The 57,671-nt window shown below is 46.1% G+C and carries 54 protein-coding genes and 1 tRNA gene (2 of these 55 cut by a window edge); 12 read left to right on the forward strand and 43 right to left on the reverse strand.

Annotated features, from left to right (window positions below):
• Window positions 1-313, forward strand: partial view of a formyltetrahydrofolate deformylase gene (gene purU / locus ICN19_RS09550; RefSeq protein WP_216247420.1) — the 3' portion only. It extends 542 nt beyond the left edge of the window; only the last 313 of its 855 coding nucleotides appear in the window; the start codon falls outside the window, past its left edge; it ends in the stop codon at window positions 311-313.
• A gap of 18 nt (window positions 314-331) precedes the next feature.
• On the opposite strand, the gene soxA is transcribed toward purU, so the two are convergent.
• From soxA to ICN19_RS09580, 6 genes are read right to left on the reverse strand one after another with little or no spacing between them, the layout of a single operon-like run.
• Window positions 332-1,114 carry a sulfur oxidation c-type cytochrome SoxA gene (soxA, locus tag ICN19_RS09555; RefSeq protein WP_370625200.1) on the reverse strand — a complete coding sequence of 261 codons (783 nt, stop codon included), beginning with the start codon at window positions 1,112-1,114 and terminating at the stop codon, window positions 332-334.
• Window positions 1,111-1,440: a thiosulfate oxidation carrier complex protein SoxZ gene (locus tag ICN19_RS09560; RefSeq protein ID WP_216247423.1), complete on the reverse strand. Its 330-nt coding sequence runs from the start codon at window positions 1,438-1,440 to the stop codon at window positions 1,111-1,113. Before ICN19_RS09560 ends, soxA begins: the two co-directional genes overlap by 4 nt.
• A complete protein-coding gene (locus ICN19_RS09565; RefSeq protein ID WP_216247428.1) occupies window positions 1,437-1,919 on the reverse strand; it encodes a SoxY-related AACIE arm protein in 483 nt (160 codons plus the stop codon). The genes ICN19_RS09560 and ICN19_RS09565 overlap by 4 nt, the downstream gene beginning before the upstream one ends.
• A gap of 10 nt (window positions 1,920-1,929) precedes the next feature.
• Entirely contained in the window at window positions 1,930-2,367 is a 438-nt protein-coding gene (gene soxX / locus ICN19_RS09570; protein WP_216247430.1) for a sulfur oxidation c-type cytochrome SoxX, read from the reverse strand.
• A gap of 25 nt (window positions 2,368-2,392) precedes the next feature.
• Window positions 2,393-4,609, reverse strand: a complete 2,217-nt coding sequence (locus ICN19_RS09575) for a molybdopterin cofactor-binding domain-containing protein (RefSeq protein ID WP_216247443.1) — start codon at window positions 4,607-4,609, stop codon at window positions 2,393-2,395.
• A gap of 11 nt (window positions 4,610-4,620) precedes the next feature.
• Window positions 4,621-5,070, reverse strand: coding sequence for a (2Fe-2S)-binding protein (locus ICN19_RS09580; RefSeq protein ID WP_216247445.1), 450 nt, complete (start codon window positions 5,068-5,070; stop codon window positions 4,621-4,623).
• A 130-nt stretch (window positions 5,071-5,200) separates the two neighbouring features.
• On the opposite strand from ICN19_RS09580, the gene ICN19_RS09585 reads away from it, so the two are divergent.
• Window positions 5,201-5,548: a CidA/LrgA family protein gene (locus ICN19_RS09585; RefSeq protein WP_216247446.1), complete on the forward strand. Its 348-nt coding sequence runs from the start codon at window positions 5,201-5,203 to the stop codon at window positions 5,546-5,548.
• Entirely contained in the window at window positions 5,541-6,269 is a 729-nt protein-coding gene (locus ICN19_RS09590) for an LrgB family protein (RefSeq protein ID WP_216247448.1), read from the forward strand. Before ICN19_RS09585 ends, ICN19_RS09590 begins: the two co-directional genes overlap by 8 nt.
• Before the next feature lie 17 nt (window positions 6,270-6,286).
• Here the strand turns inward: ICN19_RS09590 and ICN19_RS09595 are convergent, their stop codons facing one another.
• Window positions 6,287-7,627, reverse strand: a complete 1,341-nt coding sequence (locus tag ICN19_RS09595) for an aspartate aminotransferase family protein (protein ID WP_216247449.1) — start codon at window positions 7,625-7,627, stop codon at window positions 6,287-6,289.
• 94 nt (window positions 7,628-7,721) lie between these two features.
• On the opposite strand from ICN19_RS09595, the gene ICN19_RS09600 reads away from it, so the two are divergent.
• From ICN19_RS09600 to ICN19_RS09615, 4 genes are read left to right on the forward strand one after another with little or no spacing between them, the layout of a single operon-like run.
• Window positions 7,722-8,123, forward strand: a complete 402-nt coding sequence (locus tag ICN19_RS09600; RefSeq protein ID WP_216247450.1) for a nuclear transport factor 2 family protein — start codon at window positions 7,722-7,724, stop codon at window positions 8,121-8,123.
• 26 nt (window positions 8,124-8,149) lie between these two features.
• Window positions 8,150-9,535, forward strand: coding sequence for an FAD-binding oxidoreductase (locus ICN19_RS09605; RefSeq protein ID WP_216247451.1), 1,386 nt, complete (start codon window positions 8,150-8,152; stop codon window positions 9,533-9,535).
• A gap of 43 nt (window positions 9,536-9,578) precedes the next feature.
• Window positions 9,579-10,559, forward strand: a complete 981-nt coding sequence (locus ICN19_RS09610; RefSeq protein WP_216247452.1) for a tripartite tricarboxylate transporter substrate binding protein — start codon at window positions 9,579-9,581, stop codon at window positions 10,557-10,559.
• Between the two features lie 42 nt (window positions 10,560-10,601).
• Window positions 10,602-12,191 (forward strand): gamma-glutamyltransferase family protein, encoded by a 1,590-nt coding sequence (locus tag ICN19_RS09615; RefSeq protein WP_216247454.1) that lies wholly within the window; start codon window positions 10,602-10,604, stop codon window positions 12,189-12,191.
• 4 nt (window positions 12,192-12,195) lie between these two features.
• Here ICN19_RS09615 and ICN19_RS10245 read toward each other — a convergent pair whose 3' ends face one another.
• The 4 genes from ICN19_RS10245 to ICN19_RS09635 are packed head-to-tail and all read right to left on the reverse strand — an operon-like array spanning window position 12,196 to window position 17,221.
• Complete coding sequence (locus tag ICN19_RS10245) at window positions 12,196-13,527, reverse strand: ATP-dependent RecD-like DNA helicase (RefSeq protein ID WP_216247456.1); 1,332 nt, start codon at window positions 13,525-13,527, stop codon at window positions 12,196-12,198.
• Window positions 13,528-13,530: 3 nt separating this feature from the next.
• Window positions 13,531-14,316: a formylglycine-generating enzyme family protein gene (locus ICN19_RS09625; protein WP_216247459.1), complete on the reverse strand. Its 786-nt coding sequence runs from the start codon at window positions 14,314-14,316 to the stop codon at window positions 13,531-13,533.
• Window positions 14,317-14,357: 41 nt separating this feature from the next.
• A complete protein-coding gene (locus tag ICN19_RS09630; RefSeq protein ID WP_216247462.1) occupies window positions 14,358-15,911 on the reverse strand; it encodes a sensor domain-containing diguanylate cyclase in 1,554 nt (517 codons plus the stop codon).
• The gene (locus ICN19_RS09635) at window positions 15,908-17,221 is read right to left on the reverse strand and encodes an HD-GYP domain-containing protein (protein WP_216247464.1); all 1,314 of its coding nucleotides are present in this window, start codon (window positions 17,219-17,221) and stop codon (window positions 15,908-15,910) included. Before ICN19_RS09635 ends, ICN19_RS09630 begins: the two co-directional genes overlap by 4 nt.
• A 121-nt stretch (window positions 17,222-17,342) precedes the next feature.
• Between ICN19_RS09635 and ICN19_RS09640 the strand changes: the two genes are divergently transcribed.
• Both ICN19_RS09640 and bcsG read left to right on the forward strand, forming a co-directional pair.
• Complete coding sequence (locus tag ICN19_RS09640; protein ID WP_216247467.1) at window positions 17,343-18,356, forward strand: glycosyl hydrolase family 8; 1,014 nt, start codon at window positions 17,343-17,345, stop codon at window positions 18,354-18,356.
• 1 nt (window position 18,357) lies between these two features.
• A complete protein-coding gene (gene bcsG / locus ICN19_RS09645) occupies window positions 18,358-19,902 on the forward strand; it encodes a cellulose biosynthesis protein BcsG (RefSeq protein WP_216247469.1) in 1,545 nt (514 codons plus the stop codon).
• Here the strand turns inward: bcsG and ICN19_RS09650 are convergent.
• Genes ICN19_RS09650 through ICN19_RS09680 form a run of 7 tightly spaced genes read right to left on the reverse strand, consistent with a single transcriptional unit; the run spans window position 19,899 to window position 29,959 of the window.
• Window positions 19,899-20,273 (reverse strand): tetratricopeptide repeat protein, encoded by a 375-nt coding sequence (locus tag ICN19_RS09650; protein ID WP_216247471.1) that lies wholly within the window; start codon window positions 20,271-20,273, stop codon window positions 19,899-19,901. The two genes, bcsG and ICN19_RS09650, sit on opposite strands and share 4 nt — an antisense overlap.
• A 10-nt stretch (window positions 20,274-20,283) precedes the next feature.
• The gene (locus ICN19_RS09655) at window positions 20,284-24,081 is read right to left on the reverse strand and encodes a cellulose synthase subunit BcsC-related outer membrane protein (protein WP_216247473.1); all 3,798 of its coding nucleotides are present in this window, start codon (window positions 24,079-24,081) and stop codon (window positions 20,284-20,286) included.
• Between the two features lie 4 nt (window positions 24,082-24,085).
• Window positions 24,086-26,818 carry a UDP-forming cellulose synthase catalytic subunit gene (gene bcsA, locus ICN19_RS09660; RefSeq protein WP_216247475.1) on the reverse strand — a complete coding sequence of 911 codons (2,733 nt, stop codon included), beginning with the start codon at window positions 26,816-26,818 and terminating at the stop codon, window positions 24,086-24,088.
• The gene (locus tag ICN19_RS09665) at window positions 26,818-27,510 is read right to left on the reverse strand and encodes a hypothetical protein (RefSeq protein ID WP_216247476.1); all 693 of its coding nucleotides are present in this window, start codon (window positions 27,508-27,510) and stop codon (window positions 26,818-26,820) included. The genes bcsA and ICN19_RS09665 overlap by 1 nt, the downstream gene beginning before the upstream one ends.
• Window positions 27,510-27,854, reverse strand: coding sequence for a diacylglycerol kinase (locus tag ICN19_RS09670; RefSeq protein WP_216247477.1), 345 nt, complete (start codon window positions 27,852-27,854; stop codon window positions 27,510-27,512). Before ICN19_RS09670 ends, ICN19_RS09665 begins: the two co-directional genes overlap by 1 nt.
• A 39-nt stretch (window positions 27,855-27,893) precedes the next feature.
• A complete protein-coding gene (locus ICN19_RS09675; RefSeq protein WP_216247479.1) occupies window positions 27,894-28,727 on the reverse strand; it encodes a GGDEF domain-containing protein in 834 nt (277 codons plus the stop codon).
• Between the two features lie 2 nt (window positions 28,728-28,729).
• Window positions 28,730-29,959: an HD domain-containing phosphohydrolase gene (locus ICN19_RS09680; protein WP_216247481.1), complete on the reverse strand. Its 1,230-nt coding sequence runs from the start codon at window positions 29,957-29,959 to the stop codon at window positions 28,730-28,732.
• A gap of 101 nt (window positions 29,960-30,060) precedes the next feature.
• Between ICN19_RS09680 and ICN19_RS09685 the strand changes: the two genes are divergently transcribed.
• Complete coding sequence (locus ICN19_RS09685) at window positions 30,061-30,552, forward strand: hypothetical protein (RefSeq protein WP_216247483.1); 492 nt, start codon at window positions 30,061-30,063, stop codon at window positions 30,550-30,552.
• Between the two features lie 55 nt (window positions 30,553-30,607).
• On the opposite strand, the gene ICN19_RS09690 is transcribed toward ICN19_RS09685, so the two are convergent.
• From ICN19_RS09690 to ICN19_RS09715, 6 genes are all read right to left on the reverse strand, one after another.
• A tRNA-His gene (locus tag ICN19_RS09690) sits at window positions 30,608-30,683 on the reverse strand.
• A gap of 67 nt (window positions 30,684-30,750) precedes the next feature.
• Window positions 30,751-31,833, reverse strand: coding sequence for a tRNA dihydrouridine(20/20a) synthase DusA (dusA, locus tag ICN19_RS09695; protein WP_216860686.1), 1,083 nt, complete (start codon window positions 31,831-31,833; stop codon window positions 30,751-30,753).
• 6 nt (window positions 31,834-31,839) lie between these two features.
• On the reverse strand, window positions 31,840-32,733 hold the full coding sequence (locus ICN19_RS09700; protein WP_216247485.1) for a pseudouridine synthase: 894 nt from the start codon (window positions 32,731-32,733) through the stop codon (window positions 31,840-31,842).
• A gap of 111 nt (window positions 32,734-32,844) precedes the next feature.
• Complete coding sequence (locus tag ICN19_RS09705) at window positions 32,845-33,102, reverse strand: hypothetical protein (protein ID WP_215383498.1); 258 nt, start codon at window positions 33,100-33,102, stop codon at window positions 32,845-32,847.
• A 9-nt stretch (window positions 33,103-33,111) separates the two neighbouring features.
• Entirely contained in the window at window positions 33,112-33,378 is a 267-nt protein-coding gene (locus ICN19_RS09710; protein WP_216247487.1) for a DUF1488 family protein, read from the reverse strand.
• Complete coding sequence (locus ICN19_RS09715) at window positions 33,375-33,758, reverse strand: translational machinery protein (protein WP_216247489.1); 384 nt, start codon at window positions 33,756-33,758, stop codon at window positions 33,375-33,377. The genes ICN19_RS09710 and ICN19_RS09715 overlap by 4 nt, the downstream gene beginning before the upstream one ends.
• Window positions 33,759-33,928: 170 nt before the next feature.
• Between ICN19_RS09715 and ICN19_RS09720 the strand changes: the two genes are divergently transcribed.
• On the forward strand, window positions 33,929-35,584 hold the full coding sequence (locus tag ICN19_RS09720; RefSeq protein WP_216247491.1) for an FMN-binding glutamate synthase family protein: 1,656 nt from the start codon (window positions 33,929-33,931) through the stop codon (window positions 35,582-35,584).
• Here ICN19_RS09720 and ICN19_RS09725 read toward each other — a convergent pair.
• The 15 genes from ICN19_RS09725 to scpB all read right to left on the reverse strand — a co-directional run bounded on the left by ICN19_RS09725 (window position 35,581) and on the right by scpB (window position 53,017).
• Window positions 35,581-36,426, reverse strand: coding sequence for a GGDEF domain-containing protein (locus tag ICN19_RS09725; RefSeq protein WP_216247493.1), 846 nt, complete (start codon window positions 36,424-36,426; stop codon window positions 35,581-35,583). The two genes, ICN19_RS09720 and ICN19_RS09725, sit on opposite strands and share 4 nt — an antisense overlap.
• Window positions 36,426-36,740 carry a hypothetical protein gene (locus ICN19_RS09730; protein WP_216247495.1) on the reverse strand — a complete coding sequence of 105 codons (315 nt, stop codon included), beginning with the start codon at window positions 36,738-36,740 and terminating at the stop codon, window positions 36,426-36,428. Before ICN19_RS09730 ends, ICN19_RS09725 begins: the two co-directional genes overlap by 1 nt.
• Window positions 36,741-36,900: 160 nt before the next feature.
• Window positions 36,901-37,887 (reverse strand): tripartite tricarboxylate transporter substrate-binding protein, encoded by a 987-nt coding sequence (locus ICN19_RS09735; RefSeq protein WP_216247497.1) that lies wholly within the window; start codon window positions 37,885-37,887, stop codon window positions 36,901-36,903.
• A gap of 97 nt (window positions 37,888-37,984) precedes the next feature.
• Window positions 37,985-39,037, reverse strand: a complete 1,053-nt coding sequence (gene arsB, locus ICN19_RS09740) for an ACR3 family arsenite efflux transporter (RefSeq protein ID WP_216247498.1) — start codon at window positions 39,035-39,037, stop codon at window positions 37,985-37,987.
• Window positions 39,038-39,045: 8 nt separating this feature from the next.
• Window positions 39,046-39,525, reverse strand: a complete 480-nt coding sequence (locus tag ICN19_RS09745) for an arsenate reductase ArsC (RefSeq protein WP_216247500.1) — start codon at window positions 39,523-39,525, stop codon at window positions 39,046-39,048.
• Complete coding sequence (locus ICN19_RS09750) at window positions 39,522-39,851, reverse strand: helix-turn-helix transcriptional regulator (RefSeq protein WP_216247503.1); 330 nt, start codon at window positions 39,849-39,851, stop codon at window positions 39,522-39,524. Before ICN19_RS09750 ends, ICN19_RS09745 begins: the two co-directional genes overlap by 4 nt.
• Before the next feature lie 92 nt (window positions 39,852-39,943).
• Entirely contained in the window at window positions 39,944-42,307 is a 2,364-nt protein-coding gene (locus ICN19_RS09755; RefSeq protein ID WP_216247505.1) for a Tex family protein, read from the reverse strand.
• Between the two features lie 105 nt (window positions 42,308-42,412).
• Window positions 42,413-44,230: a translational GTPase TypA gene (gene typA, locus ICN19_RS09760; RefSeq protein WP_068323346.1), complete on the reverse strand. Its 1,818-nt coding sequence runs from the start codon at window positions 44,228-44,230 to the stop codon at window positions 42,413-42,415.
• A gap of 47 nt (window positions 44,231-44,277) precedes the next feature.
• Window positions 44,278-45,189 carry a tRNA pseudouridine(55) synthase TruB gene (truB, locus tag ICN19_RS09765; RefSeq protein WP_216247507.1) on the reverse strand — a complete coding sequence of 304 codons (912 nt, stop codon included), beginning with the start codon at window positions 45,187-45,189 and terminating at the stop codon, window positions 44,278-44,280.
• Window positions 45,190-45,192: 3 nt separating this feature from the next.
• Window positions 45,193-45,561, reverse strand: coding sequence for a 30S ribosome-binding factor RbfA (rbfA, locus tag ICN19_RS09770; protein ID WP_068323359.1), 369 nt, complete (start codon window positions 45,559-45,561; stop codon window positions 45,193-45,195).
• A 5-nt stretch (window positions 45,562-45,566) separates the two neighbouring features.
• Window positions 45,567-48,326: a translation initiation factor IF-2 gene (gene infB / locus ICN19_RS09775; protein WP_216247509.1), complete on the reverse strand. Its 2,760-nt coding sequence runs from the start codon at window positions 48,324-48,326 to the stop codon at window positions 45,567-45,569.
• A gap of 13 nt (window positions 48,327-48,339) precedes the next feature.
• The gene (gene nusA, locus ICN19_RS09780) at window positions 48,340-49,821 is read right to left on the reverse strand and encodes a transcription termination factor NusA (protein WP_215361312.1); all 1,482 of its coding nucleotides are present in this window, start codon (window positions 49,819-49,821) and stop codon (window positions 48,340-48,342) included.
• Window positions 49,818-50,309, reverse strand: coding sequence for a ribosome maturation factor RimP (gene rimP / locus ICN19_RS09785; protein ID WP_215346625.1), 492 nt, complete (start codon window positions 50,307-50,309; stop codon window positions 49,818-49,820). The genes nusA and rimP overlap by 4 nt, the downstream gene beginning before the upstream one ends.
• Before the next feature lie 173 nt (window positions 50,310-50,482).
• Window positions 50,483-52,285: a pseudouridine synthase gene (locus tag ICN19_RS09790; protein ID WP_216247511.1), complete on the reverse strand. Its 1,803-nt coding sequence runs from the start codon at window positions 52,283-52,285 to the stop codon at window positions 50,483-50,485.
• 6 nt (window positions 52,286-52,291) lie between these two features.
• Window positions 52,292-53,017, reverse strand: a complete 726-nt coding sequence (gene scpB, locus ICN19_RS09795; protein ID WP_255537001.1) for an SMC-Scp complex subunit ScpB — start codon at window positions 53,015-53,017, stop codon at window positions 52,292-52,294.
• A 286-nt stretch (window positions 53,018-53,303) separates the two neighbouring features.
• Between scpB and ICN19_RS09800 the strand changes: the two genes are divergently transcribed.
• A complete protein-coding gene (locus ICN19_RS09800) occupies window positions 53,304-54,128 on the forward strand; it encodes a patatin-like phospholipase family protein (RefSeq protein WP_255537004.1) in 825 nt (274 codons plus the stop codon).
• Window positions 54,129-54,157: 29 nt separating this feature from the next.
• On the opposite strand, the gene ICN19_RS09805 is transcribed toward ICN19_RS09800, so the two are convergent.
• From ICN19_RS09805 to ICN19_RS09820, 4 genes are all read right to left on the reverse strand, one after another.
• Entirely contained in the window at window positions 54,158-54,805 is a 648-nt protein-coding gene (locus ICN19_RS09805; protein ID WP_216247518.1) for a C40 family peptidase, read from the reverse strand.
• A 146-nt stretch (window positions 54,806-54,951) separates the two neighbouring features.
• Window positions 54,952-56,589, reverse strand: a complete 1,638-nt coding sequence (locus ICN19_RS09810) for an ABC transporter ATP-binding protein (RefSeq protein ID WP_216247521.1) — start codon at window positions 56,587-56,589, stop codon at window positions 54,952-54,954.
• Window positions 56,586-57,611 (reverse strand): ABC transporter permease, encoded by a 1,026-nt coding sequence (locus tag ICN19_RS09815; RefSeq protein WP_216247522.1) that lies wholly within the window; start codon window positions 57,609-57,611, stop codon window positions 56,586-56,588. The genes ICN19_RS09810 and ICN19_RS09815 overlap by 4 nt, the downstream gene beginning before the upstream one ends.
• Window positions 57,608-57,671, reverse strand: the 3' end of a protein-coding gene (locus tag ICN19_RS09820; RefSeq protein WP_205627523.1) for a microcin C ABC transporter permease YejB. 1,001 nt of this gene lie beyond the right edge of the window; the window shows 64 of its 1,065 coding nt (coding positions 1,002-1,065); its start codon lies off the right edge, out of view; its stop codon occupies window positions 57,608-57,610. The genes ICN19_RS09815 and ICN19_RS09820 overlap by 4 nt, the downstream gene beginning before the upstream one ends.

Below are 57,671 nucleotides of genomic sequence, written 5' to 3' on the forward strand. Positions count from 1 at the left end.
CAAGCTTTCTGGGCGCTGCATTAACGTACATCACTCATTCTTGCCTAGCTTTAAAGGCGCAAAACCCTACCATCAGGCTCATGCTCGCGGCATCAAACTGATTGGCGCAACTGCTCATTTTGTCACTAGTGATTTAGATGAAGGCCCGATCATTGAGCAAGACGTTACTCGCGTTACGCATGGCGATACGCCGGATGATTTAGTGCGTAAAGGACGTGATTTAGAGCGTACCGTTCTATCTAGAGCTTTACGCTACTACCTACATGATCGCGTTCTCATTAACGGTGCAACTTCAGTAGTCTTCTCTGATTAATTTAGTAGAAGCTATTTGCTAGGGTCTTACTCCTGGAGACTCCAGAGGTAAGCCTCTAGCACGCCACATCAGAAATAACTCTAGCTGCGCCATCTCTAGCGAACCATATTCAAACTGTTGTGCCCTGACACCACTCATGCAGTTACGAAGTCGACGTTGCACAGAACCCAAGGTTTGCCATTCCAAACGGTAAATTGGGTAAGCATTAGGGTGCCCCTGCGGAATGAGACTTCCACCGAGCTTCAGACCCGCCCTATCCTCATGGCATTGGGCACAAGATAAATTAAGTTGCCCCATCCTCTCATTAAATGTCTGGCGACCCTTCTTTAAAAAAGGTGCATTTGCTGAAGTCTCGCTGATAGAGATGGGCATACCTTTTGATTGAAAAGCGACAAAGGCCGTCAGCGCAAGAAGATCTTTACTCTCATAAGCCAATGCGGATGTTCCCTGAGCTCCAACGCGACATTGATTAATTTGCCCTTCCAGGGTTTGCAATTGACCTTTAATCACCTTTGGAAACTGAGTCGCAACACCACGCATGGATTTCTTTGCATCGCCATGACAAGAGCTGCAGGACTTATTTTGTGAGCCCATTTTTTGTTGCCATAAAGTCTCGCCGTCACCCACCCAAAACATCGCAGGATTTAATAAGGGGTCATCCTGCATAGCCTTATTTTCTGCAGACATCAACTCATAGCTAGATTGTTGCTTTAATGGAGGATCTTTAGGAGCGCCTTGTACAGGCGAGCTGCCCAGTGTGAAAAAGATACCGCTAAGAAATAGAGAAAGAGCTAAGTTCACGAAACTGTAATGCGCGCTTGATTGACTGCCTCATAACCACCGTCCCCTACCCATCTAAATTCAAGGGTTCCAGATTCCACCGCAACTGTAGTAAAGATGATTAATGGGTTCGCGCCAATGCCAGAATAAAAATCTGCTTTGAACACCTCTACATTGTTATAGGTGCAAGTAAAGGTACGAATAATGTCACGAGGAATCTGCTTACCGCCTTCGGTATAACGAAAACCCGACTCCATATCGTGCTGCGCAATCGCGCGAATCTCAATAATGGAATCCTTCTTTGTCGTTGCCGGCATGGTAATAGATGTGCGGGAGGTTTTACTCATACCATCTCCGTACATGCAGAAAGAGTGACCAGGGTTTCAGCTGAGCCTCGCCAAAAACTACCGTTACTCATCTCTGCAATTGCCCAGACTCTTTGACTGTCGGCTAAACGCACGCGAGTGGTTACGTTTGCGGTACCTGAACGCGGGGTTAAGTAAACGGTAAAGATGTTGGGCGAAGGATTGGCTTCTGCTATGACATGAATTGTCTTCACGTAATCGTTAGCCGTCATTGGGCTATCCACGTTTACCTTTAAAACCACTAAATTTCCGTTTTCCACCAATGGAGGGATCGTCAAAGTCACCTTGCCATCATTAATGGCAGCTCCGCCAGTGATTTTTTTAATCGCCTCATCTACATCCTCTTTTTTTGCAAAGGCTTTAAGAGGAATTAAGCAAGTACCCAGGGCCAATAGTCCAAGTCCTTGAACTTGCTTTAACCAGTGTCGCCGATGATGGTGAATGGTTTTATTCATCTTCATTTGAAATGTCTCATTCATTATTTAATGTCACTAAAAACGCAATGACGTCTTCTATCTCTTGACCGCTCAATATGGTTTGCCCAGCAAATTTAGTGGCTACCCGGTTGAGATTGCTGGTTTGGTAATAAGACGGCATGATGGTTTGAGGATTAAAGTGTGCTGCATTCACAATACGCGCCCGCAGTTGTGGTGCATTCAAACGCGCTACGCTTGCTTTGAGTTCTGGAGCCAAGTTACCCTGAAAGCGCTCTTCCGGAAAGGGCCCGCTGTGACACAACAAACACAACCCAGTTTGACGACTTGTCACAATAGCTCGACCACGTACTGGATCACCGGACTCAACAGAAAGGGATTCGATAATCGAATCCCCTTTAATCACTTGAGCGTTTGCAACTTGGAGATTGAGGATGCCTAGCAATACTAACGCTAGCGCGACCCTCTTTCTCATGGACACAATTTCAATAAGCCAACTCTTAAACCAGCTTAATACCGCTGTTTTTCAGAGGGACCGTGCGCAGGCGTTTGCCAGTTGCACGATAAATGGCATTCAGCACTGCTGGTGCAGCAACCGCAATCGTTGGCTCCCCTACTCCACCCCAGTCCTTACCGCCACCTTGAATGATGATGGTTTCAACTTTAGGCATTTGAGAGAGGCGGATTGAGTTGAAGGTGTCGAAGTTCTTCTGAACAACGGCGCCTTTTTCAATCGTGATCTCTTCTTCAAATAATGCAGACAAGCCATACACGAATGAACCAGATACCTGGCGAGCCACTTGCGCAGGATTGACAACGTAACCTGGGTCAGTCGCAGCAACGATACGATGAATCTTCACTTCGTTGCCGTTGGTCACCGAAAGTTCACAGGCAGCAGCTACATAACTACCAAATGAGCGCATTTGAGCAACACCACGGAATACACCTGGTTTAGCTGGAGTGTTCCAACCAATGCCATCAGCTACAGCATTGAGCACCGCTACCGCACGTGGGAACTTTTCCATGTGCTTACGACGGAACTCGACCGCATCAACGCCAGTAGCCTCAGCCATTTCATCCATGAAGGTTTCGATAAAGATCGCATTTTGGTTCACGTTCACGCCGCGCCAGAATCCTGGTGGCACGGTTGTATTACGCATCGCATAATCAATATTGAGATTGGGGAAGCTGTAGGTAATTCCATGTTCACCAGTCGGATCTACACCTTGGAATGCCAAAGGATCTTTACCTTTATTTGCTGCCACAACAGCTGGACGTACAGCAGCCAAAATAGATTGACCAGATAAACGCATATTGACTGCTGTTACGTTCTTCTTGTCATCGATTGCAGCAGACATCTTGCACATCATTACCGGGTGGTAACGACCTTGCGTCATGTCTTCTTCGCGAGTCCAAATTAACTTGATCGGCGTGCCTGGCATTTGCTTAGCAATATTCACCGCTTGTGTTGTGTAATCCTGGAAAGCACCGCGGCGACCAAAGCCACCACCCAAGTTCACTTTGTACACATTACATTTATCAGCTGGCAAACCAGAGGCGGCGATAACAGCAGCCAATGAAGCCTCACCGTCTTGTGTTGGCACCCAAGCCTCGCATGAGTCTGCAGTCCACTTCGCAGTAGCGGTTTGTGGCTCTAGCGTTGCATGATTTAAGAATGGATAAAAGTAGGTCGCTTCCAATGTCTTGGCTGCGCTGGACATGGCTGCTTTAACATCGCCGTTTGTGTTGTGGGGGAAAGCATCGTCCGCCTTAAGACCCTCTTCCAACATCTTCTTGATGCCGGCACTAGAAAGATCGCCGTTTGAACCGTTATCCCAAACAATATTGACTTGGTCTAAAGCGGTTTTAGCCTGCCAGAAAGTGTCAGCAACAACTGCTACCGCGGAGTCGCCAACCTGTACGACTTTCTTGACGCCCTTCATGCTTTGGGCTTTAGCTGCATCGTAGCTCTTTACTTTGCCGCCGAATACTGGTGATTCCTTGATGTTAGCTACCAACATGCCTGGCATCTTTAAATCGATTGCATACACCTGTTTGCCAGTAACTTTGTCAGATACGCCGTCAATACGATTTACAGACTTACCAATGAGATTCCACTCCTTTGGATCCTTGAGTGGTACATCTTTAGGCACCTCTAACTGGGATGCGGCAACAGATACTTTGCCGAAAGTCGTTTTCTTGCCAGAAGGTGTGTGCGTGATGACGCTGTCTTTTGCAACACACTCTCCAGCAGGAACATTCCATTGATTAGCAGCAGCTTGAATCAACATCATGCGAGCTACAGCACCGCCTTTGCGAACATATTGTTCGGAAGTACGAATACCGCGGCTACCACCTGTTGAATAACTTCCCCAGACTTTATTGCGCTTTAAATTCTCGCCCGGAGATGGGTAGTCATAAGAAACCTTTTTCCAGTCGCACTGCAACTCTTCTGCAACCATCTGTGCTAAACCAGTAATAGTGCCTTGACCCATTTCAGAACGAACAATGCGCACAACTACATCATCGTTTGGCTTCACCACTACCCACACACCAATTTCTGGTGTGGCTAATGGAGTCATTGCTGTTGTGCCGGTACCCATTGCAGCATGAGCAGTAGACATGAAAGAGAGATCAAAACCAATTGCTAGACCAGTGGCAATTGCACTGGAACCAATAACGAAGTGGCGGCGGGAAGTATTTGTATTTGTAGTCATGTAATTTCCCCTTAAGCCTTGCTTACAGCATGAATAGCTGCACGTACTTCTTGGAAAGTACCGCAACGGCAGATATTAGTAATGGCCGCATCGATTTGCGCATCTGTAGGCTTTGGTGTATTCCGCAACAAAGCCGTAGTTGCCATCACCATGCCAGATTGGCAGTAACCACACTGAGGAACTTGGTTATCAACCCAAGCTTTTTGCACTTTAGATAATTGACCATTCTTTTCTAAACTTTCAATGGTCTCAATTCTTTTACCTTCTGCAGCAGAAACAGGAATTGCGCAACTACGTAGAGCCTGACCTTCGAATAGAACTGTACAAGCGCCACATGCACCAATGCCACAACCATATTTAGTTCCAGTTAATCCAATTTGTTCGCGGATTACCCAAAGCAAAGGGGTCTCTGGATCTACATCCAGCTTGTACTTTTTGCCATTCACATTTAGTTCGGCCATGCGTGCTCTCCTGTTAAGTCTTTTATCGTTCTTAGGGCATTAAAAATACCCCTGCTTTTAGTACGTTCATCTTAACCAAGAATTAATTTATTGCTTTGCAACATAAATTATTGAGCAGTAAGATCAAGGCATGATTTCTGGTCTTGTACAAATCCTTCTCTTTCAAAGTCTTGGCGAGCTTGCCTCTAAGTTTCTACTACCGACGCTACCTGGACCGGTTATCGGGCTAGTACTTCTAGTTCTATGGCTGGTTTTACGCAAAGGCATCAATTCCGATCTGGCAATGGTTGCCGACGGTTTCAGCCAATACCTTGGCCTACTCTTTGTTCCTGCGGCTGTTGGCGTCGTGTTATTTCTGCCTCAATTACAAGCCAATGCACTAGCCATTATTAGCGCCCTGATTGGCAGCGTCATACTCACCATCGCCTCTAGTGCTCTCGTCGCACGCCTACTGAGCAAGAAAGAATCTCATGAGTGAAAAGCACTCCATAGTCGAGATATGGGTCTACTTATCCGGTAGCCCCCTCTTTGCCCTATTTATTACCCTAGCTGCTTATCAAATCGGCTTAGCCATTTACAAGGCAACGCACCAGAATCCGCTAGCTAATCCTGTAGCGATTGCCATTCTGATTGTGGCGAGCATGATTCAGTTTATTGAAATGCCCTACTCAACCTATTTTGAGGGCGCCCAATTTATTCACTTCTTATTAGGCTCGGCGACAGTTTCTTTGGCAATCCCGATCTATCGCGGCTTGAGTAGCCTGAAGGGTCGCTCGGTTCCTTTAATTGCCTCACTTTGTACTGGCGGCTTAGTGTCGATTATTAGCGCAGTAGGTATTGCCACTCTTTTTGGCGCGGACTCCAGCATTACCGGGGCCATGTATCCCAAATCAGTCACCGCTCCAATTGCCATGGGTATAGCCGAGCGTATCGGCGTCTCGCCTACTCTCACCGCAATCTTTGCCGTCAGCACCGGAATACTAGGTGCCATCTTGGCACCTTTTGCTCTAAATGCATTGGGAATGAAAGCATGGTGGCAAAGAGGCTTCGCTATTGGAATTGGAGCGCACGGCATTGGCACCTCACGCGCCTTTAGTATTCATCCTGAAGCGGGAACCTATGCCAGCCTAGCGATGGGAATGAACGGCGTAGTGAGCGCCGTTGCTATCCCTGTGATTTATCACTTATTTAATAAGTGATGGTTTGCTTATTCTGATTACTTAATCTGCATAGCGACATCAATCGCTTCGCCTAGAACGCTGCAGAGAAATTGCACCTCTTCTGGTGTAGAGATGAATGGTGGGCCTACTGCAATCGCATCACCCGCTACACGCACCAACGCACCCTTCTCGATACAAGCCTCCAGGACTTTCATGGAGCGCAGACCTGGTTTACCTGGTACTGGATCCAGCTCCACGGCACCTGATAAACCAAAATTACGAATATCCAAAATTCCGGACTTACCTTTTAGCGCATGCAAACCATCCTCAAGCACAGGCTCCAGTGCTCGCGCACGATTGACTAAATCATCGGATTCAAAAATATCTAGCACTGCATGGCCAGCTGCGGCAGGTATTGGATGACCTGAGTAGGTATAACCGTGGAAGAATTCAATTGCTTGTTCTTGACCACCATTAGTGATAATGCTGTCGTAAATATCGCCACGGACAATCACTCCGCCCATTGGGATAACACCATTCGTAATCCCTTTGGCAAAGGTAATCATGTCTGGCGTTACTCCAAATCGATCCGCACCAAAGTTGGCACCTAAGCGACCAAAACCAGTAATCACCTCATCAAAGATCAATAAGATGCCGTGCTTAGTACAGATTTCACGGATCTTTTGTAAATAACCATCTGGTGGAACGATGACGCCTGTAGATCCTTGCACAGGCTCCATAATGACTGCGGCAATCGTATTGGCATCATGCAAAGTGACAATTTTTTCAAGCTCTTCAGCCAAATGCGCGCCCCACTTTGGCTGCCCTCTTGAGAAAGCCATTTGCGAGAGATTCAGTGTGTGCGGTAAATGATCAACGCCTGGCATCATCATGCTGGCAAACATTTTGCGATTGGCAACCATGCCACCGACTGATATGCCTGCAATGCCAACACCGTGATAGGCACGATCTCGTCCAATTAAACGTGTACGCGACGCGTTACCCATGACGCGGTGATAACCAATCGCAATTTTCAATGCAGTATCAACCGCCTCTGAACCTGAATTGGTGAAAAAGACTTTGTCTAATCCCGCAGGCGCCATTTTTGCAATACGGGCCGCCAAACTAAATGCTGTTTCACTAGCCATCTGAAACGCAGGGCAATAGTCCATGGTTTCAAATTGTTTTTGAATGGCTGCACCAATACGTGGATCTGCATGCCCTAAAGGGGAGCACCAGAGCCCTGATAGTCCATCAAACAACTTACGTCCATGATCGTCATAGTAGTAAGCTCCCTTAGCAGACTGCATGATCTTCGGGTGATGCTGAAAATAGCGATTAGGAGTGAACGGCAGCCAATAGGCTGACATATCAACTGGCTTTACAGAACTGTCCATACTTGTCTCATATGTGTTTATTGGAATTATCCGATACTATAGCAATCCAACCGCATTTCATTGATCACCCTCATGAATTTAAGCAATAAGCTCTATGCCAAACACTAAAGACCCAGTCACAGTTGCCACCTTAGCCGCCTTCAGTGCCGCCTGGAATCGTCATGATATTGATTCCTTAATGAGCTTTATGAGCGACGATTGCGTCTTTCAGACTGCAGCAGGTCCAGAATCGTATGGCGCACGCCATGAGGGTCTTCAAGCAGTAAGGGCAGCCTTTGAAAGTGCCTGGATCAACTTTCCAGACGCGCAATGGGTTCATGATCGACATTTTGTGCATGAGAACTTTGGAGTCTCAGAGTGGACATTTACTGGAACGGCGGCGGACGGATCACGAGTGGAAGCTGATGGAGTAGATGTTTTCACTTTCAAAGATGGCAAGATTCAACTAAAGAATGTCTTTCGCAAGAATCGTGCAAATTTGCCAGCAGCAAAATAATTGGGAATGCCCTAGACTCAATCCCAATGAAATACGACCCGCTTTATGACCCCCTCACCTCCCAAAATCCTGGGACAGGTCGAGACTATGCGCCGAGTTACTGGGTGGCTAGCGCCGGCACCCCACCAACTACTGATGGACCAGTCAATCAAGACTTTGATACTGATGTTGTTGTGATTGGCTCAGGCTCAACCGGAGTTTCAACTGCACTGTACTTAGCTCAAGAGCACGGGATCAAGGCAGTCATCCTAGAAGCCAATCAAACCGCTTGGGGTTGCTCTAGCAGAAGTGGTGGTCAAGGCCAAAATGCGAGCGGTCGATTGTCTCGCTCTCAATGGATTGAGCGCTGGGGTATAGATACCGCTAAAAAACTCGATCGAGAAATTTATACCGGTTTTGAGAACTTCAAAGAATTAGTAAGTCAAATTGACTGTGATGCGACTGATGGTGGTCACCTATATGTTGCACATCGCCCAGAAAAAATGGCTTACCTTCAGAATGAAGCGAAAGTCCGAAAAGAAGTATTTGGCTACGACCCGCTGCTCATGAGTGCACAAGAACTTAGAGAGCAATACTGCGATGATCGCGATGCTGCTGGAGCGCTGTTAGAGCGTGAAGGTGTTGGCATTCATCCGCTGAAATTTACTTATGGATTGCTCCGCAAGGCACAAAGCTTGGGGGTAAAGATCCATACCGGTAGCCCAGTCGAATCCTGGGAAACGATTAATGGCATTCATCACATCAGAACCCCTGGCGGCATTGTTCGCGCCAAGCGAATTGCCATCTGCACCGGCGGCTATGGCATGCAGGGATTGAAGCCCGTCAAAAATCGCATTCTTCCCATTCTGTCAAATTCAGTAGTGACTAGACCGCTGACTGATGCAGAGATAGCAGCATGTAATTTTCGCTCGCATACCTTTTTAACGGATACACGCACGCTGCGTTTTTATTACCGTCTTTTGAAAGACAATCGATTGCAATTAGGGAGTCGCAGCTCTATTAGCGGCGCCGATGCAAATGCTCCAGAGCATCTCAAGCTATTAACAGATGCTATCGCTAGAAAGTTTCCACCGTTAGCAGGTATTCAGATCAATTACTCCTGGTGGGGGTGGGTGGATGTCAGCCATGACATGATGCCTCGCATCACTCAACCCGATCCAAAGCAAATGGTCTGGTACGCTTTAGGCTATGGTGGCAATGGTGTCTCCTTTTCTACTTGGGCTGGCAAACGCTTAGCCGAACTAGTTGCTGGAAGCAAAGTTAATTCGGAAGTCTTTAAGTTGCCGATTTATAACTCCCCTCTCGAATTCCCCAATCTCTTTGGAAAAATACGCTCTGAGGCTCTTGCCCCCTTTAGAAGATTGGGGCAAAGTTTTCTCTATAAGTGGTATTGGCTCAAAGATGAAAAATAACCTTCTCATTCAAACATTCAACTCACACTTTACAAAGGCACCCATGAATCTCATGCATCGTATCGTCTTCGGCATCACCGCCGCTCTTGGCTTGGTCAATGTCAGCATGGCAGCACCCGATACCGATTGGCCTAAAAAACCGATTCAAATGATTCTCTCCTTTCCTGCGGGAGGCTCGACCGATGTCTTTGCACGTAGCATCGCAGCACCATTAGGAGATGCCTTGGGTCAGGCAGTAGTGATTGATAACAAACCTGGTGGTGGTGGAATGATTGGCATGACTGCTGCAGCTAAAGCAAATCCCGATGGCTACACCATTCACTTCAGCGCTTTAACAAATCAAGCAATTGCCCAAGCCCTTTTTACTAATCCACCTTTTTCCCTGCAAAAGGATTTTGTCTCGGTTGCTTTGGTGGGCTCAGTACCTCACGTCTTAGAAGTGAATCCTAGTGTTCCCGCCAAGAATATGACCGAACTGATTGCATTCATTAAATCCAAGAATGGCAACTTCAATTTCGCATCGCAAGGTAATGGCACCCTATCTCACCTAGAGTCTCAATTATTTATGCAACGCATCGGCGCTACTGGAGTGCATATTCCCTATAAAGGCAGCAGCTTTGCCTTACCTGACTTAATCGCCGGCAATACTTTGATGATGTTCGACAGCATTACAGCATCTTTGCCACATATTCAAAGCGGCAAGCTCAGGCCAATCGCAATTGCCTCTTCAGAGCGCTCCCCATTAATGCCAAATGTTCCTACCTTTGAGCAAGATGGCATGAAAAAATTTGATGTGGAGAATTTGTTTGCTATTTATGCTCCTAAAGGAACTTCACCTGCAATAGTTGCACGCTTGGAAAGAGAAATTCGCAAGATTCTGACCAATCCAGACTTTAAAACTAAATTGGCCAATCAAGGTATTCACCCTCAGTTTGCGAATTCAGAAAAGTTAGCTGAAATCACAGTTGCTGAACATGAAAAGTGGGCCAAAATTGTGAAGGCCTCTAATATTAAAATTGATTAATTGATTCTTTTGTAACCGCATTGCATAACTAGAAGACTTACTATGTTGATTTCCCCTCCCTTTGGTGGTGGCCGCGCTCCTGTTCTGGCCAGAAATACTGTTGCTAGCTCTCAACCGCTAGCAACTCAAGCTGGAATTGAAGCCCTGCAAAATGGAGGCAACGCAGTAGATGCTGCTCTGGCAACCGCAATTACTCTTACCGTCGTAGAGCCCACCATGAATGGCTTAGGTGGAGACGGTTTTGCCATTCTGTGGGATGGAAAAAAGCTACATGGCTTAAATGCTTCTGGTCGCGCGCCTGCGGCATGGAAGCCAGAGTATTTTTCCGGCAAATCAGCGATGGATTTAATCGGCTGGAATACGGTCACGGTTCCAGGCATGGTCGCGGGTTGGGTTGACTTGTCTCGTAAGTTTGGAAAATTACCGTTTGCTCAATTATTCAAACGCGCAATCGATTACGCGGAAAACGGTTTTCCGGTATCTCCGGTAATTGCACGTCAATGGCGTGAAGCAATTCCAATCCTGAAGAATCAACCAGGATTTTCAGAATCATTCTTGATTGATGGCAAATCACCGCAAGCAGGTCAAATCTGGAAATACCCTGCGCAAGCTAAAACCCTAAAAGAAATTGCAGCAACTGAGGGTGAATCTTTTTATAAGGGTCCTCTGGCCCAGAGTATGGTCGACTTTGCTCAAGCTACTGGTGGCTGCTTCACTATGCAAGACTTTGCTGACAACCAATCAGAATGGGTTGAGCCTCTAGCCTTTGATTACGGCGACTACACCCTCCATGAAATTCCCCCGAATGGCTCTGGAATAGCAGCGCAAATAGCATTAGGTATTTTGCAAGCAGCGAATGTGAAGCAATACCCCGCTAACTCTGCACAACGCATCCATTTACAGATTGAAGCGATGCGTATGGCCTTTGCCGATGTGTATGCCTACGTTTCTGATGCACGCTCAATGCAAATGCCGGTAAGTTCTTTGCTAGATAGAGACTACCTAGCAAGTCGTGCCGCAATGATTAATCACAATCAGGCTGGAAGCTATGGTGCAGGTGATCCCCACTCAGGTGGCACAGTGTATTTATGCGCCGCTGATGAATCCGGCATGATGATTTCTTATATCCAGTCGAACTTCAAAGGTTTTGGATCTGGCGTAGTTGCACCAGGTGGCATTGCTTTCCATAATCGCGGCATGAGCTTCCGATTGGAAGATGGACATCCTAATCAAGTAGCGCCCGGTAAGCGTCCATTCCATACGATTCTTCCAGCATTCCTAACCAAAGATGGCAAGCCCACAATGGCATTTGGTGTGATGGGTGGCAATATGCAACCCCAGGGTCATATCCAGTTTGTGATGCGCTTTGTTGATGAATATCTTAACCCTCAAGCTTGTTCAGATGCGCCCCGCTGGCGCATTGATGATTTAGGTAAGCTCACGGTTGAAGCCTCCATGCCAGCAAGTGTTGTTGAAGGCTTAAAAGCCCTAGGTCATGAAGTTGCTGTGCAGCCTGCTAACAGCCTAGATTTTGGAAGCGCGCAAGCGATTGCCAGGTTAAGCGAAGATGCAGATTCAGCCTTTATTGCTGGCAGCGATCATCGCCGTGACGGTTTAGCTGCTGGTTTCTAGCTTGCTACTTAGAAGTTGGCAAACAGTTCATATAGAAACGCTTAATCTCTTGATTGCAGCTCACATCTCTAGGCTCAATTGGTCTTTGCAGAGAAATGCCTTCGATAGTTTTACAACGACTTAAAGCCACATAAACCTGACCTGAGGCAAAGGCGCCTGATGAGAGATCAACCTTCACTTTATCCAGAGTCTTGCCCTGACTCTTGTGAATAGTCACAGCCCAAGCAAGCATTAGCGGAATCTGCACATAAGTACCGATGATGCTGGGCGAGATCTTTCCTGACATCATGTCGTGATCGTAGCGATAGGATTCCCATTGATGACCAGTGACTTCGACAGTATTGGAGTATGGGCCGTTTTGCACCATCACCTTGACCTTATCTGGCAGCATCTCACGCACCACACCGATCGTGCCATTGACCCAGCGCTTTGGAAAGCCTGGGTCCGTTGCTGTAAACATCACCTTAGCGCCAACCTTGAGCACTAAATTATTTGGTGACGGCAGATTACGTTCATCGACATTAAATTTTCCAGTCGATTTGCCGGCATACACTTTACCTTCAGTGGTGATCGCTCGTAGCCCCGCCCCATTGATTTGATCTGCGCGGGCATTTGTTGTGGTGAGAGTAATAGTCTGCTCATCAACTGGCTCATCTTTGCGATAACACTGCGCATTGAGGGTATCAATTGCCTCATCAACATCTTGATTAATCCGAATACGATTGAGCAGGCCGGCAAAGTGCTCATCTTTTTGACGAAAGATTTTAGAGAGCTCAACCATCGTGACATCTTTGCGATGCAAGGCCATAGCGCAGAAGAAGTAAGGCCCCTCGTAACCACGATCAGCCAGCACTTGCATATCACTACTCGAGACCACAGGCGGCAGCTGAAATAAATCCCCCACAAACATCACCTGAATACCGCCAAAAGGCTGGCCTTTTTGTGGACCGTTCTCACGCAGAAATAAATCCATCGCATCGACTACATCAGCGCGGACCATCGAGATTTCATCAATGATGAGTAGTCGAATATCTTTATAGAGACGCTTGTCTCTTAGTGGTTTGATATCTTCCTCGGGGAAGATGAGTCGCGGGGGCAATCTGAAGAAGGAATGAATTGTCACCCCTTTGACTTGCAATGCAGCCACCCCTGTAGGAGCAACCACCACTACGTTACCCGGAATAGTCTCACGCAGATAACCAATTAAAGTGGTTTTGCCGGTGCCTGCTTTACCACTAACAAAGAGATAAGGATCGTGACGCTCTATAGCTTCAATCACTGCCTCATAGTCAGGCGTGATTTCAATATCGGAGGATTGCGGGATTGGGGTAGACATCCCCTATTGTTTCACGGCATCAGCCACACATCGGAAACCGATATAAACCACAGCGATATCACCAGGTTTTGATTCAACATCAGACTCTTGCTGTCTTTCAGGACCGTACCACCAAGAGGCGCCACGAGTAATGTAGCCGCCATTGCGCTCAGTAGCAGTCCACTCCCAAACATTGCCACCCATGTCATACATGCCATTGACGCCGGGCTTAGTAGTATTGGTGGTCACATGACCCGTACCGCGATTCAATGCACCTACTGGAGCCAAACCTTTGTAGTCACCACATCCACTTAGGCAGTGTGATGGAGAAGGATTGCTACCCCCTGGAAAAGGATAGCGCTGCCCTTTCGTATAACCAGTAGGAGGGCTAGACCTTTGCTCTAAGAATGCAGCATTGACCCATTCCGCATCAGTTGGTAAACGTTTGCCGTAATAACGACAAATTGCCTCTGCTTCTTTTTGATTGAGATGCACTGCTGGCTCATTATCTTTTGCTGGGACACCATATGGCGTTTTCCAAGTCCATCCTGGCTTTTGCACAAAACCACCCTCATACGATAGACCACCGCCCTTCTTCTCTGCGGCACTCACAAAGCCAGTCGAGGAGGCATAAGATTTGACATCGGCAATAGTCATCTCGGTTTGATCCCAAGCGAGGCTACCGATCTGCACAACTGGAATTGTCGAGGACGCCGCACTCTGGGCCGAGGTCGATCTGAGCATGAAGTACACAGCAATAGCTGTTAGCAGCAGCCCAAATAAAATGGTGGAAAAATCAAACTTCTTCATTGCCAGAAAAATCCTTTACATACTCAGGAGAAAAACTACAACTAAATCAGATCTTTCAATATCACTTTAACCACATGCTCGCCATACATCACGATTGCGTTTTTGCCTTTTGATTTGGCTGCATACATGGCCGCATCGGCATTATTCATCAAATCAGTGGCATTAAGGCCATGGGAGGGAAAGACCGCAACGCCAATACTGGCACTGGTTGTTAAAGTGAAGCCTTCAGCCACAATCGGAGTAATCATTGCTGAGCGAATTTTTTCGGCAACACTCAAGGCAGCATCTTCGCCACCAATATCCGGCAGCAAAACAGTAAATTCATCTCCGCCAATACGTGCCACAGTATCTGACTCACGCAAAGATTCCCTCATCCGCTTAGCGACTTCTGCCAAAACCGCATCACCCGCCGTATGCCCATTAACATCATTAATGGCTTTTAGATTATCCAAATCAATGAAAAGCAAAGCCAACTTCGTTTGGTTGCGCTTGCTATTAGAAAGCGCTATCTCCAAACGATCGGAGAATAGCGTCCTATTAGGCAGCTGGGTTAACGAGTCATGATGGGCGTGATATTCATTCTCAGCGCTCTTTCTATAGGATCTGAGAAATAAATAAGCACCAATAAAAATAGTAATCACACTTAAAACACTAGCGATAAGCACCCCAACCGCATTCTTATGCCAATTTGCCAGGTACAAAGACTCTGGAACAACCACACCTACGATAAACGGGTATTGCTTTACCCTACGATACGAAATCATCCTCTGCACGGGCTCGATGTTCTGCCGTGTAAATCCAGTGCCCGAGGCAAAGATCACGCCATTCCCCGTTTCGCCAGCAGCAAGTGATTGATCAATCAAAGTATTGGTATTAACTTTTCCAATCAAGTCTTCAACCAATGGCCAACGCGTCAGCAATGTTTTATCGCTTCGATAAAGCGTAATCCCCGTGCCCTCGCCAATGTTGGCACCGATTCTTTCGTAAAGCGAAGAAAAGACCTGAACAGAAACACCAGTCAAGATCACCCCTAAAAACTGATCGTCTTTACCATTCACGCGCCGCGCCAAATAAAATACCCACTTCCCGTTACCTTTATTTCTTACTGGCGCACTATAAAAAACTTCAGAATCGTTGTGAGACTTTAAGTAGGTGAAATAATCGCGATCCGCCAGGTTAATGTCAGGGGCGGGATAGGAGCGCGAAAAGTTTAAGACCTTGCCATCGCTACCAACAAACGTAGCGACATCCAAAATAGGGTTTGATTTGGTTTTTTCTGCGAGCAAATCATAACTTTTCTTGCTTGAAGCAAACTCGCGATAACTTTTTTCGTTTTGAATTTTCTCAAGCGCAATGACATCATCAATGCTCTGAAGGACGGTATTAGCAGAAAAGATAATCTGCGATGTATGTTCAGCCAAGATTAATGAAAGTGTAGCAATCTGCTCCGCTCGATCATCGATAGTATTCCGGCGTAATAAATAACTTGAAACAACCGCATTAATGGCAAAAATAATTGCCAAAAGAATTGCGCCGCCGACAATAAAATAAGAATTACGTCGAATAATCGACTTCGGTTCAAAGCTGATGGTCATTGAGCGTCGCTATACATTTCAGAAATACGTAAAAAGTTATCCTTTTCTTGTATAAATGCTTCAACGATTAAAGGATCGAAACGCTTGCCTTTGAGGTTTGTAATTTCTGCACAGGCCTCATCATGAGACCACTCCTTTTTATATACGCGCTCGCTCACTAATGCATCATAGGTATCAGCCAGCGACATTAAGCGCGCGGCCAATGGTATTTCCAGGCCTTTCAGTCCCTTAGGGTAACCTGAGCCATCCCAATTTTCATGATGGCAGCCGGCAATTTTGATGGCAGCATCTAAAACATTGGTGTGTTTGGCGTCTTTTATCTTTGCGGCAATCAATACATCTTCCCCAAGGCTTGCATGGGTTTTCATGATGTGCCACTCATCATCCGATAAAGCTCCAGGCTTCTGAAGAATCGTGTCTGGTATTCCGACCTTACCAATGTCATGCAATGGTGCAGCTTTCACCATGTCTTCAATAGCCTTATGTGAGAGCTCATTCTGATAGATGCCACTTGCTTTTAATCTTTCCGCAAGCGCCCTCACATAGTTCTTAGTGCGCAGAATGTGGTTGCCGGTTTCGTTATCCCGCACCATGGAAAGTGCGTTAAGGCTATTTAGCATGCCATCTTCAATCGCATGGGAGCTACGGCGATACTCGTGCCAAAGTTTTTCCATGTAGTAATTCGTAATTAATATGCAGACCGTAACTATGGAAAGAACAGCGGCTATTCTCAAACCAAAAGCCAGGCCGCCTTCTTGATAAAGACTGGCAAGTGGCGCGCTCGCATCTCCAAAAGACAGAAGTGAGCGCCCAATGCGCGTACCTAGCTGAAAGATTTCTACTCCAAGCAATATTTTAATTTGATAGGCGTTATCTTTTTTTAATAACTGCGCTAAAACCACGATCTGCCAAATACAAAAAATACTGAGGACAGCATTCATCAGGTGAATACGGTCTTGAGTTTCTCCAAAATGCTGTAGATAGATATAGGCAACAGAGGCAGCAATCAATAACAATCCAATTGCTAGCTTATTTAGAAAATGAAGGGTGTCGTTCCAAAAGCTAAATAACAAAGAAATATTAGCCATGGCGGCCAGAAGAAAAATATTAGCTAAAGCCAATATGAGTTTTCCACCCCAGGGTGCACAGGCAAAGGCCAGCATTGAGGCCGCCAGAAAGCTGAGGCCTGCTGGCCAATAAATCACTCTAAATTGCGCGCGATCGTCATCCTTATTCGCCAAGAATCGGGCCATCAGCCCAACGAGGACAATAAAAACGGCAAAGTAGAAGGTCTGATTTACTAACTGCATTCGATAAACTGAGTTAATGTGGGATATTTAGATGTCATTACTCCATAATGTAACCGATTCCCGCGTCTTTTTTGGGCTTGCAAGCCATTAATGCATTATTTAATAGAACTAAAGATTTGTCATGACTTGGTGCCCTCACCTACACTTCTGTTACCTCATTTTTGCTGTGGTATTGATTTGCCCTAGCTTGTCTTTTGCCAACTCTGAATGGGATCAATTTAAATCTACCTATATTGAAAATGGACGGGTGATTGATAAAGCCCAAAACGGCATTACCCATACCGAGGGCCAGGGGATGGCCTTGCTGCTTGCCGTACAAAATGATGATCCCAAAACATTTGCCCTTCTTTGGAATTGGACTCAACAAAACCTGCAGGTTCGCGGCGATAAGTTATTTGCCTGGAGTTGGTCGCCCAATAGCGGCATTAACGATATGAATAACGCCAGCGATGGCGATCTCTTTATTGCCTGGGCATTATCTAAAGCATACAAGCGTTGGAACGAGCCTAGGTACTTATTTGCAGCCATTCAGGTAAGTCAATCTATACGCGAAAAATTATTGCGCAAAACCGAGAAGGGTACAGTCCTACTTCCGGGAGCTATTGGTTTTGAGAAGCCAGAGGGATTAAAACTGAATCTCTCATATTGGGTGTTTCCGGCAATTACTGATCTTTCGAATACAGATCCCTCCCCACAATGGGAAGAATTGCGCAACACAGGACTACAGCTGATTCAAGAGGCGAGATTTGGTAAGTGGAACCTACCGCCTGACTGGCTAAATTTACAAAATAATGTCATTACCCCCATTGATGGTGAGCGCTTTGGATACGATGCCGTACGTATTCCTTTGTATTTAATCTGGGGTCAGCTAGCAACTCCATCCACAATCAAGCCATTTCAGTCATTCTGGGGCTCTTTTTCTGGTAAGCCCGTCCTTCCTGCTTGGGTAGATCTTAATAATGGCGAGGCGGGCACGTACAATGCATCTGCAGGGTTCCAGAGTATTGCAGCCATGACTCTTGCATACCCTAATTTAGATTCGATTCAATTACCCAGCTTTAATCCTTCCCAAGGTTATTACTCTTCTATGCTGTCTCTATTTACAAAAATGACCTTAGAGGATCTCAAAAAGTAATATGAGAATTTGGAGTTTTTATTTCATTATCAAGATCATCCTGTTCTATACGGGATACGTTAACTTTCATTTTTTTGTTAACGCGGCATTTGCCCTTGGTTTAATTTTCTCCCACGCACACCCTCGTCTACTACAAATTAGAAAATGGGTGGCATTACCTATCGGTATTGTTTTATTTTATTTTGACAGTCAACTGCCGCCATTGCGTAACGTCATACCGAAGATTGGCCAACTGCTAGACTTTAGCTTCCAGTACTACTTAGAGCTACTAACACGCATTGTGAACTGGCAAGTATTAGCATTGCTGATAGCTCTATACGTAATCTATTTCCTGCTTTCAAAGAAGTTGCGTATGAGCACAATTGCAATTCTTGCAATTATCAGCACGCTTCTGCCACTAAAAACCAATATGGGGCCGTTGGCTTACGATGCTGAGGGTCAAGTGATTGGCTTACCAAGTGACACTGAGCTGACGGAGTCTCTTGACGGTTTCTTTATTGATGAATCTTTACGTACCGGCTTCAATCGATCACCCAAAGCCGGTGGCCCTGCCTTTGACATACTCGTAATCAATATTTGCTCACTGGCCTGGGACGATCTGAAGTACATCAAAGAAGAAAATAATCCGCTATTTAAACGTTTTCATTATTTGTTTACAAGCTTTAATTCCGCATCTTCTTATAGCGGCCCATCAATCATTCGCCTATTGCGTGCAAGTCGCGGCCAACAAGATCAAAGGGATCTCTATAAGCCACCAGTTGAGGATTCTTTGCTTTTTAACAACCTTGCCAAGGCAGGATTCCAAACACAGCTTGCACTCAATCACGACGGTAAATATGGCGACCTCTTAAAGGAAATCAGAAACGAAGGCGCTCTGACTGCCCCACTGTTTGATAACAAACAGGCCACTCCTTATCTAAGAGGCTTTGACGGCTCGCAAGTTTATGATGACTACTCTGTGCTCTCCAATTGGTGGGATGCACGGATGAAGCTGCCTAACGAGAGAGTGGCCCTGTTCTACAACACGATCACTTTGCACGATGGCAATCGCGCTCTTGATGGTGCTCGCCTGGAAAATAGCGTCGAAACCTATTCTCGTAGAACACGTAAATTGTTAGAAGATATTGATCGCTTTTATAGCAAAGTAAATAGCTCAGGACGCCAAGCGGTGATTATCTTTATTCCTGAGCATGGTGCCGCTATTCGTCGTAATAAAAATGAAATCGTAGGTATGCGTGAGATTCCAAGTCCTAATGTGACAAATATACCCGTTGGCATTATGTTTACAGGCAAACCGGATAACCCAGTGAAGACCAACACTATTGGGCAGCCAACTAGCTATCTTGCTGCTTCTGATTTACTTTCCAAGTTTGTGGGCAAGAACCCTTTTGATAAATCGAGTCCTTCGCCAGAGGTCTATTTAAAAAATATTCCTAGCACGCGTTTTGTCGCTGAGAATGAAGACTCGGTCATTATGAAATTTGGCTCCTCTTACTACTTCCGCTCAAACGATATCAACTGGAATTTATTTGAAACCAACGATTAAGGTTTAGGGCTTGGCCAGAGCGCTGGTATCTCGCCAGTTACCTCTGTGGCAATCGGATTACCAGCAGCATCAAGATAAATAACTTCACCAGAAACCTGAATAGGGAATTTCTGTTTATCCAGATTTCGCACGATCTCAAGATTGGATTTGATATCGGGGCTATTGGGGTTTAAGCGATACGCCCTCTCCAACAAGATCAATGCTGTTGGGATATCTTCGCTCTTTAAGGCATAGAGAGCCCTCTCATTAAGCTCTCCGGGTAGATAGGGATCAAACTGGGGGGCAACATTGGTCGCCTGCGCATTTGCCGATGAGCTCACCACCAACCCAAACACCAACACCAGTAACGCTTTAGAAGTTTGTTTCATCATGATGGGTCGCCTAAAAACGCGAGGTCGGAATTACTGGCTGGGTTTGCAATGGGACTGGATGTGGTGCCGTGTCATCAAGCGCAATACGGACATACAGAACAAAACTATTTGGCGCATAGTATGGTGAGCGTTCTAGCTTTAGACGATTACCTACAAACACTGATGGTGAAACTTGATACTCCCAGGCAGCCAAGAAAGATGATGCAGTTCCAGGGCCTGAGCTAGCGGAGTAATAAGGATTGCCCGCTGCAGCCTGATAAGCAGCATTGGTTGGGAAATACGGCGCCGCATCGGTACGCGACCAATTACTCGATACCGAGCCACCGATCACATACGAGAACCTAGCAAAGCGCTGTGAATAATTCAATGGGAGCGTTACTGATCGATAGCTTTGTGGGCTGTAGTAGCCGCCCTGTCCATAGGTGAACTCACCAGCATTTCGTTTAAAGCCCCATAGCATCCCAGTCAGGCCACTAGAGAGCTGGCGATCTGTCTCGTTGATGATGCGATAGTTAAGTCCTGCCATAAATTGATTGTCGCTATTGCTTTGTACATTCGTACCAGTCAGGCTTCTTGCTCTAAAGTAAGTCCAGCCACCAAATGTTTCGCCCTTATCCAAGCTAAGGCCCACGGTTCCGCCGGTAGCAACCATTCCGCCCCATATCGATCCAGTGACTGGATCACGCGTGCCCGCATAAGACAGCAACGTACTGGTCATAGGGCGACGAGCCAGTTCTAGTGAGACTCCAAGAGGACCAGCATCTAGTTTTTGTTTCACTCCACCAATCCAGTTTTGGGTCAAGAATCCCAAAGGGGTTGTACCGATATCCGCTTTAAAGTTTTGCTTCTCATATCCAACATTCAGGGCGGTGCCTGATGCTGATTGATTTGAGAAAGTGGTTGGGCAATTGACGGTACATGCAGCCATTGATCCGAAAGTGCTCACTTGGTAAGCATTACCCGCATTAATAGTTCCCGCATTAATATTGACTTGATCAGCGCGGAATGTCACTCTCTCATCGGAGCGGACTGGCATTTTCCACTCAAGGGGCACTTCGGTTGCTCGGTAATAGGATTGGCCAGGTGTTCCATTCAAGGATAAATAATCTACGGCGCCGTCTAACCAGTTGGTTCGCATATCCAACATATCGGCCATTTGCTTATATTGATAGGCACTTCCAGATGCAGCAGCCGAAGGCTGTAATGCCGGGGGTTCAATCTGGAATACTGAAACTCCAGAACCGCTTGAAGATTGCCCTACGCCTACTGTAGATTTAGCAAATTCGTTGACAGGCTTTAATGTAGAAAGACTGTGATAGCTTGATAGCGGCACAGGGGCCTTGGCAAGTGCGCGCTGCTCAGTATCAATCGCCTTATCCAGGTAACCTTCTCTTCTTTGAATCTGGCTATCGAGATACATCATCTTAAAATTATTAGGATCAGCAGAAATTAGGGGCTGCAATTGTTGATTAGCAATTTGAATATCGCCAGATGTAATCAGCTTGCCAATTTCTTTGAGTTGAGCTGCTTGCTGTAGATCTACATAATCCTGCTTTTGGGCTGGGTTTAACTTTTGCCCAGAAAGTAAATTCATTTCCTTTTGGAATTTCGCTGGCTGATCATTATTTAAAAGGTAATTTGCATACCGCAAATGCCACTCAGGAGTTAAATTGGGGTTACCTTGCTCCATCTTTTCAAAAAGCGTATTGCCACGCTCTACATTACCAATCGAGCCCCACGTGAGCGCCACCAAAGATAAAAGATCGGGATCATTCAAAACCTCGTCTTCTAAGTAGCTGAGTTGGGCAATGGCTTTTGCCTTATCTCCCTGCACATTAAGCGCCTTTGCTTGCGCAATTTGCAGATCTAACCAAACACTTCTTTGAAAGCGTGTGATTTTAGGGGTGCGATCTGCTGCTGGAATTTTGTCCAAGACTTTTAAGGCCGCTTGATTTTGCTCGAGACCTGATAAATACAAGGCATAGGCGTATAGGCCCTCAATGTTGCCGGGGTGCGATTTCAAATATTGCTCAAAAAGTGCAATACCCTCTTTAGGGCGATGTGTTTGCGCATACAAACGCGCTAAATCTAAGCGAAGCCAAACATCGTCTGCATCAAGAGCAATAGCCTGCTTCATGAGGGCAATTGCTTTTGAGGTATCACCAACTTTGAGCGCTTGGCGAATATCAAAATCTAGTTGTATCTGCGCATAAGTGGCTTTTTCTGTTGCAGATAACCTTGACTTATTAAGTTGCTGCAATACAGGAGCTAAATCATCGTCCCTTTGGAGGCGATTTAGCACCTTGGCATATGTTAAGCGCAAGGAAGTTGTATCCACCGATGGCTTAGCTAGCGCATTACGCATTAAACCCAGTGCATCATCAGTCCTATCGGCACTAAGCAAGAAAAGGACATTGGCATTAATCATTTCCGGATCATTGGGCGCAAGTCTTAAACCCTCCTTCATCAAGGTCAAGCCTTTATCGAGCGACCCCGAACTCTCATAAATTCCTGCTAATTGAAAACGCAACCAAGGATTGAGTGGTTCTAACTTTAATGCGCGCAGAAGATAGGGAATAGCAGCATCGCCCTGCCCTTGACTTACTAAATCATCAGCTTGAGAGCTCAGTATTTTTACCCGCAGATAATCATATCTTTTGCCAGCAGGGCTATTTTCAGGGGCCTGAGAATTTATTAACACTAACGCTTCATCACGCTTACCAGCATTAATCAATAATTGAACCAAGCCCCGAATCGCAATCCCGTTATCTGACTCAATCGATAAGGCTTCTCGAAACTGCTTTTCGGCCTCTTTGCTATTACCTCGATCGACTTCAATGGTTCCCAATACAGCTATTGCTTCAGAACCCTGTGGCTCCAGTTTAATTGCTGAGCGGATCTTCTCCGTGGCTAAGGAATAATTCTTTTTATCGCGCGCATCTTCTGCCTGATGAATTTGCATCCAGTACTGACTAGTAGCAATGAGGCCCTTCCACTTGCCGCTGTTTTGTGGATTTAACGCTAGTGCTTTCTGAAAATAGGTAATCGCCTCTTCATAATTGCCCTGTCTCATCCGAATTAAACCCATGCCACCCAATGCTAAGTAATCTTTGGGTAAAGCTTTAATCGTATCCAGTAACAGTGGTTCTGCACCCACGATATCGCCCTTATCCAATAAATCCAAGCCAAGCTGACGACGACTTAGCAACGGATCATTGGCAATGCGTTTACGCTCGGCTAAGGCTTCAGTTTCAGCAGTCCAGCGAGCGGTAATTTCTTGGTTATGCGGATCAACCTCTAGATATTTTTGATAGTACGGAATGAGGTCTGCCCCACTCTCTTGTGCATTGAGGACCTCTCGCCAAACCTGCAAAACCCGCTGCTTATCAACCTTTCGATCCTTGTATAACTCAGATAAATTGTTAAAGGCCAAATCGCGAGTATCTTTCTTGGTCCCAAGCAAGGCATCTAAAGCAAGGGCATATTGCAGATTGCGACGATCAGACTTCACTAAGGCCTCTAAGCCAGCACGAGCCTCAGCCCAACCATCGGGCATGCTTGCAATAATTTTGTAATAGCCAACCGCCAACTCTCCTGCAGGCGGACCACTAGGAAATTTTTCTTTTAATAGCGCATTCGCCTCGGCTGGCTTTCCGCTCTTTTGAAGAATGGTTGCCTGAGTTAGGACCCTTCTAGCCTCCATACTCTCTTGTCTACTGGGTGTTTTTTCTGATGCACAGACGATCCCCACTCCAACTGAACCCATCAGAAGAGTTGCAATACAAGATCGGAGAATTCTTGATTTCAAGCGATTACTTTGAAGGTTTGTTAGGAGAAGGCATTAGACTCTTGCGCTCTTCTGCCAACTCCCCGACTAAGAAGAGGTATGACAAGATACGCTTTAAATTCTGAACCGCCAATGAGAAGACCATTTTTGAGCCTTGACCATATACAAAGCTCACCACCTTAAAGAAATTGCTGTTGTCTACAATAAATTCGGCGCCCAAAATCACTTCGTCGCCATCTTTAATCACTCGGCGAATGATGCAATCCATTCGGTGCTGCGCTTGAGTAATGCCCGATACAAAAACCTCAATCATTTCATTGTCATCAATCAAAAATGGGAGATTGACTCTGATGCCTACACCAGTCAGAGAGATGTCAAAGAGCCAACCCTCTAAAGTGGCATCCAACTTCGGAAAATAGACCGTCATCTTTTCCCCAGCCTGTAAACGCGGGAATGTTCTTGCGTGTTGCTTATCTACCAGTCCGATTGTATAAACCACAAACAAATAAAATAAATAAATAATCCAATTGATTGCACCGGTGATAGCATAAAACCAGAAGTAAGGATTAAATAGCATTACGACAAAGGTGCCGATACTTTTTGCGATGTAAGCAAAGTAACCAGCCGAATTTTCACGAACAGCTCGCAGTCCTAGCTTGGTTAATAAGTACAGCTGGAGTTTGGATTGCTTGAGTTCTGCGCTAGCATCCCAAATGCGTTGCCAGCGTCCACTATCACCATATACGAATGCGATCGCCTCTGGGCTAGCCACTTGCTTAGCTATAAATTGAGTACCACAGAAATAATGATTAGCTTCTTTCTGTAAGCGAACAACCTTTGCCTCAAAGGCATAGTGATTACCATAACTATCTTGCGTATTCATTACCAGTTGTTCGCCAACCACTAACTGTGTATCAAGTGGCAAAGCAAATCCCAAACCGCTGGCTGAGACATCTTCTAATTCTGCAGAAATAGGCGCAGCCCCGGGCCGATTGATCGTAATAGTGCCGCCCCCACCAATTCGATAGTACGCCCTGATCTGACGCTTTTCCCAGAACGCGCCCAAGGACATTAAACCTAGCCATATATTGATACAGCACCATACCGCGGTAATGATGATGTTGTCATGCCATATTGGCTCGTAATACCAGCGTACTGCAGCGATACCAATAGAAATTGCATTGATGGTCACAAGAACAAATAAGGGGAATGCATCCCAGCTAAGCTGCTCTTTTTCTAAAGTAAGGCCTTTGGGAGTTACCAAGAATTTTTGCTTCCAGGGATTGAGCAATACAGGCATGAGCTCTCGAATCATCCTAAAACCTTTTACGGTTTCATAAATCTCTGAAAAGAATAATTGCCGAGAGCCAGCGAAGAAATAGGAAATCACCACCAGAATACTCAAGGCGTAGGGAACGGTGAAGTCAACCATCTCATGCCAATTGGCTGCATATACATTCAGGCCTAAGATCAAGAAGGCTGAAGGTGCTAGGAAAAAGATGTAGCGTGCAAATCCAAATAACCAAGAATAAGAAGATGAAAAATAGGCTAACCGTTGTGGCAAGCTCAAGCCCCGCATAAATAAAGGGTTGTAGTGCATCAATATTTGCAACATGCCTTTTGCCCAACGAGAATGCTGAGTTAAGTAATCAGACGGCGTTTCTGGGGATAGCCCACATATCATGGGCTTATTGATGTAGCTGCTGTTATAGCCGTGCGCATGCAGTATTAAAGAGGTTTCACAATCCTCGGTAATAGATTTGAGGGCAATGCCGCCCACCTCCATTAAATACTTGCGGCGCAACACCGCAGCAGAACCACAAAAGAATGCCGCATTCCAAAAGTTCATCGCCGGCTGAATTTTGCGATAAAACATTTCGCTTTCATCAGGTCGGTTAGAGATCCCGGTAATGACGTTATTTACTGGTGTCTCATTGATAAAGAAATGCGGGGTTTGGACCAAGAACATCTTTGGGTCACTTACAAACTGCCCTACCGTATTTCTCAAGATATCGCTGGTCGGAACCTGATCGCAATCCAAAATCAACACGAGGTCGCCATTGCTATGCTGCAAGGCATGGTTAATGTTTCCTGCTTTTGCTTTTTGATTGGTATCGCGGGTGATGTAGTTAACACCAAGCTCTTTAGCTAACTTACGTAAGCTGTAATGTCGGCGCCAAGCCTTAGCACCAGAATCTTTGCTACGACGCTTAGCATGCGTGCCGCCATCATCAAGAATATAGATCTGTAACTTCTCTTTGGGGTATTGAATCTGGGTAGCAGCAGTAACCGTCATTCGGACGATGCTCTCCGCCTCATCGTAGGTCGGAATAAAGACATCTACCGATGGATAATTTGACTCATCTTTGAAGAGCGGAACGATCTCACTGGCCATCGGCGAGAAGTTCACAAACATGTCCAGCAAAAACAAGGTAAAGCCATAGGTCTCTGCCAAAAACAATAAGGCAGTGCCGATAAAGTCAAAAAATCCGGTGTATGTCAAGGTATCGAAAATGCGCCATGCCATATAACGGCAGCTGACAAATAAGGCTAGAACAATAAATAGAGAGCGCCAAGGTTGATTGCGAAAATGCTTTACCTTCGACATTAAGAAAATAATGAAGAAGCTACCCCACCCCAGATATAGCTGGCCGCCAAAATTAAGCAATTCCTCGGCGAAAAAAATCATGAGGCCAATACCTACCGCAAACATACACAAGCTTGCAGTGATCCTGGAGTGGCGATCTCGCAGAAACATTAGCGATACACCATTTGAATAAACCAGGCCCAGAGGGATTCATAGCCCACAGTAAGCAGTAGCACTCCCAGAAATAGCAGCAATACTGCAGATACCAATTTCAAACCAAATGAGCGAATAGGTTGAATCTCCAAGTCAACCGCCTCTGGATCTTTGTGCAACTTGCCTAAATCAACCTCGGTTGGACTCCAGAAGACCACATAGGCATTGAGCGCTCGATCTTCCCCAGTTCGCATCAGCTGTCTTGTAAACCGACACAAAAGCTCTTCTGGGTTTGCCAAAGATTCATAAGCACCCTCGGATAGATAAAGCTCTCCAGGTCCAGCAGCCTCAGCCATAAATGACGCTAACTGCACAGATCGCTCATCCTCTCTTAAACCAGTGAAGGGATTAATTAGGGAAACTATTCCGATAGAAGTCAAACAGATAGGGCTCGAATGATTTTTTGCATTTAATGAGTCGGCTTCAATTTCAATGGCAACAGATGCATGGGTTGCAAAATTCACATTATTAAATGTGTAAACAATTTTTTCATCAAAACCATCCAGCACTACACCGTGATAATCTTTGCAGATCTTTGCAATCAACTGAATCATCTTTTGGCGTGCGCTGTGAGCGGATGGCTCATCAAGGGGCGCCCCATCATCCCTGGGGATAATGTGAATGTGAAAGGCGCTTAAAAAGTTACCCATCAGAAAAATGGTGACAAGTATCGAATAAAGATTAAAACAATGGCCAGCACGATAATCATCACAGCTGCCGCACCCAAATCTTTAATTTTTTTTATCTCTGGGTGCTGCTCAAGGGTAATTAAATCGCAAGTTTTTTCAATAGCAGTGTTAAGCGCCTCTACTGCCAATAAGACCAAAGACAATACTGCAATGAGCACTGTGTATACATTGGGACGATAACAAAAGAATCCAATTGCAATCACAGCCAAGATCAACTCTCTGCGCGCAGCCTTTTGCAGGATGAGCTCTTTTAGCCCTTCAACTGCATTGATGGTTGCGTCAATAATATTTCGCTTTTTTTGCATTAATGTATATTTTTTATGAATATTATCGATTTTATTGGTTTATTGAGTCCAAAGCTCGGTTCGGTTTCGGCCATTTGACTTGGCTTGATACATGGCCTCATCCGCTCTGGCATAAAACACCCTCAATACTTGTGGCGCCTTAGTCTCGCCCTGGCTTTGGGAGCTAAAGCACGCTACCCCAATACTGATAGTGATAAATACCTCTTTGCCATCTACTACGGCACAAGGCAAAGAAGCCACTCTTTTGCGCAGGCGCTCAGCCACCTCAGCAGCCTGATTCATTGAGTTCCCAGGCAAAACGACAAAAAACTCTTCACCACCTACCCTACCAAAGATGTCAATCACTCTCAACTCTTCCTGGCAATGCTTCACTAGGTTTACTAAAACAACATCGCCAAGCGGGTGACCATATCGATCATTAATGTTTTTAAATAGATCAATATCAAGCATCAGAAAAGACAGTGGGTCTTGGGTGCGCAGAGATCTTTCAATCTCCAATTCCGCTCTAGCAAAAGTTTCAGAGCGACTCAATGCTTGGGTTAAAGAATCCGTTTTAGAACTGCGATCCAACATAAAGTTCTTAATCTCTAAGTCAGTGATAATTTTTTTAAGCTGCACCGCCCCAAAAAACATCAGCAACGAAATAGTCAGGGCCAGAAAAGCATCGAACAGGTTGTAATGCCCTTCGGTATAGAAAAGCACTATCGGAGCCACTCTCCTGCCGATCATTAAACCAAAGCTAAGTGCTAATAGGCCGCTAGCGAGGCGATACTGTTTAGATCGAAAAAATAAGTTGAGCGCATATGCAGTAACGCCCACCTGCGCCACCACCGCCATCACATAAAAGGTGATTGAAAAAAACTTAGCTCCCATAGTTACTGAGTATCAATAATTTTTTGCAGCTCATTTTCACCTGTAAGAAGTTTAAAAGCGGCATCCACTACTCTGGCGTCTAACTTTATACCCGCTTCTACTCGAACTTCATCTAAAGCCGCAACCAATCCTTTGGCCGGGCGGTAAGGTCTATGAGTTGCCATCGCTTCAATCGTGTCAGCTACAGCAAGGACTCTAGCCTCTTCACAAATCTGATCACCCTGAAGATGGTTTGGATATCCACTGCCATCCAAGCGCTCGTGATGTTGATGCACCATATCAGCAATGGGCCATGGAAATGGTATGTCTTTGAGGATTTGATAGCCTGCTTCTACGTGCCCCTGGACCAACTGCATTTCAAGATCGGTAAGCCTAGATGGCTTTGTCAGTACCTCGGAAGGGACTGCCATCTTGCCAATGTCATGCACCATTGCAGCCATATAAAGAGCCTGAATTCGCTCGTTTTCCCAGCCCAGTTTTCGAGCAATTGCCATAGAAATGCTGGCAACCCTCTTTTGATGACCGGCGGTATAGGGATCGCGCCATTCCATGGTTTTAGACATCGCCTCAATTGTTGATCGCAAGGCTGTAGACAAGCGCTCTTGAGTAAGCTCTTTTTCATGAATTTGGTCATCCAACTTATGTTGTCGCTCAATTGAACGCAAACCAAATCCAATTTCCTTGGCAAGACTTTCAAAAAGCTGAACTTCTGATGCGCCAAATGTATTCGGAACTTTTGAATAGACCATGAGCGAGCCAAAGGGCATACCTGTAAATCCATCCGGTATTGGGCATCCAATTACAGATCGAATGCCAAACTCTTTGGCACGCTGACGCCAAGCCTCAAATCCAGAATCAGTTTCACCATCAATCACCACGCTAGTTTTATTGTTACGAATACAGCTTCCAGCCGGGCCGCGACCGGTTATCTCAGATTCTGACCAGCTCACCAAAATATTGCTGATATACCCCACAGCTGAACCAGCCGCGCCAACTACCTTTACCGTTCTGAAGGCATCGTTTTCAGCTCTACCTACCCATGCAAGTACATATGGACCCTGAGCAGCAATTGCTTCACAAACCTCTTGTATCAGCAATTCTGTAGAGTTAGCACGAGCCAGCGCAGCAGCAGCTTCTGATAGCGCAGATAATGCCCAACCACGTTTCTCTAACTCTTCTCGAATAGCCTCTTGGGATGGGGCTCTTGGCGCGCCTAATGGCTTTGTTTTCATACCTTGATTATGGATCTAAAAACTATAAAAACCTTGCTATTAATCATAAATAAGATCACTATTAAATCGGAAAGTAATTACTTAGGACTCATTAAGGACGCATGAAGGACGACATTGAAAAGATTTACGCAAAGCTAATTAGTCTGGAGACTGAAGTCAGCAATTTGCGTCAAGGCTACATCACCGTAAATGCCCGCTATGCCGAGGCACTAGGCACCCTCAAGACTCTGACTACGAGCGCACTTGAAGCGGCCAAAAGAGCGGCTATATCGGCTGAAAAGGCCTCTCTATCTGCAAAGAACTGCGCAACCGCTGCCAAATTAGCAGCTTCTGAAGCCGTAGTTGATGCAGCTGAGGCCGCCGCTGATGCTGCTGCCGCTTCTGCTGAGGCCGCCATTGAAGCTGCTGCTGCCGCTTCTGCTGCTGCTGCTGCCGCCGCTGCAGCCGTCGCTCATCAAGCAGAGGAGTCTTCTATCTTGGCATCCGCAGAAGCTGCCGAAGCCACTAAGCGGGCTGCCATGGCTGCAGCTGAAGCCGTGAAGATGTCTAACCTCGCAGCTGAATCTGCTAGATCTGCGCGCGGCAAGAAATAATCAGACCTACAAAAGCAAAAAGCTCCTGATTAGGAGCTTTTTTACTTAAATCTTGTGGGGCGAACGACGGGGCTCGAACCCGCGACAACCAGAATCACAATCTGGGACTCTACCAACTGAGCTACGTCCGCCACTGAAGACCTAGATTATAGCTTTTTGACCAAAAACCTGTCAAAAATACCCCTTTTAAGGCCCAACTTAAGAGGTTTCGAACTCAAAAGCGGCCCAATCCCCAAGGCATAAGCTCGCATCGATGAAAAAGTCGGTAATTGCGGCTTTGCTCTGCACCTTGGCCAAAGCATGGTGATCTGAGAGTCTCTGACGCCAATAACGAGAGCCTGCTCTGCCATGCGCCAACCCAAGAATATGCCTTGTGAATGCGCCGATATAAAAAGATTTTCCTTTGCCTTGGCATTCATCAAACCATGCGTGAACTTGTTTAACCAATGCAATTTGAATGCGGTGCCATTCAGTTTCACTAAAGAGATAGCCAGCAGCATCGCCATCAGTATTAATCATGTCATCCCAACCTAAAAGCAGTGCAGGGAAATGATAAGCGGCGCGCCCAACCATGAAGCCATCAAAGTCATTCCAGTGACCCGCGATTTGCTCATTGGTTTCTAGGCCACCGTTAAGCAAGACTTTTAATTCAGGGAATTGTTTCTGCGCATCTAATCTGAGTTTTGCAGCCACTGCGTAATGCAACGGTGGTTTACTGCGATTCTCCTTTGGAGATAAACCTTTGAGCACTGCATTGCGCGCATGAATGGTGACTTGACTAGCGCCAGCATCAGCTACCGCAAGAATGAAATTGAGTGCAAATTGATAATCGGCTTCTGAGTTTTCAGCATCCATGGAATCTAAGCCAAGGCGGTGTTTTACTGAGATCGGAATATCCACCGCACTCTTCATAGATCGGACACACTCTGCTACCAGATTAGGCTCGGCCATTAGGCAAGCCCCAAAGGCGCCACGCTGCACACGCTCAGATGGACAACCACAATTCAAATCAATTTCATCGTAGCCCCACTGTTGGGCGAGTTCTGCTGATTTAGCCAGATCAGAGGGCTCTGACCCACCTAATTGCAGAACTACGGGGTGTTGATCCTGCGAGTAATCCAAATGGCGTGGCACATCACCATGCATGAGTGCGCCCGTGGTGACCATCTCTGTATAGAGAACAGCTTCTTTAGTCAGCGTACGATGAAACGAACGGCAATGGCGATCAGTCCATTCCATCATGGGGGCTACTGCAAGGCGTTTTTTATTGTTAGCGCTCATATTGATCTAGCGAAGCGCTCTCTTACTAAAAAAGGATCTACTTTCATTGCTAATCGGATCTTTGAAATGAATTTCTTTTGCCAAGAGTTGTAGGGGGTTTGAAAAGTCCAAATCATACTCTTGATAAGGCGTCAAAATTGGGTAGATCTGATCACCTTTAATCGGAATGCCGAGACTATTGAGGTGACAGCGCAACTGATGCTTTTTGCCGCTACCCGGCGTTAAACGATACTTTGCCCAGGGCTTTGAAGCATTGATGAGTTCTATTTCGGTATCGGTATTAGGCTCGCCCTTCACTTCTTGCATTTGCAGAAAGTGTTCGGACTCCTCAAGCCTGCTTTGATAGGTCATCGGCAGATTTTTCTCAAGCGTCTCTGAATATGGCGCTATTGCTTCGTACACTTTCTTTACTACGCGATCTCGAAAGAGATTTTGATATTGCGCCCTCTCACTTGGATTAACCGAGAAGATGACTAGGCCAGCTGTATCGCGATCGATTCGATGAATGGGGCTTAGAGTTTGGATGCCAGTTTTTTTCTTGAGCCGGTTAAGCAAGGTTTGATGCAAATACAGGCCGCTTGGTGTAACTGGCAGGAAGTGTGGCTTATCAGCAACCACAATATGCGCATCCTGAAACAGAATTTCTTCTTCGAAAGGGATGTCTGGTTCTTTAGCCAGTCGCCTGAAATAAATTAAGTGAGTACTAGGTTGATAGACATCTTGAGGTTTTACAGGCTGCCCATCGACCGTCATCACCAAGCCTTCACTAAAGCGAGCTTCCCACTCACTCTTTTCAATATGAGGAAATTGACTGATAAAGAAATTCAAGAGACTGGGGTAATGTTTATCTGCCGGCAGATAAACGCGTGATGAGGATACCCCCTCGGAATTAACTTTCATGTATCTAGCTTAAGATTTCAGTAAGGCAATTTTAAAGGATTTGAGTAACAATTAATAAAAAGGGTGGCCTAGCCACCCTTTTTGCTTTCTTTGTACTTTGCCAGCCGATACTTATTTACTTCTCTTGGCTAACTTAGCCTCCAGCTCTACCGCGAGATCAAGTGCACCCATATAACCAGATTTCAAATGATTTGGAAGATCTGGATCGCCAACCATGGCGCCTAGAGTCTCCACCAGACTGAAGACAATGCCTTTGGCTGCGCCAATAGCAATGGTCTCGCTAGCAACAGCCTCATCAATATGATTGACGGCATCCAAGAAATAATCATGCCCTGGCAAACCATCTGGTCCTAGCGCTTCTTTAGTCATCATTTTCCCCTATTCAAGACGTAAATCGTTACTGCTAATTTGTAGCTGACCATTATGACTCAAGCCTTTGAGGAGTTTCTTTTCTGCCGCAGATAAAAGCAGTAACCGATGTTTTGAGAAATGCTCTAAAGCATCTCCAAAAACAGAGTCAGGATCTATATCTTCTAATGCCTCATAACTAAAGTGGCATTGCACATCCTTGCCATCTAACTTGGCAATATAAATAACGCCACCATCAGCAGCCAAAATTGCCGGCCCTACAAACTCAATACTCATAACATCTGATCCACTTTATAGAAGAACTTACGTGCGTACGCCAAAATCTCTTTATCCGTTGGGTGATCAACAGTCTCAACACCAACAATCTTTTCGGCAACCTTAGGGTCATGGTGATGAGCGTGCTTAATGAGCTCAAGCTTCGCTGATCCTGGGCCAATTACCAAAATCTCTTTAGATAAAGTGACCGCCTGAATAACAGAGTGTAGATACTTAGAATCTAGCTCGAGTTTTCCACTACCAACAACCCCGCCCTTGTGGTGTAAATGGGCATGGCTAGACTTCGTTTTGATGACTTCGGCCTCGCTAGCGTCGGCACTCAAAAACATCACATGGGCTTCTTTATGGTCAATCCAAATAACTGCGTGATTTAAAGACATTGTTTTCCTATTTTTATATCGATGAATCTTTCACCATACTCCTTATTGCCCTATGAAACAGCTTTAGAGTTGATTTAAGTCAAATTCCCACACACTCTTGGGGAAATGACGGCTAAATAGTCAATTTTGGATAAATCCTTATACTCAAGCGATGTCAATATGAGCGCGCCATGGCCAATCCACTCAACAAACTAATTCCTCTCCGATATCTCCCATTTACGCTTTGCATTTTTGGGACATTATTTAGCTTTGCAAGCTTAGAACTTAATGAGAGCCCATGGGATAGTCGAGCGTGGCGTTATTTTTTCCTCTTTGGCGCCTTAACTTTAGTTGGCATTTATGATCTTTTGCAAATCAGAATGTCAATCTTGCGCAACTATCCAGTAATTGGTCATTTGCGCTTCCTGCTCGAATATATCCGCCCGGAGATTCGCCAATACTTTATTGAGGGTGATAACGATGAAGCCCCCTTCTCTAGGGAGCAAAGAACTTTAGTCTATTCACGAGCAAAGGCAGTCTCAGACTCTATTCCGTTTGGTACTACGCTAGATGTGATGGCGCCCGGCTACCAATGGATCAATCAATCCCTTATGCCGACCAAGCTAGCAAGTCATGACTTTCGGGTAACGATTGGTGGCAAAGACTGCAAGCAGCCCTACTCTGCCAGTATTTTTAATATCTCTGCCATGAGCTTTGGCTCCTTAAGCGCAAATGCCGTGATGGCACTAAATCTTGGCGCTTATAAAGGTCGCTTTGCTCATGACACCGGGGAAGGATCGATCTCCATCTATCACCGCGTTCATGGTGGCGACCTCATTTGGGAAATTGGCTCTGGTTATTTTGGTTGCCGCAATCCCGATGGCAGCTTTAATGCCGAGAAATATACCGAGAATGCAATTGATCCCCAGGTCAAGATGGTTGAGATCAAGCTCAGTCAAGGCGCCAAGCCCGGTCATGGCGGAATTCTGCCGGGATCGAAGGTCACCCCAGAAATCGCTGAGGCGCGTGGCGTCAAAGTAGGCGAAGCCTGTATTTCTCCAAACTCACACAGCGCATTCTCCTCCCCATTAGAGCTCATGCATTTTGTGAAAAAACTGCGTGACCTATCTGGCGGAAAACCAGTAGGCTTCAAACTCTGTATTGGGCACCCCTGGGAGTGGTTCGGCATTGTGAAGGCAATGCTGGAGACCAATATCACGCCAGACTTTATAGTGGTGGATGGCTCCGAAGGCGGCACTGGCGCCTCTCCAGTCGAATTCACTAATCATGTAGGCACTCCTCTTCAAGAGGGATTACGTCTTGTGCACAACACCCTGGTTGGCGTGAACTTACGAGAGCAAATTAAGATTGGTTGCTCTGGAAAAATCATTAGCTCGTTTGATATGGCGGTTGCCTTTGCCTTGGGTGCAGATTGGTGTAATAGCGCCCGAGGCTTCATGTTCTCGGTAGGCTGTATTCAAGCACAAGTATGTGATACCGGCTTTTGCCCTACCGGCGTAACTACGCAAGATCCTGGCCGTCAAAAGGCGCTCGTTGTTCCAAATAAAGCTGAGCGCGTTTACAACTTTCATAATGAGACGCTCAAAGCCTTAAAGGAATTAGTTGAAGCTGCAGGCTTAAATCATCCAGGTGAAATTGATGCACCTCATATCGTGCGCCGCATTAACAAGAATGAAGTGCGCCTTCTTTCCGTGCTACTTCCTGAGATGCCCGCCGGACAATTGCTCAAGAATGAGCCAATCAGCGAATCACTAAATTTGCCCAGAGTCTACAACCTCTATTGGAATAAATCACAGGCCAGTAGCTTTAATGCCAAAAAGGCTTAGAGCTCAACGGATTTAGGTTGAGCTTTATGGCGATACATTGCCAAATCTACTTGGTGCAGAATATCCGAGACTGATTTTGGGGGTTGGTTATATGTTGCCGAACCAATACTTAATGAAACCGAATATCCAAACTCTTGCATCGCCTGATTCACCTTGCTGACTATCTCCTCAGATAATTTCTTCATTTGCTCTTCACTTAGATTTAAGGCTATCACTAGAAATTCATCGCCACCCAATCTATAAAACGTCGCGCTATCTGAAGCAAATTTAAGTAACTCATGCGCAATCTTTGTTAATACCTGATCCCCTACTAAGTGCCCGCGCAAATCATTTATTTTCTTAAAATTATTTACATCAATGAGCGCTACTGAAAAAATCTCGCCCCGTCCCTCTAGCCTTGCAATCGCTTGTTCAATAACCATTCGGGCCCGTCTTCTATTCCATAGACCAGTCAATGAATCGGTATTTGCCATCTGATTCACTCGCAATTGGCTCCTACGCAGCGACCTTGCAAGCCATATGATTAATAGAGTCGCCAGAAAACGAATTGAAAAATTTAATGTATCAACTGGTGTAAAACCAAATTCAAAGTTACCCTCTCTAAATAAAAAATAATTTTCAAACAGGGTTGAGACAATGAGAGCAAGAACAACCACCTTTAATGACTTTGCATTTAATGCAATGATTGCCGCGGGGAATAAATAAAGTAAAACAAACCGATAATTAAATGGTGATACCACATCAATAAGCAGAATTAACCCCAAAAGACAGAAGCCAAAAACTACTGCGAATTTTGGCTTAATGCCAAATGGACTGTCAGCACCCCTAATTATTATGTTCATTAGCGATCTACCCAGGTAATGGTATTTTTTGCAACCGGAGTTAATCGATAAACATATGTGCTTCGTGGAGCCAACATAAATCCATTGAGATCGTATAAATAAGATCGCTTACGATGCATGAGCCCATGCTTAACCAGCTTATCAAAGTCTCTTACCAATTGCGGGCAACGCGGATAATCATTTAATCGATAGAGCACTTTCGCACTCGTAGCTTTCGAGTACTCCACTACGAGGTCGGGATTGCATTCTTCTAGGCCGGCAGGCTGCTGACGAAGTCTATTTAATAGCCACTGGTAGCGAGATTTGGATAACATAATAGGATATTAGCTATAAGGCTAATATTGTACTAATAACTATGCCTATTTTTGGTGCAGAATTGAGCCTTTTTAGAGAACTGCGTTAAACCAGCGTATTTAAAGGAATAAAAAACCGCCCTAAGGCGGTTTTTACTGAAGCCGTTTTACTTCCAAATATTTAGTCTGCGTAGATGCCGGCATTCTTGATGATTGGCGTCCACAAATCAATCTGTGCCTTCAGGTGCTTTTTGAATGCCTCTGGAGTGGCATTTGCTTGTGAAGGAATCTCTACACCCAACTCAGCCATATGCTGCTTGTAGAGTGGATCTTGAATAGCGCCTTGTAAGGCTTTAGCTAATTTATCCATTTCTGCCTTAGGTGTGCCTTTTGGAGCATATACACCATGCCAAACTTTAACCTCAAAGTTTTTCAAGCCCTGCTCATTCAGAGTAGGAATCTTGTCAAACGCTTTGATGCGTTGCATAGTTGTTGTGCCGTAAGGCTTCACAGCATTAGTAGCCAACTGACCTGAGAGGTTGGTTGTCTGATCACACATCAACTGTACTTGACCACCGATTAAGTCTGTCAATGCAGGTGCAGTACCTTTGTAAGGAACGGTTGTTAAATCCAACTGAATGCGGCTCATGAAAAGCAGGCCACACAAGTGACTAGCAGAACCCACACCAGCATTGGCATAAGCAATCTTGCCAACGTTAGCTTTCATGTACGGCAAAAGTTCTTGATAGTTCTTCGGTGGCAGGTCTTTGTTACCAACCAAGATCATCGGTACGTCAGCAACTTGACCGACATACTCATAATCATTCATTGGATCAAAGCCCAAGTTTTTGTACAAAGCTGGGGCTGTAGACATGCCAATGTGATGAATCAACAATGTGTAGCCATCATTCTTGGAGTTAATCACTCGCTTAGCAGCAATCGTGCCACCTGCACCAGGGCTGTTATCTACAATCACTTGGCCTTTGAGCTGCTTACCCATAGCTAGGGCAAGTTCACGAGCAACTTTATCGGTTGGTCCACCAGCCGAGAATGGAACAACTAATGTAATTGGGCGATCGCCAGGGAAGTCAGCTGCTTTGGCAGCAGAAATGCTGACCCCTAATGCACACAGCGAAATTGCTGCAATGCGGAAAATTGATTGGGACATTTTCACAGTAACCCTAGCCTTTCGTGATTAAACATACAAAGTAGTAGTTTAGAGAATTTGCTACTTCAACGGGGGAAATTCTCAGTAAAAATTCTGTCTAATCACGTAAAGCATTGAAATATCGGTCTTTTATCCATAAGGCAACCGCAACCAAGCCAATCATGATGGGCACTTCAACCAGAGGACCAATCACTGCAGCAAATGCCGCCCCAGAATTAATGCCAAATACAGCTATGGCAACTGCAATGGCAAGTTCAAAGTTATTGCTCGAAGCGGTAAAGGATAAGGTGCAGCAGCGTTTGTAATCCATTCCCATCTTAGTCGTTATAAAAAAGGTAATCACAAACATCACACCAAAATAAACGAGCAATGGAATGGCAATGGTTAAAACGTCGCCAGGCAACTGCAGAATCAACTTGCCCTTCAAGCTAAACATCACAACGATTGTGAATAACAAAGCAATTAAGGTGATCTTGCCAATCTTTGGAACAAAGTGTTCGTGATACCACTCTTTAGAAACGAACTTGAGCGCCACATACCTAGTGAGCAAGCCAGCAATACAGGGAATACCTAGGTAGATAAAGACCGTTTTGGCTATTTCTGAAATAGTAATACTGACATTAGAGCCAGCCAATCCGAAGAATGGCGGTAACACTGTTAAAAAGAAATAGGCATACAGGCTAAAGAACAAAACCTGAAAAATGGCGTTGAATGCAACTAATCCAGCCGCATACTCAGTTGAACCTTTGGCAATATCATTCCAAACAATGACCATGGCGATACACGGTGCGATACCAATCAAAATTAGACCAGCCATGTACTCTGGTTGATCGGGTACAAATGTAATCGCCAGAATGAACATAAATGCTGGAGCTACGATCCAGTTCATCAAGAAAGCAATTGCAAAAATCCTTTTATCTCTAAAGACATCCGGCAAATCTTCGTAGCGCACCTTTGCAAAAGGTGGATACATCATCAAAATCAAACCAATGGCGATAGGGTAATTAGTGCTACCCACCTGAAATGAATTGATAAAGCCCTCTACCCCAGGGAAGAAATATCCCAACCCAATACCCAATGCCATAGCAGCAAAGATCCAAACCGTTAAGTAGCGATCTAGAAAAGATAGTTTTTTAGTTAGTGAAGTCATAGCGCTATTTATCTCTGTGCGTGAATGTTCTTCAGACTCAAAGAGTCTAATTTGTCTAATGGCATTGCAGCCAAGATATCGATGCGCTTTTTGAGGCCGTTCATGACTTCATTAAAAGCAGCTCTCTTTTCTATATCAGTGCCCTGAACTCGCGATGGATCTGGAAAGCCCCAGTGCGCCGTTACAGGATTACCTGGCCAGAATGGGCAGACCTCACCCGCAGCGTTGTCGCAAACAGTAATGATGAAGTCCATCTCTGGGGCATTAGGCTCGCCAAAAACATCCCAGCTTTTGGATTTGAGTAAGGTGCGGTCCATACCAAGTTCTACAGCGATATCTGCCGCAATCGGATTAACACTGGTTCCAGGTGTAGATCCAGCTGAGAAGCCCCTTAGCTTTCCACTGGGGTGAGTCGAGGCTAGGGCTTCCCCCAAAATTGAGCGTGCTGAATTATGGGTGCAAAGAAAAAGAATGTTGTATTGCTTCATGCAGATTTAGACCTTTTTATTACTTTGACAGAGCTGCAGTCTTGCCCACCACAGCAGTTTTCTAATAAAAATTCACTGAGATTTTGTACAAGTTTGGCATTGGGGCGATAAATTAAATTCCTACTCTGCCTCTCAACTATTAAGAGGTCCGCATGCACCAGCTCCTTGAGATGAAAACTCAAAGTAGCGTTCGGAATGCCTAATTTCTCAATAATTTGGCTTGGCGTTAGGCCAACATCCCCACGTTGCACAATCAAGCGAAAGACGTTAAGCCTAGACTCTTGGCCAAGGGCCAGAAAAGCTTGAACAGCATCTGTATTTTTCATATTTCCAATTATATAGAAATATATGACAGCAATATTACAGGCCGCTAGGGCCTGTAAATACTCTGATGCTTAGATTGAGTTTGGTTCGCTCTTTACTTTTTGAGCTTGCCAAACGCCGCTGCCATCGCATTATTCATGGGTGGCGCTTGTCTTCTATCTTCTTGGGGCTTTCTAGGTTCAGCCGCTCTGGGACGGTTTGGGGCCCTTAGTTCTGACTTTCCGCCTGCCTTAGATCCTTCTCTTGGCGCTTCATCGCTCAAACGCATTGTTAAGGCGATACGCTTGCGCTTTTCATCCACCTCAAGCACTTTAACCTTAACGACCTGCCCTGCTTTAACAACACTATGCGGATCTTTTACAAAGGTATTAGAGAGCCCTGAAATATGCACCAATCCATCTTGATGCACGCCAATATCGACAAAGGCGCCAAAGGCCGCTACGTTAGTAACAACCCCCTCCAAAATCATGTCTGTTTTTAGATCGCTGATTTTTTCAACGCCGTCTTTAAAAGTTGCGGTAGTAAATTCAGGACGCGGATCGCGACCAGGCTTTTCCAATTCTTTAATAATGTCAGTCACTGTTGGGACACCAAACTGACCGTCGGCATACTTTTCTGGTGAGAGTGATTTCAATAAGCTTGCATCACCAATCACCTCTTTTACACCCTTCTTAATATCTTTCAGAATCTTTTCAACCAGTGGATAGGATTCTGGATGGACTGCAGAGGCATCTAATGGATCATCGCCATTCATAATGCGCAAGAAACCCGCAGCCTGCTCATAGGTTTTCTCTCCAAGTCGTGGGACACTCTTGAGATCCGCTCTGGACTTAAATGCACCCTTGCTATCGCGATAAGCCACAATGCCCTCAGCCACAGTTGAGCTTAGCCCAGAAACCCTTGCCAGCAATGGCGCAGAGGCTGTATTTACATCAACACCAACCGCGTTTACACAGTCCTCCACAACCGCGACCAATGATTTGGCCAATTGAGTTTGCATCACATCATGCTGATACTGACCCACACCAATCGATTTAGGATCGATCTTGACCAACTCTGCAAGTGGATCTTGTAAGCGCCTGGCGATAGATACTGCGCCACGCAATGAAACATCCATGCCTGGCAATTCTTTTGAAGCGTACTCAGATGCAGAGTAAACAGAAGCACCTGCCTCAGAGACAACAATCTTAGTCAGCTTTAACTCAGGCTTTGCCTTAATGAGCTCTTGAGCTAATTTATCGGTCTCGCGCGATGCCGTGCCATTACCAATAGAGATGAGCGTTGCATTGTGTTTCTCAGCTAACTTAGCCAGGGTATGCAATGAACCCGCCCAATCATTCTTTGGCTGGTGAGGATAAATCACATCGGTATCAACCACTTTGCCGGTGGCATCAACGACTGCAACCTTCACACCAGTTCGCATTCCGGGATCAAGACCAATCGTTACTCTAGGGCCAGCTGGAGCGGCCAAGAGCAGGTCTTTGAGGTTACGGGCAAATACATTGATTGCCTCGGTTTCTGAGCGTTCACGCAAGGCAGTCATGAGTTCTGACTCCAGATGTAAGGAGCACTTAATACGCCAAGTCCAGCGCACGGTATCTGCTAACCATGCATCAGCTGGGCGGCCATCATTTTTAATCTTGAAATGATTAGCAATACGATTCTCACAAGGATTGTGAGGTGAATCCCATTTGGGCTTTTCTTCTTCAGAATCTAAACGCAAGCTCACCATCAACATTTGCTCACGGCGCCCCCTAAATAAAGCTAATGCCCGATGCGATGGAATGGCTTTAATGGGCTCGGAGTAATCAAAGTAGTCTGCAAACTTTTCGCCCTCCTGCTCTTTACCGGCAATCACTTTAGACTCTACTACGCCGTGGTCTTGCAAATATTCCCTTAAGGACTGAACTAAGCCTGCATCCTCAGCAAAACGCTCCATCAGAATTTGACGGGCGCCTACGAGAGCGGCTTTGGTATCAGGTACTCCAGGGTTATTTGTACCATCCACGTCAAATGCTTCTTTAATATATTTAGCGGCTTCTGTTTCGGGATCCAAATTAGGGTTAGCGAGTAAATCATTTGCCAGCGGCTCTAGGCCAGCTTCCAAAGCAATCTGCGCCTTCGTTCTGCGCTTGGGCTTGTAGGGAAGATAAAGGTCCTCTAAGCGAGTCTTATCCTCTGCCAGCATGATGGCTTTGAGTAATTCTGGCGTCATCTTGCCCTGCTCTTCAATTGAGGCAACGATTGTTTTGCGACGGTCTTCTAATTCACGAAGATAGCCAAGACGCTCTTCCAATAAACGCAATTGCGTGTCATCCAAACCACCGGTTGCTTCTTTGCGATACCGGGCGATAAAAGGCACAGTTGCACCCTCATCCATCAAAGCGATGGCAGCCGCTACTTGGGCGGGTTTAGCGGAAAGTTCTTGGGCAAGACGTTGTTCAATGGATGGCAGCATTTATTTAGTTTTCTTACTATGTTGCGTTTCTATTTTTGGAATATTGGTATTGATTGAAGAACAAAAGCCACCCGTAGGTGACTTTTGTTGTGCAGCTAAGCTAGCTTATTCGCGTGAGGCTTTTTTACGCTCATGCTCCTTGAGGTAGCGCTTACGAATACGAATACTCTTCGGCGTTACTTCAACCAACTCATCATCATCAATAAATTCAACAGCGTATTCCAGGTTCATAGCGATTGGAGTTACCAAGCGAACCGCTTCGTCAGTACCAGAGGCACGAACGTTGGTTAATTGCTTGCCCTTAATAGGGTTCACAACCAAGTCGTTATCACGACTATGAATACCAATGACCATACCTTCGTATAAAGGATCGCCAGGACTTACAAACATACGACCGCGGTCTTGTAACTTCCACAAGGCGTAAGCAACTGCTTCACCATCATCTTGGCTAATCAATACGCCGTTGTGGCGCTCACCCAAGATACCGTCTTTAGCTGGTGCATATGAATCAAATGTATGGCTCATCAATCCATTACCACGGGTCATGGTCATGAAATCGCCTTGGAAGCCGATCAAGCCACGTGCAGGAATGCGGTACTCGAGACGTGTACGACCTTTACCGTCGCTCACCATGTCGAGCAATTCACCTTTACGCTTGCCCAAGTCTTCCATCACGGCGCCTTGAGTTGTATCTTCAACGTCAACGGTTAAGTTCTCGTATGGCTCCATCTTCACGCCATCTTCCTCGTGGAACACAACGCGTGGACGAGAAACCGCTAATTCGTAACCTTCACGACGCATTGTTTCTACCAAAATAGTGAGATGCAATTCGCCACGACCAGACACTTCAAATACGGTGTCATCATCAGTTTCTTTAACGCGTAAAGCCATGTTTGACTTCAGCTCGCGATCTAAACGTTCACGAATCTGGCGGCTAGTAACGAACTTACCTTCACGACCAGCCAATGGGCTAGTGTTCACCATGAAGTTCATGGTCAATGTTGGTTCGTCAATCTTGAGCATTGGCAATGCTTCTGGAACGTCTGGCGCGCAGATTGTTGTTCCGATAGCTAAATCTTCAATACCGTTTACTAATACGATGTCGCCAGCTTGCGCTTCGTCAACGATTTCGCGCTCTAAGCCACGGAATTTCAGCACTTGATTAATGCGGCCTTTGCGTTGAACGCCATCAGGACCGTCCATAAACACAACATCCATCAAAGGCTTTACTGTTCCGCGGTTAACACGGCCAACACCAATCTTACCTACGTATGTGCTGTACTCAATCGAGGTAATCTGCAACTGCAAAGGACCTTCTGGATTGTCATCGCGAACCGGAACATGCTTTAACACTGTGTCAAATAATGGACGCATATCACCTTCACGTACATCATCGGTCAAACCAGCGTAGCCATTCAAACCGGAAGCGTAAACAACCGGGAAGTCCAACTGCTCTTCAGTTGCGCCTAATTTATCAAACAACTCAAAGGTTGCATTGATAACGTAATCAGTACGAGCGCCTGGGCGGTCAACTTTATTAATAACAACGATTGGTTTCAAACCTAAAGCCAAGGCTTTCTTAGTTACGAAACGGGTTTGTGGCATTGGGCCCTCAACCGCATCCACTAAAAGCAATACACCATCAACCATGGAGAGTACGCGTTCCACTTCACCACCGAAGTCCGCGTGCCCTGGGGTATCAACGATGTTGATATGTGTGCCGTCATACTCAACCGCACAGTTCTTGGACAAAATAGTAATACCACGCTCTTTTTCCAAGTCGTTTGAGTCCATGACGCGTTCGGTCATTTTTTCATTGGAGCGGAATGTGCCAGATTGGCGCAAGAGTTGGTCAACCAGAGTAGTTTTACCGTGGTCAACGTGGGCGATGATGGCGATGTTACGAAGTGCGCGTTTAGTCATGTGAAGCTTCTAAAGTTAAAGATAAGTAAAAGGGTTATAAATAATGTTTAATGTGCCTGCGAAATTAAACGTTTTGGATGTAAAACTCCAGAGCGCCAATCGGCGGTACCAATAAAGTTATGGGGAGCAGCAGTTGCGCGATAGATGCGAACCAATGCCTCGATAGAAGGTAAATTGAGCGGAACACGTTGCCCCATCTCCAGACGCTTAGCTTGTTGCTCATCCACCGTGAGGTGTGGCAAGGTTTGCAAGAGAGCGTCTACTGGCAATATATAGTCAGCAGTATTTTGCAGACCGCTTTGGATTGATTCAATCGTAAATGACTGTTCGAGAGTTAGGTGCCCTACTTCAGTACGGCGCAAGCCTACCAAATGCGCACCACAACCTAGAGCATTACCAATATCCTCAGCCAGGACACGAATATACGTACCTTTGCTACAGCTCACCTCTAATGTAGCTTCTGGCCAGTTGACGTTAGTCCAGCGAATGGAGTGAATCACGATGTCACGTGGCGCACGCTCTAACTCAACACCAGCACGGGCATATTCATACAAAGGTTTGCCATCGCGCTTCAGTGCTGAATACATTGGTGGCACTTGAGAAATAGCACCTGTAAATTTAGGCAGTAGCGCGTCTAAGGCGGACTTCATTTCTACTTCGTTTGCAAATACTGGCAAAGGTAACTCTTCGATCATCTGACCTTCAGCATCGCCAGTATCGGTACGCGAACCAAATTTCACTTGAGCAATATACGTTTTGTCTGCTTCGAGCAAGTCTTGCGAATACTTAGTGGCCTCACCCAAGCAGATAGGCAACAGGCCAGTAGCCATCGGGTCTAAAGTACCGGTGTGGCCTGCTTTATCCGCGTTAAAAGCACGCTTAACTGCAGTCACTGCACCCTGTGAACTCATTCCAGCCGGTTTATCTAGCAGCACTACGCCGTCGATTCTGATAGCCATGAATTACTTAGTCTCGTCTTTTTGATCGCTCTCGACTGCCTGATCGATCAAACGAGACATTTCTATGCCATGCTCAACTGAGCTGTCATAGTGAAAATGTAATGTAGGCACTGTATGAATGTGCAAACGTTTAAACAGCAATGAATGTAAGTAGCCCGCTTTTTCCTGAAGTGCTTTTAAAGCATGCTCAGGCTCTGCACCCAAAACGGTAAAGAACACTTTTGCATGCGCTAAGTCAGGAGTGAGTTCAATACTTTGCAAAGTAATCAAACCCAAACTTGGGCTGCGCAATTCACGGGGAATGAGCTCGGCCAGGTCTCGCTGAATTTGATCAGCAAGACGCTGGTTACGATGCGGACTAGTCTTATGCATATTGCTTAGAGCGAACGAGCAACTTCAGTGACTTCGAATACCTCAAGTTGGTCGCCTTCCTTAATGTCGTTGTAGCCTTTTAATGACAAGCCACACTCAACACCGGCACGAACTTCTTTAGCGTCATCTTTGAAGCGCTTGAGAGAGTCCAACTCACCAGTCCAAACAACCACGTTGTCACGCAAGAGGCGAACACTTGAAGTACGTTTAACGATACCGTCAACTACCAAGCAGCCCGCAATCGCGCCAACTTTAGATACCAAGAAGACTTGACGAATCTCAACGAGACCGGTGATTTCTTCTTTCTTATCTGGAGTCAGCATGCCACTCAGAGCCAATTTCACTTCATCAACTGCGTCGTAAATGATGTTGTGATAACGAATATCTACACCATTGTTTTCGGCCAACTTACGCGCTGCTGCATCTGCACGTGAGTTAAAGCCAATAACCACTGCTTTAGAAGCAACTGCTAAGTTCACGTCAGTTTCAGTAATGCCACCTACAGCAGCGTGAACGATTTGCACTTTCACTTCTGGAGTGGAAAGCTTCATCAGTGATTGAGCCAAAGCTTCTTGTGAGCCTTGAACGTCTGCCTTGATGATGAGCGGTAACAATTTAGCCTCAATTGCGCCTTCTTCCATGTTTTCCATCATGGTTTCAAGCTTGAATGCCTGTTGTTTGGCCAACTTCACATCACGGAACTTGCCTTGACGGAACAATGCAATCTCACGAGCTTTGCGCTCATCAGGAACCACTTGCACTGCCTCACCCGCTGCAGGCACTTCAGACAAACCTTGAATTTCTACAGGAATAGAAGGACCAGCTTCATTACACGGCTTGCCGTTCTCATCCATCATGGCGCGAACGCGTCCAAATGTAGAGCCAGCCAACAACATATCGCCACGTTTGAGAGTGCCAGACTGAACCAATACAGTTGCAACCGGACCCTTACCTTTATCCAAGCGAGCTTCGATTACTAGACCTTGAGCTGGTGCATCTTTTGGAGCCTTGAGTTCCAGAATTTCAGCTTGCAAGAGAACGTTCTCTAACAAAGCATCAATACCTTCACCGGTTTTTGCAGATACTGGAATAAATGGCACATCGCCACCGTACTCTTCAGGAACAACCTGCTCTGCAACCAACTCTGTTTTAACGCGCTCAGAATTTGCTTCTGGCTTATCAATCTTATTGATTGCTACAACCAAAGGTACGCCACCAGCTACTGCATGATGAATCGCTTCTTTAGTTTGTGGCATCACGCCGTCATCAGCAGCTACCACCAAGATTACGATATCGGTTGCCTTAGCACCGCGAGCACGCATTGCCGTAAAGGCTTCGTGACCCGGAGTATCCAAGAACGTAATCATGCCACGTGGAGTTTCAACGTGGTACGCACCAATATGCTGAGTAATACCACCAGCTTCACCAGTAGCTACTTTTGCAGCACGAATCTTATCGAGCAACGATGTTTTACCGTGGTCAACGTGACCCATCACCGTTACAACTGGCGGACGTGGCAATAACTCTGCATCATGACCGTCGGTACCGAGATCCAAATCTGGATCATCTAGTTTCGCAGCAAAGGCTTTGTGACCCATCTCTTCAACAATGATCATTGCAGTATCTTGATCAAGTACTTGGTTGATGGTGACCATTTGGCCCATACCCATCAACAACTTAATTACTTCTGCACTCTTCACTGCCATTGCATGAGCTAGCTCAGCAACAGTAATCGTTTCTGGAACATGAACATCGCGTACTACTGGCTCAGTAGGCACTTGGAAGTTGGTGTCGACGTTTGCTTCAGCGATTTGACGCTGCTTCTTACGACCGCCACCTGAACGCCAACCACCAACACCTCCAGATGAATCACCACGAGTTTTTAAGCCGCCAGGTTTCTTAGCGCCTTCTTCTTGCCATGTGGATGATGTTTCTGAAGATTTAATAGTCTTGCCGCCCACTTTGGCAACAGCCTTCTTCTTATCATCAGCACCTTCAGCTTTTGCAGGCTTATGCAAAGTGCCTTTTTTCGCTTCTTCAGCAGCAATTTCACTTGGTGCCTTCAGAACACGAGCAGGAGCACTCATCATGTCGCGAATTGCTAAAGCCTCGGCTTCAGCAGCTGCACGGCGTACACGAATATCTGCTAATTCTTTTTCTTTGCTTGCTGCTAAATCTTTTGCAGCTTTATCAGCGGTCGCTTTTTTCTCTGCAGCAGCTGCTGCAGCATCCGGAGCCTCATCTACAGGAGCAACTTCTTTCGCCACTGGAGCAGCAACTTCTTTTTGACGCGCTTCTTCAGCCGCTTTCATTTCTGCTTCTTGACGAGCTAGCAACTCAGCTTGGCGAGTAGCCTCAGCTGCGCGTTTTTCTAACTCTTCTTCAGAAATAACTGGTTTAGCTGGCGCAGCTTTAGCTGCCGCTTTCGCTGGAGCTTCTTCCACTGCTGGCTCAGGAGCTTTGTCGCCCGCCTTAACGAGCACGCGCTTTTTACGTACTTCCACTTGCACAGTACGAGTACGTCCAGCAGAGTCTGCTTGACGAATCTCTGAGCTCTCGCGCTTGATTAAAGTAATCTTTTTGCGCGCGCCTGTATCAGCGCTACCATGCGCTTTTTGCAAGTGCTCGAGCAGGACAGTTTTGTCCTTCTCGGTAATGCTGTCGTCCTCAGAACCTTTTTCGATACCGGCCGCCTTCAGCTGCTCCAAGAGGTCGGGCGCGGTACGTTTTAATTCTTTAGCGAGTACTTTTACTGTTGTTGCCATGCACTACTTCCTCTCATGAAGTAAACCAATGTTCGCGCGCTTTCATGATGAGCGTTTTCGCAGTTTCTTCGTCAATTTGTGTCGCCTCAACCAGCTCATCAACAGCTAGTTCTGCAAGGTCGTCACGGGTATGTACTTGATTGTCAGCAAGCTTCGCAATCAACTCTGTGGTCATTCCTTCTAAGGAACGCAAGTCTTGTGAAACTTCGCCAATACGTTCCTCTTTTGCCAACTCCATTGTCAGCAAGGAATCACGAGCGCGAGTACGCAACTCATTCACAGTGTCTTCGTCGAATGAATCGATTTCTAACATTTCAGACAATGGCACGTAAGCCACTTCTTCTAATGTGTTGAAGCCTTCTTCAATCAAGATATCAGCCACTTCTTGGTCTACGTCCAATTTGTCCATAAACAATTGGCGTACAGAAGAAGCTTCTTTTTCAGTTTTCTCAGCAGACTCTTCAGGAGTCATGATGTTGATCTGCCAGCCAGTCAAATCGCTCGCCAAACGAACGTTTTGTCCGCTACGGCCAATCGCGATTGCCAAGTTCTCTTCATCAACTACAACATCCATGGCGTGACGCTCTTCGTCAACCACGATAGAAGAGACTTGGGCTGGAGCCAAAGCACCAATCACAAACTGCGCTGGGTCTTCAGACCACAACACGATATCTACTGCTTCGCCAGCTACTTCGTTACGCACTGCTGTAACGCGTGTGCCACGAACACCAACGCAAGTACCGATTGGATCGATACGCTTGTCATAAGTAATTACGGCAATCTTCGCGCGGATACCAGGATCACGGGCAGCACCTTTGATCTCTAACAAACCCTGCTCCATCTCTGGAACTTCATTCTCAAACAACTTAATCAAGAAATCTGGGCAAGTACGTGAGAGTTCGATTTGTGGGCCACGTGCTTCGCGATCCACTTTAAGGATGTAAGCACGTACACGGTCACCAGAACGTAAGTTCTCTTTTGGAATCATTTGATCGCGACGCAGCAATGCTTCGACACGACCGGATTCAATGATGAGACCATTTTTGTCTGCACGCTTCACGGTACCGGTCATGACTTTTTCGCCACGCTCAAGATAGTCGTTCAAAATTTGCTCGCGCTCAGCATCACGAATGCGTTGCAAGATCACTTGCTTAGCAGCTTGTGCGCCGATACGACCGAAAGCTAAAGATTCGATTTGCTCTTCGATATAGTCGCCAACTTCCATGTCAGCAAGTTGCTCTTGAGCTTCAAATTGCAGAATCTCTTTATCAGGCTCTTGCAAACCGGCTTCGTTTGGAACTACCAACCAGCGACGGAAGGTTTCGTATTCACCAGTTTCGCGATCAATCGAAACGCGGATATCCACATCTTCTGTTGCATAACGCTTCTTGGTCGCAGAGGCTAAAGCCATCTCCAACGCCTCGAAAACGATAGCTTGATCAACGTTCTTTTCACGCGCTAACGCGTCTGCCAACATGAGAACTTCTCGGCTCATGACTTTCTTCCTTTGAAATCAATAACAGGGACCAACCGAGTCTTATCGACCTCGGCTAAAGAGAACTCCAATTGAGAAGGCTGACCATCAGCACCCTCAAATACCAAACCAAACTTTGCATCCGGTGAATTCAATTCACCACTCAGCAAACCTTGCAACTCACCACGAAAATTCTTGCGATTACCAACAGCAACACGCAACTTCAAATCCACCTGCATTCCAGCAAAGCGCTCAAAATCAGCGGCAGTTTTAACTGGACGATCCAGTCCTGGAGAGGAAATCTCTAAGCGCTCATATGGAATGTTTTCAACCGGTAGGGTGTAGCTCAATTGATGGCTCACCTTCTCGCAATCCAATACCGTAATCAAGCGCTCGTAATCTGGGTTTTCAATCGTGACGCGCAGCAAACCCCCGGCTTCACGCTCAATCTCAACTAGCGTGTAACCTAAGTTTTCCAGCTCTGCAGAAATAACCTGCTGATCCTTCACGACACCCCTTCATACCAAAATGGCAAAAAAAAATGGGCTTCAAAGCCCATATTCTCGAAATTCAGAACAGGCCGACTTACGTTGATCGCAACATCAGTCGGTAACTACTAAAAACAGCAGAATCCTGCTGTAAGACCAAAATTATAGCCTATTTGGCAGAAAACCGATACAAATCAGAAGCTTTCGCCCGGATTACGCGGTTTTCTGGGTCCTTTATTAAACGGTTTACGCCCCTTTGGTGCACCTCTTTTGGGCCCATTTCCGGGGCTTTGAGGGTTTCCAGTCACAAAAGCAGACTGTCCATGATGGACTTTGCCGCCTTTACTGCGATTTTGACCTTGACCGCCCTGACCGCCCTGACCGCCTTGGCCACCGCGACCACCTTGACCGCCCTGACCTGGTCTACCACCTTGGGTACGACCACGGAAAGGTCCGCGCCCATCACCAGAACCTCCGCTACCACTAGGTTTTCCGCCTCTGCCCTGATGAGTCAAGCCGTTATGACCGCTAGCAAGGGTCAAAGCATCACGGGAGCCCCAATAAGAAACCGAGGTTTGCATTGGATCAGGCTGAAAATCTTCCCCCATAGGGCGACGATCACGACTGTTTGGATTAGGGTTGCGACCCTTATCTTGTGGCTGCGGCATTTTTAAGCCTGCAGACTTCATCAAGTTATAGATGCCGCCAGCTTCAATCTCTTCCCATTTGCCACGACGTAAGCGTGGGGGCAATAAGAAAATGCCGTAACGAGTTCGGATTAGGCGGGATACCACATGACCAACCGCCTCAAACATACGACGCACTTCGCGATTACGGCCTTCATTTAAAGCAACGTGATACCAACGGTTAGCACCTTCGCCACCGCCCATTGCTAGGCGTAAGAATTTGGCTTGGCCATCATCAAGCGTAATACCGCTCTTTAATAGCGCTGTATTTTCTTGACTCAAGTCGCCCAAGATGCGCACTGCGTATTCACGCTCAACACCGTATCGCGGATGCATCAAACGATTCGCCAATTCACCTGAAGTAGTGAACAGCAATAAACCTTCAGTATTAAAGTCCAAGCGGCCCACTGCAATCCAGCGACCTTGACGTGGTTTTGGCAAACGATCAAATACGGTTGGACGACCTTCTGGATCGGACTGGCTCACGATCTCACCAGCAGGCTTGTGATACATGATCACGCGTGGTGGCTTAGTCTGAATCTTGCGATGCACTGGCTTGCCATTAATGCGCACTTGATCTGTTGGCCCAATACGTTGACCAATATGAGCTGGCAATCCGTTTACAGAAACACGTCCTTGAATAATCAAGTCTTCCATATCGCGACGTGATCCCATGCCAACGTCAGCCAATACTTTATGTAACTTAACGGTGTCTTCGTCATCAGCGTCGTCATCTAGACCATCAAGGTCTGACCACACTTCATCACGCAAACTTAAAGGCAAATCATCTACGTTTGCAAATTGCAAGCTACTCACTTCATCTTCAGTTGGCGCATCCGGATCTTCATCTTCGCGCGAACGTTGTGCGCGTTGTGCGCGACGCTCTGCTCCAGTTTGATGAGAGATTTCACTCTCATTTACTCCATCAGGATTTTTAACTTCTTCAACTTCCGGGGCGTCCAGAGCTGCATCAAACTCGCCAGATACTACTGAGGCAAATAAAGCTTCGCTCTCAGCTGGGTTAGGGGCTAATTTGGCAGATTGATTGCCATGATTATTGCCGCCTTCACGCGGGCCATTTCCTTCACCACTTTCGCGGCGTGGCCGGTCTTTATTAAAAGGACGCTTCTTATTGAATGGGTGTTTACTGCCACCAGCACCTTGACGGCGTGGGCGACGATCACCACGTTCTGTGCGCTCTCCACTTTCGCTCTTCTGACCATCAGCGTTCGATGGTGCAGAGTCTGCATTAGATGGGGTTGCCGATGGATTTACTACCGGGGATGAATCGTTTTCGTTAGAGCTTGTCATTAATAATTATTTTGTTTCGTCTGGTTTGTCTTCAGACTCAGGGGTATCTTCTTCGGTAATTTCTTCTGTTACTTCAATCACTGTTTCTTCTACAGTGATTTCAGTGATCTCTTCAGATTCGTTCACTTCTTGCGCATCTGCATCAATGATGACTGTCTCTACAGTTGCAGATGGATCAAATTCCATCACTGCTTGGCCTAATTGTTCTGCGGCTGCCATTGGTGCCGCGTCTTCCAAAATAGGAAGGCTTTGTAAATTAGTCAGACTGAGGTCATCTAAAAATTGTTTAGTGGTTGCGTATAAACCAGGACGGCCAACTGTTTCTTTATGACCAATCACTTCAACCCAACCGCGATCTTCTAACTGCTTCATCACGTTACTGCTAACCGCCACACCGCGAATCTCTTCAATCTCACCACGAGTCACTGGCTGGCGATAAGCGATGATGGCCAAGGTCTCCATTACTGCACGCGAATACTTAGGTGGCTTCTCAGGTGTGAGGCGATCGAGATACTCACGCATCGACAGACGGCTCTGAAAACGCCATCCCGTCGCAATATGCACCAACTCCATACCCTTATCGTCCCAAGCACGTTGTAGCTCTACCAAGGCTTCATCGATATCTGCCGTAGTGATGTCTTCAACAAACAGGCGAGACAAATCAGCAACGGTGAGTGGCTCCTGTGCGCACAGGAGGGCTGTTTCAATTACGCGCTTATTGTGATCGTCCATAAAAGTCGGGCTACCAGGAATCATCCTGACTAGGCTTTAAAAATGTATTTAGTAATGGGTTTTGGTGTTCTCTAGCGACTACGGACAATCCATCTCATCAGTTCTTATTGGAATATGTCCGCGCTGAAACGAAGTCCTTTTCGTTCACCTTGCGCCCATTATAAGGTAGGCTCAATACAATAGCCACATGCATAAGAAATCCACCAAACCCCCTTTTCCGGTATCTGATGCCCCCGTCTATATGGAGCGTCGCAAGCTTCTAAGCCTTGGGATTGGCGTAGGTACCATGCTTGGGGGTGTGGGCTTGAGCTCTTGTAGCCTGATGAGCAGCAAAAAACCCGTTGTTGGCTTGGTTTTGGGGGCTGGAGCCGCCCGAGGCTTCGCTCACGTAGGTGTTATCAAGGCTTTAGAGGCCCAAGGCATCAGACCCGACATTGTGGTTGGCAGCAGCGCTGGTAGCGTGATTGCCACCTTATTGGCCTCAGGAGCCACGGGCAACGAACTCAATCGTTTGGCCCTCAACCTAGATGAGGCCACTATTGCTGACTGGGGACTCCCTTTTGCTGGACGCTTTGGCGGCCTCATTAAAGGGGATGCCCTGCAAAACATGGTGAACCGAGAGGTGCAAAACAAATCCATTGAGCAAATGCGCATTCCCCTAGGAATTGTTGCCACTGAATTGCAGTCAGGCAAAGGTGTTTTATTTAGAACGGGTAATACTGGTTTAGCAGTACGCGCCTCTTGCAGCGTACCGGGTGTTTTTCAACCAGCAGTGATTAGCGGCAAAGAATATGTAGATGGCGGCTTAGTGGCGCCGGTACCTGTCAGTTATGCAAGGCAAATGGGTGCAACTTTAGTGATTGCGGTCAACATTTCTTCTGAGCCAGTTCACCAAGATGCCAGCGGAACTCTTGGTGTTTTACAACAGACCATTTCCATCATGCAACGAAGCATCAATCAGTACGAATTGAAAAGTGCTGACATTGTGATTCAACCGCAATTAAAACAAATGGGTGGCGGGGATTTTAAATCCAGAAACGCAGCCATTCTTGCGGGGGAAGCTGCAGCACAAGAACAAATGGCGCTCATTAAGGAAAAGCTGAAAGGCTAATAGATGTAAGGCTTAGCAGCCTTGTTGCCTTAAAGATTGCGTGACTTACGCTTGAGATTTTTTACTTCGTTGAGAAGTTCTTGACGCTCTGAATCATTGAGATTATCACTGCCATCTAAACGGCGTGCGCCATCAAAACGCTTATCCCAGTAGAGACTACCGAGATCATCCACTCTGACATTCGTACCTTTGGAAGGCGAATGAATAAATTTGTTATCGCCCACATAAATACCAACGTGAGAGAAAGTTAAACGCATGGTGTTGAAAAATACGAGGTCGCCTGGCTGCAATTCTTCACGAGTAATTGGTTTGCCAACACGACTCATTTGAGTAGATTTACGTGGCAATAAAAATCCAAGCTTGTCTTTAAAGACGTAACCAACAAAACTACTACCGTCTAATCCAGATTGTGGCAGTTCTGTATCCCAGCGATAACGCACGCCAATCACTTCCATGGCGCGGTTGATTAACTCTTCAGATTTACCTGTAACGGTATCAGCCAATCGATCAGAAACGCGCGCAATGTATGAGCGTCCTGCTTGGAACATGCTTTCTTTGGGCACAGCCGCATCTGCATTTGCCTCGACCACAGGGTCTACCGCATAAGCGGATACGCAAATGAATGCGCCTAGGCCAAAGCCTAGGAGTTTAGAAAGCATTGTTTTTTTCAATGACATCAGATCAGTTTAACAAAGAACCCTTAATTTACCAAGCCTTCAATTTAGACCCAAGTCCTTGTTTATAAAGATTAATTTTCACTAAATGAGGGCAAATGCACCAATTTAGCCCATTTAACAAGAGTTTGACCCCCCTCTTAATCCTACTAAGTCAGCTCGGCAGCTGCAAAAAGTTCTTTGGTATAGGTTTGGCGGGGGTGCTTAATAAGGGTTTCAGTATCACCGAACTCCACCACTTTGCCACCCTTAAGAACCATGACCTCATGTGACATAGCTCTAATCACCGCCAAATCATGGCTAATCATCAGGTAGGCCAAGTTGTACTTTTTCTGCAGCTCGGTCAATAAGGCGAGTACCTGTTTCTGAATAGAAACATCTAGCGCGGAGGTGGGCTCATCTAGAACCAAAATTTGGGGGCGCAGGATGAGTGCTCGTGCAATCGCAATACGTTGGCGCTGACCACCAGAGAATTCATGGGGATAACGCAGCAGCGCAGATCGATCTAACCCAACCTCTTTAAGCATATCCACCACGCGAGCTTCACGTTCTGCTGTCGACAGTTTTGGAAAATGGACATCCAAACCTTCGGAAACGATTTGCAGCACATTCATGCGTGGTGATAGAGAGCCAAAAGGATCCTGAAAGATCACTTGCAAGCTGGAGCGTAGCGCTCTTCTCTCCACTGGTTTGAGTTTCTGCCAATCATTGCCGAGCACATCCACATCGCCAGATACTTCTGCTGCTGAGTCGCCCAATAGCCCCAGGACGGCCATACCCAAGGTTGTCTTTCCAGAACCAGATTCACCAATCACGCCAATGGTTTGGCCCTGCTTTAGCGAGAAGCTGACTTTTTTCAGAACCTTATGTGGTGGCGCTTTTTTAAACCAAGACACCGATTCGGAGCTTGGGTAGGCTACCGATAGGTCTTCTGTTTTTAGCAGGACTGGCGCCAAAGGCATCAGTGGCGCCAAGTCACGCACAGGCTCGCTATTTACCAAAGCGCGGGTATATGGATCTTCGGGATGTTCGAACACCTGCTTCGTTGAACCAGACTCCATCAGATTACCCTGGTTCAAGACAGCCACACGCTGTGCAAAGTGTTTCACCAGATTGAGATCATGGGTAATTAATAAAATTCCCATGCCGCCATCATCTTTAGATTCTTCTTGCAACTCTTTGAGCAAATCCAAAATCTGCAAACGCAAACTGACATCCAGTGCTGTTGTTGGTTCGTCCGCAATAAGAAGGCGCGGCTTGCATGCCAAAGCCATGGCAATCATCGCGCGCTGTCGCTGACCGCCAGAGAGTTGATGTGGATAAGAGTGAAAACGGCGCTCAGGTTCGGGAATGCCTGTCTTGCGCAGCAAATCAACCGCAGCATCCATCGCATCTGCTTTCGAGATTAATGGCTGATAAATCTGTACTGCTTCAATAATTTGATTGCCCACAGTAAACAATGGATTCAAAGCCGTCATCGGCTCCTGAAAAACCATGGCAATTTCGCGGCCACGAATCTCTCGAATATCCTGAATAGACATGGATAGCAAATCGACTTCGCCCTTTCCATCTTTTCTATTCCAGAGAATCTTTCCAGAAACTTTTGCACCTTCCGGCTCAAGCCTCAATGGCGCTAGCGCAGTCAGAGTCTTGCCAGAACCTGACTCACCAACGAGGGCAACACGTTCACCTATGCCGATTTCTAAATCAAGATGATTAACGGCAAATTTTTCGCGGCGACCTGTTCCAAAAGAAATACATAGATCTTCATAGCGCAGCAAACTCATGAGCGACCTCCACTCATCAACCCTGCTTTACGAGAATCAAATGCGTTACGCAATGCCTCGCCCATAAAAGTCAATAACAGTAAGGTTGCCACCAAGACCACAAAGGTGGATAAAGAAATCCACCAAGCATCTAGATTGCTCTTACCCTGAGACAACAACTCACCCAAGCTTGGTGTGCCTGGAGGCACTCCTAAGCCCAAGAAATCCAAGCTTGTCAAAGAGAGGATGGCCGCACTCATGCGGAATGGCAAAAAGGTAATTACCGGCGTCAAGCTATTAGGCAAAATATGGCGCCACATAATCTGCACATTAGTCAGACCTAATGCACGCGCCGCACGGACATACTCAAGTGCGCGATTACGGAAAAACTCAGCACGAACATAGTCCGATAAACCCATCCACCCAAAAGCAGCCAACAAAATAATGAGTAAGGAAACGCTAGGGTTAAAGATCGAAGCAAAAATAATGAGCAAGTACAACTCTGGCATAGCTGACCAAATCTCAATCAGTCGCTGAGAAATTAAATCAAACTTACCACCAAAGAATCCCATCAGGGATCCAGTAATGATGCCCACGCTGACACCAACAATGGTGAGCGCTAAACCAAAAAGAATGGATAAGCGAAAGCCGTAGATCAAACGCGCCAGCACATCGCGCCCGCGATCATCCGTCCCCAACCAGTTCTCCAAAGACGGTGGTGCCGGATTGGGTACTTTAGAGAAGTAATTAAGCGTCTCATAGCTATAGTGAATCGGTGGATAGATTGCCCAGTTGCCGTTGCTCGTAATATTTTGACGAATATCTGGATCTAAGAAATCAGTTGGCGTAGCAAAGTCTCCGCCAAAAACCGTTTCTGGCTGGCTCTTCACGATCGGAAAATAGAAATGGCCTTCATAGCGAACCACCAAAGGCTTGTCATTGGCAATCAACTCGGCACACATCGATAAACCGAAGAGCACCATGAAGATCCACAGGCTGGCATAGCCCATGCGACTATTTTTAAAACGTTGCCAACGATTCATGAGCCCCCTCCCGCACCGAACTGAATGCGTGGGTCTATGTAGACATAGCAAAGATCAGAA

It is taken from the genome of Polynucleobacter sp. AP-Capit-er-40B-B4 (genome assembly GCF_018882245.1).
In the GTDB taxonomy this organism is placed as follows: domain Bacteria; phylum Pseudomonadota; class Gammaproteobacteria; order Burkholderiales; family Burkholderiaceae; genus Polynucleobacter.

Excerpts from the sequence above, each read along its gene's own strand:
- soxX (WP_216247430.1), bottom strand. The coding sequence starts at position 2,367 with ATGAGAAAGAGGGTCGCGCTAGCGTTAGTATTGCTAGGCATCCTCAAT.
- ICN19_RS09805 (WP_216247518.1), bottom strand. The coding sequence starts at position 54,805 with ATGTCATTGAAAAAAACAATGCTTTCTAAACTCCTAGGCTTTGGCCTA.
- ICN19_RS09615 (WP_216247454.1), top strand. The coding sequence starts at position 10,602 with ATGTTGATTTCCCCTCCCTTTGGTGGTGGCCGCGCTCCTGTTCTGGCC.
- infB (WP_216247509.1), bottom strand. The coding sequence starts at position 48,326 with ATGGCAACAACAGTAAAAGTACTCGCTAAAGAATTAAAACGTACCGCG.
- ICN19_RS09625 (WP_216247459.1), bottom strand. The coding sequence starts at position 14,316 with ATGAAGAAGTTTGATTTTTCCACCATTTTATTTGGGCTGCTGCTAACA.
- ICN19_RS09685 (WP_216247483.1), top strand. The coding sequence starts at position 30,061 with ATGAAGGACGACATTGAAAAGATTTACGCAAAGCTAATTAGTCTGGAG.
- rbfA (WP_068323359.1), bottom strand. The coding sequence starts at position 45,561 with ATGCATAAGACTAGTCCGCATCGTAACCAGCGTCTTGCTGATCAAATT.
- ICN19_RS09725 (WP_216247493.1), bottom strand. The coding sequence starts at position 36,426 with ATGAACATAATAATTAGGGGTGCTGACAGTCCATTTGGCATTAAGCCA.
- ICN19_RS09630 (WP_216247462.1), bottom strand. The coding sequence starts at position 15,911 with ATGACCATCAGCTTTGAACCGAAGTCGATTATTCGACGTAATTCTTAT.
- bcsA (WP_216247475.1), bottom strand. The coding sequence starts at position 26,818 with ATGTTTCTGCGAGATCGCCACTCCAGGATCACTGCAAGCTTGTGTATG.
- ICN19_RS09585 (WP_216247446.1), top strand. The coding sequence starts at position 5,201 with ATGATTTCTGGTCTTGTACAAATCCTTCTCTTTCAAAGTCTTGGCGAG.
- typA (WP_068323346.1), bottom strand. The coding sequence starts at position 44,230 with ATGACTAAACGCGCACTTCGTAACATCGCCATCATCGCCCACGTTGAC.
- ICN19_RS09610 (WP_216247452.1), top strand. The coding sequence starts at position 9,579 with ATGAATCTCATGCATCGTATCGTCTTCGGCATCACCGCCGCTCTTGGC.
- ICN19_RS09700 (WP_216247485.1), bottom strand. The coding sequence starts at position 32,733 with ATGAAAGTTAATTCCGAGGGGGTATCCTCATCACGCGTTTATCTGCCG.
- ICN19_RS09715 (WP_216247489.1), bottom strand. The coding sequence starts at position 33,758 with ATGTCTTTAAATCACGCAGTTATTTGGATTGACCATAAAGAAGCCCAT.
- ICN19_RS09665 (WP_216247476.1), bottom strand. The coding sequence starts at position 27,510 with ATGGGTAACTTTTTAAGCGCCTTTCACATTCACATTATCCCCAGGGAT.
- ICN19_RS09650 (WP_216247471.1), bottom strand. The coding sequence starts at position 20,273 with ATGATGAAACAAACTTCTAAAGCGTTACTGGTGTTGGTGTTTGGGTTG.
- ICN19_RS09755 (WP_216247505.1), bottom strand. The coding sequence starts at position 42,307 with ATGCTGCCATCCATTGAACAACGTCTTGCCCAAGAACTTTCCGCTAAA.
- ICN19_RS09705 (WP_215383498.1), bottom strand. The coding sequence starts at position 33,102 with ATGACTAAAGAAGCGCTAGGACCAGATGGTTTGCCAGGGCATGATTAT.
- ICN19_RS09745 (WP_216247500.1), bottom strand. The coding sequence starts at position 39,525 with ATGAAGCAATACAACATTCTTTTTCTTTGCACCCATAATTCAGCACGC.
- ICN19_RS09730 (WP_216247495.1), bottom strand. The coding sequence starts at position 36,740 with ATGTTATCCAAATCTCGCTACCAGTGGCTATTAAATAGACTTCGTCAG.
- ICN19_RS09750 (WP_216247503.1), bottom strand. The coding sequence starts at position 39,851 with ATGAAAAATACAGATGCTGTTCAAGCTTTTCTGGCCCTTGGCCAAGAG.
- ICN19_RS09605 (WP_216247451.1), top strand. The coding sequence starts at position 8,150 with ATGAAATACGACCCGCTTTATGACCCCCTCACCTCCCAAAATCCTGGG.
- ICN19_RS09790 (WP_216247511.1), bottom strand. The coding sequence starts at position 52,285 with ATGACAAGCTCTAACGAAAACGATTCATCCCCGGTAGTAAATCCATCG.
- ICN19_RS09580 (WP_216247445.1), bottom strand. The coding sequence starts at position 5,070 with ATGGCCGAACTAAATGTGAATGGCAAAAAGTACAAGCTGGATGTAGAT.
- ICN19_RS09675 (WP_216247479.1), bottom strand. The coding sequence starts at position 28,727 with ATGGGAGCTAAGTTTTTTTCAATCACCTTTTATGTGATGGCGGTGGTG.
- ICN19_RS10245 (WP_216247456.1), bottom strand. The coding sequence starts at position 13,527 with ATGTCTACCCCAATCCCGCAATCCTCCGATATTGAAATCACGCCTGAC.
- dusA (WP_216860686.1), bottom strand. The coding sequence starts at position 31,833 with ATGAGCGCTAACAATAAAAAACGCCTTGCAGTAGCCCCCATGATGGAA.
- ICN19_RS09670 (WP_216247477.1), bottom strand. The coding sequence starts at position 27,854 with ATGCAAAAAAAGCGAAATATTATTGACGCAACCATCAATGCAGTTGAA.
- truB (WP_216247507.1), bottom strand. The coding sequence starts at position 45,189 with ATGGCTATCAGAATCGACGGCGTAGTGCTGCTAGATAAACCGGCTGGA.
- ICN19_RS09565 (WP_216247428.1), bottom strand. The coding sequence starts at position 1,919 with ATGAAGATGAATAAAACCATTCACCATCATCGGCGACACTGGTTAAAG.
- bcsG (WP_216247469.1), top strand. The coding sequence starts at position 18,358 with ATGAGAATTTGGAGTTTTTATTTCATTATCAAGATCATCCTGTTCTAT.
- arsB (WP_216247498.1), bottom strand. The coding sequence starts at position 39,037 with ATGACTTCACTAACTAAAAAACTATCTTTTCTAGATCGCTACTTAACG.
- ICN19_RS09680 (WP_216247481.1), bottom strand. The coding sequence starts at position 29,959 with ATGAAAACAAAGCCATTAGGCGCGCCAAGAGCCCCATCCCAAGAGGCT.
- ICN19_RS09575 (WP_216247443.1), bottom strand. The coding sequence starts at position 4,609 with ATGACTACAAATACAAATACTTCCCGCCGCCACTTCGTTATTGGTTCC.
- ICN19_RS09640 (WP_216247467.1), top strand. The coding sequence starts at position 17,343 with ATGACTTGGTGCCCTCACCTACACTTCTGTTACCTCATTTTTGCTGTG.
- ICN19_RS09600 (WP_216247450.1), top strand. The coding sequence starts at position 7,722 with ATGCCAAACACTAAAGACCCAGTCACAGTTGCCACCTTAGCCGCCTTC.
- ICN19_RS09815 (WP_216247522.1), bottom strand. The coding sequence starts at position 57,611 with ATGAATCGTTGGCAACGTTTTAAAAATAGTCGCATGGGCTATGCCAGC.
- scpB (WP_255537001.1), bottom strand. The coding sequence starts at position 53,017 with ATGGACGATCACAATAAGCGCGTAATTGAAACAGCCCTCCTGTGCGCA.
- nusA (WP_215361312.1), bottom strand. The coding sequence starts at position 49,821 with ATGAGCCGAGAAGTTCTCATGTTGGCAGACGCGTTAGCGCGTGAAAAG.
- ICN19_RS09810 (WP_216247521.1), bottom strand. The coding sequence starts at position 56,589 with ATGAGTTTGCTGCGCTATGAAGATCTATGTATTTCTTTTGGAACAGGT.
- ICN19_RS09590 (WP_216247448.1), top strand. The coding sequence starts at position 5,541 with ATGAGTGAAAAGCACTCCATAGTCGAGATATGGGTCTACTTATCCGGT.
- ICN19_RS09560 (WP_216247423.1), bottom strand. The coding sequence starts at position 1,440 with ATGAGTAAAACCTCCCGCACATCTATTACCATGCCGGCAACGACAAAG.
- ICN19_RS09720 (WP_216247491.1), top strand. The coding sequence starts at position 33,929 with ATGGCCAATCCACTCAACAAACTAATTCCTCTCCGATATCTCCCATTT.
- ICN19_RS09735 (WP_216247497.1), bottom strand. The coding sequence starts at position 37,887 with ATGTCCCAATCAATTTTCCGCATTGCAGCAATTTCGCTGTGTGCATTA.
- ICN19_RS09800 (WP_255537004.1), top strand. The coding sequence starts at position 53,304 with ATGCTTGGGGGTGTGGGCTTGAGCTCTTGTAGCCTGATGAGCAGCAAA.
- ICN19_RS09710 (WP_216247487.1), bottom strand. The coding sequence starts at position 33,378 with ATGAGTATTGAGTTTGTAGGGCCGGCAATTTTGGCTGCTGATGGTGGC.
- ICN19_RS09635 (WP_216247464.1), bottom strand. The coding sequence starts at position 17,221 with ATGCAGTTAGTAAATCAGACCTTCTACTTTGCCGTTTTTATTGTCCTC.
- ICN19_RS09595 (WP_216247449.1), bottom strand. The coding sequence starts at position 7,627 with ATGGACAGTTCTGTAAAGCCAGTTGATATGTCAGCCTATTGGCTGCCG.